This window comes from Actinoplanes sp. TBRC 11911 (genome assembly GCF_012933445.1).
GTDB lineage: Bacteria > Actinomycetota > Actinomycetes > Mycobacteriales > Micromonosporaceae > Actinoplanes.
Genome location: NZ_JABBNC010000050.1, coordinates 1 through 55,407, shown reverse-complemented (window position 1 = coordinate 55,407; position 55,407 = coordinate 1). Strand labels below are relative to the sequence as shown.

The window sequence follows — 55,407 nt, the reverse complement described above, 5'->3', positions numbered from 1 at the left end:
ATAACTCTCCAAGGTTCACATTCGGCCGGAAAAATCTGACGGACGAAAGCCTCATAATGTGACGAACGCGTTATCTACAATGGACGTTGGTCCCACATCGCGGACGGTGGGTCCATGATGCGGGCGCGGGTCTCAGTAGGCGGTCACCCGTCTCACGGAATGGAAGCGTCGCGCGGCCGCGCGCCGAGCCCGCCTGTCCAGCGGCCCAGCCGATCCGATAAATCTCGGGAAATGTCGGATATGCGAGAGGGGTGGCGAGGGCTGGCGGACGGACGGCGATCAGGTCGCTGACTCGCCTACGCGGCCGCCGCGAGATCGTGCCCGCGCGGCGGCTGACTCGCCCACGGTCGCTGACTCGGCTTAGGACTTACTCGTCTAGAACCTCGGATCGTTCCGTCTGGGGAGCAGGCCGCCATGGGAGAAACGTCGCCGCCCCGGAGAGGTACGGCCGACACCCGCTTGACGTTTTCCTATATAGGAAAATATGGTGGGTGGCGTGGCACGAGCAGCGACGACCTCGGACGCGTTCAACGCGATCGCCGAGCCGCAGCGCCGGGACATTCTGGCGCTGCTGCGCTCGGGTGAGTGGCCGGTGAGCGACCTGGCTCAGGAGCTGGGGATGAGCATGCCGCAGGCGTCGAAGCATCTGCGGGTGCTGCGCGAGGTGGGGCTGGTGCGCGACCGCAAGGCGGGTAAGCAGCGCCTCTACGGGCTGGACGCGCGCGGGCTGCGGCCGGTCCACGAGTGGGTCGGCGGGTTCGAGCGGTTCTGGGCCGAGAGTTTCGACCGGCTGGACGCCTACGTGCGGGACCTGAAGCAGGCACGGCAGGGCGCGGATTCCCAGGACCCGGAACAGGCGCGGCAAGGCGCGAATCGGGCACGGCGAGAGGAATGAACGATGGCGGGGGCACGGCAAGAAACGGGGGCCGAGCGGGAGATCGTGATCGCCCGGCTCATCGACGGGCCGCGGGAGCTGGTGTTCGAGGCGTTCACCGAGGTGCGGCACCTGTCGCGATGGTGGGGCCCGGCGGGGTTCACCACCAGCACGCGCTCCTTCGAGTTCCACGTCGGCGGGGAGTGGGTCTTCGTGATGCACGGGCCGGACGGCACCGACTTTCCCGAGTGGATCACCTGGACCGAGATCGTCGTGCCGGAGCGGATCGCGCTGCTGCACGGTGAGTCCCGCGATGACCCGAACGCCTTCGAGTCGGCGCTGGCGTTCGCGGCCGAGGGCGCCGCCACCCGGATCGAGATGCGCACCGTCTTCCCCACGAAGGAACTGCGCGACCAGGCCGTCGAGAAATACCACGCGATCGAGGGCGGCGAGCAGACACTGGGCAACCTCGCGGCGTACGTCGCGGAGATGAAGGAGGGCCGCTGATGGCCGGCAAAGTGTTCTTCAGCGTGTCGATGTCGCTGGACGGTTTCATCGCCCCCGAGTCCGTCGACGACCTGATGGGACGGCAGTGGATGGAGCTGCAGCGGTGGATCTTCCCGTTGCGGTTCTTCCGGGAGAACCTGAAGCTCGGCGCCGGCGGCGAGGAGGGGCGCGACAACGACATCGCGCGGAAGACGTTCGAGCGCACCGGCGCCAGCGTGATGGGCAGGCGCATGTTCGACGCCGGCGAGCAGGCGTGGCCGGACGAGGCGCCGTTCCACACGCCGGTGTTCGTCGTGACGCACACCAAGCGTGACCCCTGGGAGCGGCCCGGCGCCACGACGTTCCACTTCGTCACCGACGGTGTCGAGGCCGCGCTCGACCGGGCTCGCGAGGCCGCCGGGGACCGGGACGTCCGCATCGCGGGTGGCGGCGCGACGATCCTGCAGTACGTCAACGCCGGCCTGGTCGACGAGTTCTCGGTCGCGGTGTCGCCGGTGCTGTTCGGCTCCGGGATCCGCCTGTTCGAGGGCGTGGACGCCTCCCGGGTCGCCCTGAAGCCGGTGAGCTCGGAGTCGTCACCGCGAGTGACGCACCTGACCTACTCCCTGCACCGACGGTAGACGAGACAGCACGCCGGACAGTGAAGGAGCCGACGCGATCGCCCCCACGGCCGCGACCGCCCGGTCCACTTCGTCCGGCGTGTTGTAGAGATAGAAGCTCAGCCGGCACGACGCGGGCGGGTCCAGCCCCAGCGCGTGGTGCGCCAGCGTCGCGCAATGGCACCCGGCCCGCGCCTCCACCCCGGCCCGGTTCAGCGCCGAGGCCACGCCGACCGGATCGCGACCGGCCAGGTTGAACGCGACCAGCGACGTCCGCCGCCCCGCATCCCGCGGCCCGTAGATCGTGATCCCGTCGATCGTGGCCAGCCCCGCCAGCGCCCGGGCGGTCAGCATCCTGTTCCACCCGTTGACCCGGTCCATCGCCGCGCGGACCACCCTAGGCGCGAACGCCCGATTTGTCCAGAAATACCCAGAGCCGGGCGACACCAGATCCACCAGAAAACGCAACGCCTGAGCGGAAACGATGGTGCCGAGAATATTCGGGGTCCCGGCCGCGTATTTCCACGGCAGCGCGTTGAATTCGACCCGATCCGCGAACACCCGCCCCTGCGCGATCATGTCACCGCCGTACAGAAACGGCAGCGCGGACGCGAGCAAATGCGCCTTGCCGTACAACACCCCGATCCCGAACGGCGCCAGCATCTTGTGGAACGAGAACGCCAGATAATCAACGTCCAGGGCCCGCACATCCACGTACGCCCCCGGCACCAATTGAGCCGCATCCACCAGCAGATACGCCCCTACCGAACCGGTCGGCTGCACGTATCCGCCGGCGTTCGCGAGCTGACGGATCCGGGTGAGCGGGGGACGCGTACCGAGGAAATTTGACGCACCCGTGCAACACACGAGCTTGGTCCGATGGTCGATCAGCGACGCGAGATGCGCGAGATCCAGCTCGCCGGTAACCGGGTCGAACCGGGCCAGCCGATATTCCACGCGCCGCCCGAGCCGCGGCAGGATCCGCCGGCACATCGCGTGCCACGGCACGTAATTCGAGTTGTGCTCCAGCGACGTCGTCACCACGTTGTCGCCGTCGCGGAACTCGGTCAGCAGCGAATACATCACCGCGTTGATGGCCTCGGTCGTATTGCGGTAAAGCGCGATCGTCTCCGGCCCCGGCGCCGACAAAAAGCTTGCGATCGTCCGGTACGCCTCCTCGAAGAGCCCGGTCATCTCCCGGGACGCGGTGGATTGACCGCGGTGCACGTTCTCATAGCCGGGCGCCAGCGACCGATAAAGCTCCACGAGTTCGCGGGGCGGCTGCGTGCTCGCCGCGTTGTTCAGCGCGATCCGCCCGGCCTGCGGGAACGAGAAATGCGCACGGATCCGTTCGATGTCCACCCGGCCAGCGTCGCGCCATCCACCCCGCGGGTCGTTGGGTCAGGACGCAGACGTGTTGGCAACGCGTGCGAACCTGCGGTACTCGGCCGGCGGCACCCCGTGCGCGGACCGGAACACCTTGCTGAAGTCGGCCGCGCTGGTGAACCCCCATCGGGCCGCGACCGCCGCGACCGGCCGCGCGTCCAGGCTCGGGTCGGCCAGGTCGCGCCGGCAGCGTTCCAGGCGCCGCGCGCGGATCCAGCCGGCCACCGTCAGTCCTTCGTCGTGAAAGAGCTGGTGCAACGACCGCAACGACATGTGGTGCTGCGCCGCGATCCCGGCCGGCGTCAGCCGCGGGTCGCCGAGGTGCTGCTGGACGAAGCCCTGGACGGTGACCAGCAGGGCGTGCCGGCGGTCCTCGGCCGTCCCCCACGAGCCGGCGTCCAACTCCCGGGCCAGCCGCGTCGCCAGCACCTCGAGCGCCGCGGTGGACACCCGCGCCGCCTCGGCCGGGGTGCAGTGCTCGATGTTGCGCGCCAGCCGCAGCAGGAACTGGCTGGTCAGATCGCCGATTCCGGCGGTCGCCGGGATCGGCACCGCGGTGAGGCGCCGGCGCGCGCTCGGCGACAGCGGCAGCAGCGCCGGCGGGAACATGAACGTCATCAGCCGGGTCGGCTCGTCGCCGGTACCGCAGTGGACCTCGTACGGCCGGCGGGTGTCGTAGAACGTGAACTCCCCCGCGGACAACCGCGCCTGCCGGCCGTCCTGATCGACCACCGAGGAGCCGCCGGCGCAGACGAGGAACAGTTTCAGCATGTCGGGGTCGGCCTGCGCGATCAACTCGGTGGTGCGGCGCACCGTGATCGGCATGATGTCCAGCACCACCACCTGCAGCGGACCGAGGCCGCTGGCCCGGAACTCGCCGCGATAGTCCGGCGGGCACCAGCCACCGCACTCCATCGGGACCCACATCGTGGCGGTCAGCTCGCGGATGAAGTCGAACCGGTCGGCCGCGTCGACATCGGCGGTGGTGACAAGCGTGCTCATTGCTCCTCCACCAGGCTCCTCCACCAGGGAGAGAGATTTTTGAGAGTACGCCGATACGCCGTGCCGAAATGACAAGGACCGGACAACTGCTTGATTAGCGGAATGTTGTCACGTACCGGTGGGTCGGCCGTTCGGCCAGTGTCAGCGACCCGACGAGACATTGATTGGCGCCTTAGTGGAGGACTAACGTGGCGGGCACCCGCCACATAAGACGGGTGGGGCCACGGGGGCCATCATCCTCATCGAGCCATCGCCGCGTGTGCCGATGGTCACCTGCTTTGTGTTTTCGGTGAAGGGACTCCATTTCATGCGTAGACGCGGTGTCGTCATTTCCGGACTACTGTCCGCATTGGCCCTGTTCGCCACGTCCGCGACAAGCTCGGTCAGCACCGCCGCGAAGGCGGACGCCGCGCCGGCGCACGTCCACCAGCACGGTGCCGACGGCGACGAGGACGACCTCGAGCACATGAAGGAAGACCTCGTCGGCACGCCGATGAGCACGATCGAGAAGGAGACGGCCCAGGTCGCGACCCGGATCGGGCGCGAGACCGGGCAACGGCCCGGCGTCCCGGGACCGACACACCGGGGCAACGTGGCCGACAACCCCGCGGTGCGGGGCTCCTGGAGCTCGGTGATCAACACCCCGGTCGTCCCGGTGTTCGAGGCGGTGCTGCCCAACGGCAAGGTGCTGATCTGGGACTCGGTCGGCGACAACGCGGCCGAGTCGTACCCGGATCAGAGCTTCACCCGGGCCATGGTCTGGAACCCCGCGGACAACACGTCCAAGCGGGTCGACGTGCAGGGCTCGAACCTCTTCTGCGCCGGCTTCGCGCACCTGCCGAACGGCAACATCCTGGTGGCCGGCGGAAACGCCAACCAGCAGCTGGCCGGCACCGTGCAGACGCACATCTTCAACTGGCAGACCGAGACCTGGACGCGCGGCAAGGACATGGCCGCCGCGCGGTGGTACCCGGCGGTCGCCGAGATGGCCAACGGCGAGGCGGTCATCGTCGGCGGCGGCCCGGCCACCGCCGAGGTGTACCAGGCGAACGGCGCCCTGCGGCCGCTGACCGGCTTCACGAAATACAACGCCCGGCTGTACGCGTCGATGGGCTCGCGGCCGGACACCCAGCTCGGCTTCTTCGGCCCGCTGACCACCGGGTACACGGTCAACTCGGCCGGCAACGGCGTGATCACGGCGACCTTCACCCGGGACGCGATCGCCCGGGACTACGGCAGTTTCTCCACGTACGACGCCGGCAAGACCCTGGTCGTCGGCGGCGGCAAGATCACCGAGGGTGGCGCGACGAACGTCCCCACCAAGACGGCCGTCGTGCTGAGCGCCGGCGCCTACGGGTCCCAGGCCCCGGGCGTCGCCGCCACCGGCTCGATGTCGATCGGCCGGCGGCAGCTCAACGCGACCCTGCTGGCCGACGGCTCGGTCCTGGCGACCGGCGGCCTGACCAGCGCGGCCACCAACAACCTCGTCGACCTGAAACACGCCGCGACGGCGGCGGAGCGCTGGGACCCGGCCACCGGCAAGTGGACGGTGCTCGCCGGCGCGGGCCGCATCCGGCAGTACCACTCGACCGCCGCGCTGCTGCCCGACGGGCGGGTCATGACCGGCGGCGGCGGGATCTGCGGCGCCTGCGTGACGGCCGGCTATCTCGAGAAGAACATCGAGTACTTCACCCCGCCGTACCTCTACAAGAAGGACGGCAGCCGGGACCTGGCCGACCGCCCGGTCATCACCACGGCACCGGCCACCGTCGGCATCAACACCCCGTTCACGATCACCTCGGCGCAGGCCGCGAGCGTCCGCAAGGTCGCCCTGGTCGGGCTCGCCGACGTGACGCACGGCGTGGACCAGGGCCAGCGCTACATCCCGCTGAGGTTCACGACGTCCGGCACCACGCTGAACGCGACCGGCCCGGCGACCGGCGGCGTGGCCCCGCCCGGCTACTACATGCTCTTCGTGATCGACGCCAACGGGGTCCCGTCCGTCGCGAAGATCGTCCAGGTCGGACGCAGCCCGAACCCGCTGATGAGCGCGGTCCGCAACACCTCGGCCGCCAAGTGCGTCGACCTGCCGGGCTCGGCCATCAAGTCGGGCACCCTGCCGCAGTCGTTCACCTGCAACGGCTCGAAGGCGCAGGCGCTGACCCGGCTGCCCAACGACAGCTCGGTGCGCGTGCTCGGCCTCTGCCTCGACGTACCGGGAAGCAAATTCAACTCGGGTCAGCGGATCCAGGCGTTCAGCTGCAACAACTCCAACGCGCAGAAATGGCAGTTCGGCACCGACGGCACGATCCGCGTCACCACGCACACCACGCTGTGCCTGGCGGCCGCGTCCACGGCCCTGAGCGCGCCGATCACCATCTCCACCTGCAACGGCAGCGCATTGCAGAGGTGGACGTGGTAGGCCCACGACCCTGGGCGGCGCGTCCGCGACGCGCCGCCACAGCCGTCACGCCGTCACCGCGTCGGGCCTGAGCCCCGCCACCCGGCGGCGGCGCGTCGGGAGCATCAGCATCGGGTGCGCCATGCCCCAGGCCGCGCCCTTGCAGACGAACTCCTTGTAGTGCGCCGCCAGCTTGCCCTTGAGCAGGTACGGCTTGGGCCGGTCGTCGGCGGTCACGTACTGGATGAGCCCGTCGCGGCGGCCCAGGCTGATGCACTGGTTGAAGTAGCGCAGCGGGGCCTTCGGGATCTTGCGGCCGGTCATCCGCGCGGCGATCGCGTCGGCGGCCTGCCACGCCATCGGCATGCCGGAGGCGCAGGACATCCGCAGCGGCTTGCCGCCCGGTCCCTCGGCGATCGCGGCGTCGCCGACCGCGTACACGTCCGGGTGCGACACCGAGCGCATCGTGTGGTCCACGACGATCTGCCCGGTTCCGGCGACCTTCAGGGTGGTCGCGGCGGCGATCGGGTGCACCGCGAAGCCGGCCGTCCACACGACCACGCGGGCCGGGATCGTCCGTCCGTCGCCGGTGACCGCGCCGTCCTCGCCGACCCGTACGATGTCGGTGTTCGCGTGCACGGCGACGCCGAGCCGGTCCAGGACCTCGCCCAGGTGGCGCTGCGCCTTCGCGTCCAGCCAGTCGCCCGGGGCGCCCTCGGTGGCGTTCGCGACGCGCAGGTCCGGCCGGGCCTCGGCGATCTCGGTGGTCGCCTCGATGCCGGTCAGCCCGCCGCCGACGACCAGTACGGACTCCCCCGCGCCGAGTTCGGCGAGACGCTCGCGCAGCCGCAGCGCCGAGCGCTTGCCGGCCAGGTCGTACGCGTGCTCGCGCACCCCCGGGACGCCGTGGTCGGCCGCCGCGCTGCCGAGGGCGTACACAAGGGTGTCGTAGGAGATGTCGCCGTCGCTCAGCGTGACGTTCTTGCGCTCGGCGTCGACGGTGGCAACCTCGGACAATTTCAGCCGTACGCCGGTGCCCGCGAAGATGTCCGCAAGGCTGCGCCGCGTGAGGTGCTGCCCGGTGGCGAGCTGGTGCATGCGGACCCGCTCGACGAATTCGGGGTCCGCGTTGACGACGGTGATCTCGACGTCGGCGGGATCGAGCCGCGCAGCGAGACGTCCGGCCGCGGTGGCCCCGGAGTACCCGGCTCCGAGCACGACGATGCGATGCTTCATGGTTTCACTCCGCTCTCGGTGACTTCCCTTTCTGAACCGGAGAGCGCGGTGATCCCTGACAGGAGCGGTTTGTGAGCTGGGTCACCAGGCGGCGATCAGCGGCTTCCCGTGGCCGGAGCCGGGCCACTGCCGCGTCGCGCGTACGAGCTTGTCGGGGTTGACCTGCACGCGGAGCGCGGCGACACGTCCGGCGGTCATCTCCAGGCACATCACGCCGACCACGTTGCCGTCGATCACGACCACCACCGCCGGCCCGCCGTTCGCGACCTCGGCGTAGATCGCCGGAGTGCCGCCCAGCGCGTTCCGCTTGGCCGGGCTGGGCCGGAACAGCCCACGCAGGAACCGCGCCACCGCCAGCGCCCCGACGATCGGCGTGGTCCGCGCCGGGATCTTGCCGCCGCCGTCCCCGATGTTCTGCGCGTCGTCGGTGAGCAGGCGGACGAGCCGCTCGATCTCCCCACCGGTGGCCGCCGCGAGAAACTCCTCGACCACCACGCGCGCCGCCGACTCGTCCACGTCCGCGCGGGCCCGCGCCCCCGCGAGGTGCTGCTTCGCGCGCCGGTAGATCTGCTGGCAGTTGACCTCGGTGAGCTCGAGAATCCCGGCGATCTCGGCGTGCGAGTATCCGAACGCCTCGCGCAGCACGTACACCGCCCGCTCGTTCGCCGACAGCCGCTCCATCAGCGTGAGCACCGCCATCGACACCGACTCGCGCTGCTCGGCCGTGTCCAGCGGCCCGAGCATCCGGTCCCCGGCGAGCAGCGGCTCCGGAAGCCACATCCCCACGTACGTCTCGCGCCGCGCGCGGGCCGAGGTGAGCTGGTTGAGGCACAGGTTCGTGAGCACTTTGGTGAGCCACGCCGCGGGCGTCTCGACGTGCTCCCGGTCGGCGGCGTGCCACCGCAGGAACGTGTCCTGCACGGCGTCCTCGGCGTCGGTGGCCGAGCCCAGCAGGCGGTAGGCGATCGCTTCCAGGCGGGGCCGGGAGTCCTCGAAGACCGCAACCTCCCGCGCACTGACCGACATGGCTCGATAGTTAACCACGCGCGTCCCCGGCTCAAATCGAGCGACGGGTTGGTAGCGCGCCGCCTCGAATTGGCCTGCCGGTAGCCCTGCCGCACGTTGGGCGGTATGGTCAGCGGTATGGTAGTGCGCACGAAGACCTCGCTGACGCTCGACGAAGGCAGCATCCCGCTGGCCCGCTCCCGCGCCGAGGCCGAGGGACTCGACGTCGGCCGCTGGCTGGACCGGGCGATCCGGCACGAGGCCGCACGAGGCGACGTCGACGTGATCGCCGACTGGGAGGCCTCCCTGCCGCCGGACGACCAGGCGGTCCTTGCCGCACTCGACGCCACCGACCGGCACGACCTCGGTGCCGCGTGACGCGAGGCGACGTCTACGAGTACACGATCGGCAACGCCCGCACCCGCATCGCCATAGTGTCCGCGGCGCCGTACAACCCGCGCCGCGCCACCTTCGTGGTCATCCTCGGCGCCGACACTCCGACGCCGCCGTCGCCCTCGCTGGTGCCGGCAGCCCCGGCCGACCCGGTACGCGGCACTATCGATGTCACCCGGTTACGTCCGCTGGTCCCCGACAACGTGGGTGCGCGGGTGGGCCGGCTATCCCGAACCACTCTGTCACGCGTCGACGACGCACTGCGTAACTACCTGGGGCTGTAAGAAGCCGCGGTCGCGGCGGGTAGCGTGATCGTGTGGATGAGGGTTATCCGAGCAGGGAGGATCGCATCGTCGCCGAGTTCGGTGACGGGCACGACGTGGAGGGGATCGCCCTGCGGTACGGCCTCACCGTCGAGCAGGTCTACGCCGTGATCGAGCGGGAGGTCGGCCCCGCGAGTCAGGGCCCGCCGGTCCAATATCCGCCGCAGGGTTACTACTACGCCCCGCCGCCGCCCGCGCCGAATTACTACTACGCGCCGCCGCCGCCCGGGCAGGTCTATTACGGACCTCCGGCGTACCAGGGGCCGCCGCCGGGCTATGCCCCGCCGGGTTACGCGCCCCCGGGTTACGCGCCCCCGCCGCCCGGTTACGCCCCGCCGGGCTATGCGCCCCCGCCGCCGCTGGACGAGGACGCCATCGTCGCCGAGTACGGCGAGGGCTACGACGTCGAGTGGATCGCCCGCAAGCACGGCATCGCCCCCGAGCACGTCTACGAGGTCGTTCTCCGGAACGTCGACAAACGCGACGACCCCGAGTAAGACGACACCTCAGCCCCGCGCCACCACCGGCATCAGGCCGTGCACCATCTCCAGGGCGGCGTCCACCTTGTCCGCCCAGAACATGGTCTCGATCGCGAAGTGCTCGATGCCCGTCTCCGCGTGCATCGTCTTGACGGCGTCGGCGACCTGCGGCACCGCCACCCCGGGCATCACGTTGACGCGCATCACCGTCTCGATCGACGCGGGGTCGCGGCCGGCCACGCGCGCGGCCTCGTCGACCACCTGGCGCTGCGACATGATCAGCTCGGTGTTCATGAAGCCGGGCAGCATCGACAACGTCAGCCAGCCGTCGGCGCGCCGCCCGGTGCGCTTCAGCGCCGAGGTGGCCGACCCGCCGAGGTAGATCGGCGGCCGCGGCCGCTGCACCGGCTTCAACGGTGAGTGATGCAGGGCCAGGTCGACGTACGTTCCGTGATATTCGGCGGGGTCCTTGGTCCACACGATGTCGAGCGCGTCGAGCATCTCGTCGAGCCGGGCGCCGCGGGTCGCGAAGTCCAGCCCGGCCGCCTCGTACTCTTCCGGCGACCAGCCCACGCCCAGGCCCGCGATGGCGCGTCCGTGGCTCATGAGATCGACGGTGGTCCACGCGCGGGCCAGCTGTAACAGCGGGTACAGCGGCGCGATCTGCACGTGCGTGCCCAGCTTCGCCGTCGTGGTCGCGCTCGCCGCCACGCCGAGGACGATCAGCGGGTCGGCGGGCCCGTTGTACTCGACGGGGATCGTGTTTCCCCGGCCGCCGGCGCCGATCTTCGGATGGACGGCCGCCATGTTCCGGTCGCCCACCCACAGGCTGGCCGCGCCGGCCTTCTCGGCCTCGTTCGCGAAGTACGCCACGCGGCCCACCTCGTGCGCCTGCTCGTGCAGGTGCGGCAGCATGAACCCGATCTTCATTTGTTGACCCTCCGATAGTTCACTCAACAAACAAACTATCGGTCATTTCCCGTACGCCGGGAGCCAGCCCCCGATCCGCTCTGGAGACCTTTCGCGTCGGAGGTCTCGGCATCGGTCGACGTGCTGCCGCGCCATCTGGTCGTGTCGACTTTGCCGCTTGGGCGGGTCGGCTCCGCCGATGGCAGCCCAGGTCGTTTCATAGCGCCGGCGACCGGGGCGCAGCGCGGGGCGGGCGTTGCTGCGCTTCGCCGAGCGGGTCGCGTGACACCCGTCGACCCGGCAAGCAAGCGCCACGGAAGCCATGCCGGCACTCACCGCGGCCCCGCAACGCCCCCTGCAATGCCATCATGTGGGATCCGCGTCCGTTGTACGGGATTGGCGACCACATGGTGGCAGTGGGTCCACAAGGTGAGAATAATATCCACAGTGGAGCGTCGTTTCTCGGCTTTCGTCCGCCTTTGGCCGGCCGTCTTCTCTGACGTTTCGTAGACCTTGGATACTTAGGGCTCGCATGTGGGCGTAACTCTCCAAGGTCTCGACCAAATCCAGAATGTGGCCGGGATCGCCACATAGTGGGATGGATGGACGAGCCGCGCGTCGACCTGCAGACCCCGTGCGGCGCCGGGCATCTTGGCGGCGGTTGCGGGTTGCGGGTTGCCGGTTGCGGCGACCCTTCCTATCGAGCGGCTGATACGTTTCGATGGATCGATGACGCTTCGCGACACCCCACCCTTCCGGGCCGACCATGTCGGCAGCCTGCTGCGCCCCCCGAACCTGCTCAAGGCCCGCGCCCAGCGTGCGGCGGACGAGATCACCGCCGACGAGTTGCGGGTCATCGAGGACGAGGCGATCCGCGACGTCGTGCGGATGCAGCGCGACGTCGGGTTACGCTCGGCCACCGACGGCGAGTTCCGGCGTACGTCGTGGCACATGGACTTCATCTACCAGCTCGGCGGCGTGCACCGGACCGACGAGAAGATCCAGGTGCATTTCCGCAACGCGGACGGCGAGCTCGACTTCGAGTCGGCGGCGCTGGTCATCGACGAGCCGGTGCGGTTGACCGAGACGATCTTCGGCGACGCGTTCAGCTTCCTGGCGCAGACCGTGGAGCCGGACGTCACGGCCAAGCTGACGATCCCGTCGCCGAGCATGGTGCACTATCGCGGCGGCCGCGCGGCCATCGACCCGGCCGTCTACCCCGACGAGGAGCAGTTCTGGGCCGACCTGTCCGCGGCGTACGCCGAGCAGGTGCGCCGGGTCGCCGCGCTGGGCTGCCGTTACCTGCAGCTCGACGACACCAGCCTCGCGTACCTGAACGACCCGGACCAGCGCAAGCTGCTCACCGAGCGCGGCGACGACGCCGAGCACCAGCATCTGCGCTACATCAAGCAGATCAACGCGGCGATCGCGGACCGGCCGGCCGGGCTGAACGTCACCACGCACATGTGCCGGGGCAACTTCCGGTCGTCGTGGGCGGCCGAGGGCGGGTACGACTTCGTGGCCGAGGCGTTGTTCAGTGAGCTGGCCGTGGACGGGTTCTTCCTGGAGTACGACGACGAGCGGTCCGGCGGGTTCGCGCCGCTGCGGTTCGTGCCGCCGGGCAAGCAGGTGGTGCTCGGGCTGGTCACCACGAAGCGGGGCGAACTGGAGTCGAAGGACGCGCTGAAGCGGCGGATCGACGAGGCGGCCAAGTACGTACCGCTGGAGCAGTTATGTCTGTCGCCGCAGTGCGGGTTCTCGTCCACGGTCGAGGGCAACGTGTTGTCGTACGAGCAAGAGGTCGCCAAGCTGCGCCTGATCGCGGAGACCGCGGCCGAAGTCTGGGGTTGACCCGCGCGGTGCCCCGACATCAATATTGCTCCATGCCTCTATGGGAGCGCTCCCGAATCATCACGGTTGCCGGTGTCGCGGCTCTGCTCAGCGCAGTGGCCGCGGCGCCGGCTTCGTCGGCGTCGGCCTCGTCGGCGTCGGCCTCGTCGGCGTCGGCCTCGTCGGCGTCGGCTTCTCTGGCCGACGAGGTCGAGCAGGTCACCAACGGCGGCTTCGACGGCACCACCGATCCCTTCTGGTCCACGGCCGGCATGCCGATGACGCTCACCGACGGCCGGGCCTGCGTGGACGTGCCCGGCGGCACCACCAACCGCTGGGACGTCGCGATCGGACAGAACGACATCGACCTGGTCGCGGGCGAGAGCTACCGGTTCTCCTTCGACGCGTCCGGCGACCCCGGGCATGTCGTGCGGGCGATCACCGGGCTCGCGGTGTCGCCCTACGACACCTACTTCGAGCAGTCACCCACCCTCGGTGACCTGCAGCATTACTCGTACACGTTCACCGCCTCGACCAGTACGGCGGCCGGGCAGGTCGCCTTCCAGGTCGGCGGCAGCCCCGATCCGTGGCACTTCTGCGTGGACAACGTGTCGCTCGTCGGCGGAGTGCCGCCCGAGGTGTACGTGCCGGACACCGGGCCGCGGGTGCGAGTCAATCAGGTCGCGTACGTGCCGAATGGTCCCAAGGTGGCCACGCTCGTCACTTCTTCCACCACACGGTTGCCGTGGCAGCTCCTGTCGCGCACCGGCAAGACCGTGGCGCACGGCTTCAGCACGCCGCGCGGGGTCGACGTCTCGTCCGCCCAGAACGTGCAGACCATTGATTTCAGCGGATACCGTGTGGCCGGCACCGGGTTCACGTTACGGGCCGACGGCGAGACCTCGCGGCCGTTCGATATCGGCGTCACGGCGTACCAGAAATTGCGCTCGGATTCGTTGAAGTTCTACTACACGCAGCGAAGCGGAATCGAAATTCTTAATTCACTGCGTCCCGGGTACGCCCGGCCGGCCGGCCATGTCGACGTGGCGCCCAACCAGGGCGACGGGAACGTGCCGTGCCAGCCCGGCGTATGCGACTACCGGCTGGACGTCCGTGGCGGCTGGTACGACGCGGGCGACCACGGAAAGTACGTGGTGAACGGCGGCATCTCGACCTGGGAGCTGCTCAGTGAATACGAGCAGTCGCCGGGCGTCCGCAAGGTCTCGCTGACCATTCCGACGAGCGGCGACCGGGTGCCGGACATTCTCGACGAGGCCCGTTGGGAGCTGGACTTCCTGCTGAGCATGCAGGCACCCTCCGGCCTGGTGCACCACAAGATCCACGACGCGGCCTGGACCGGGCTTCCGCTGCTGCCCCATTTAGATCCGCAGCCGCGTGAGCTGCACCCGGTCTCGACGGCCGCCACGCTGAACCTGGCCGCCGTCGCCGCGCAGGCGGCCCGGGTCTACAAGGCGTACGACCCGGCGTTCGCCGCGCGTGCGCTGCGTGCCGCGAAGACCGCTTACGATGCGGCACTTGCCCATCCGGCGCTTTACGCTCCGGAGTCGGACGGGATCGGCGGCGGTGCTTACAACGACGCGAACGTGACCGACGAGTTCTATTGGGCGGCGGCGGAGTTGTTCATCACCACCGGCGCCTCGCGGTATGCGCGCGACGTGATCGCCTCGCCGTTGCACAAGGCGGACGTGTTCGCCCCCGGCGTCGGCTTCGACTGGGCCGCGACCGCCGCAGCCGGGCGTCTCGACCTCGCTTTGCTGCCCAACAAGCTGCCCGGGCTGGCATCGGTGAAGAAGTCGGTCGTCGATGCGGCTTCGCGTTACCTGGCGATCCAGCGCGCGCATCCGTACGGCGTCGCCTACGCCCCCGCGAACAACATGTGGGACTGGGGCTCGAACAGCATCCTGCTCAACAACCTCGTGGTCGTCGGGGCCGGCTACCGCTTGACCGGCGACCGCCGGTTCCGGGACGGCTTGCTCACCGGCGTCGACTACGTGCTGGGGCGCAACGCTCTGAACATGTCGTACGTGACCGGGTACGGGACGGTGAGCTCGCAGAACCAGCACAGCCGGTGGTATGCCCACCAGCTCGACCCGGCGCTGCCCAACCCGCCGGTGGGCACGCTCGCGGGCGGTCCCAATTCCTCCATTCAGGACCCGTACGCCCAGTCGAAGCTGACCGGTTGCGTGGCCCAGTTCTGCTACATCGACGACATCCAGTCCTGGTCCACCAACGAGGAAACGATCAACTGGAACGCCGCGCTGGCGCGGGTCAGCGCGTACGTGGTCGATCTCGCGTAGCTTTCCTGTTGCCGGCGGTGCCACGCCGCCGGCAAGGCCCGGCCCGGTCGCGAAATGGGATGCGCGACCGGGCCGGGCGTCTCTACGGTGGCGGCATGTCCGCTGATGCCGCGCGCGCCGCCGAGATGCTCAGCCAGTTGTCCGCCCCGCAACGCCTCGCGGCGTTCGCCGAGCTGGTGCGGCGGGGCGCCGAGGGCGCGACCATCGCCGAGCTCGCCTACACCCTGGACGTGCCGGTGCAGAAGTCCGGCGAACTTCTGGCGCGGCTGGTCGGGGCCGGGCTGGCCACGGGAACCGGCAACGGGGTCTACCGGGCGAACGCCGGGGTGCTGCGCGAGGCTGCCGCCGCGGTCGACAAGATGCAGCCCCTCAGCCCGCTGCTGGCGTCGTATCCGCAGCTCAAGGGCTATTTCGCGCACGGCCGCCTGACGTCGCTGCCGCCAACGCTGAGCGAGCGCTCCGAGCAGACCGGCGAGCTGATCGTGCGGTTCCTCGCCCTGGACGGCCTCTGCGACGAGGACGAGCTGAACAGACGCCTGGCCAGGGTGACCGACGACGTGGCGGGCGTGCGCCGCATGCTGGTGGACACCGGGTGGCTGGAACGCGACCGCGCCGGAACCACCTACGGCCCCGGCCGCAAACTGGAAAGCGACCGCGCCGGAACCACCTACGGCGCCGGCCGCAAGCCGGAAAGCGACCGCGCCGGAACCACCTACGGCGCCGGCCGCAAGCTGGAAAGCTGAGTGGTGGTGACCGTGCCGGCGACGAGAATCGCCACGGCGAGGAGGCCGGCGACGACGAAAAGCGCGCCCAGCACGGTGAACCTGCTGCCGACGACGCCGACGGCGGGTGGTCCGGCGAGCGTCGCGCTGTAGCCGATCGAGGCGATGACGCTCACGCGGGCGGCGGCGCGGCTCGGGTCGTCGCCGGCGGCGCTCATGCCGACCAGGAAGCCGAGTGCCGCCCCCAGTCCCCAGAGCAGGGTGCCTGCGAAGGCGTACGGGAAGAAGGTTGGTGCGAAGACGAACAGCCCGACCCGGTGATGCCGATCAGAGCGAGGACGCGCGCGACGGCCGTGAGGGGGCCGGGCGGTCCCGCTATGTGGACACCGCGGTCACATCGTGGACTTTTGTGAACCTTGGAGAGTTGCGCCCACATACGAGCCATAACTCTCCAAGGTTTACATTCGGCCGGAAAAACCCGCCGGGCGAAAGCCTCGTTACGTGACAAAGATACTCTCTACAATGGACGCTAGTCCCACATCGCGGACGGTGGGTCCATGATGCGGGCGCGGGTCTCAGCAGGCGGTCAGCCGTCTCACGGAATGGAAGCGCCGCGCAGCCGCGCGCCGAGCCCGCCCGTCCAGCAGCCCAGCCGATCCGATAAATATCATAAAATGTCGGATATGCGAGAGGAGTGGCGGGGGTGGCGGACGGACGGCGATCAGATCGCTGACTCGCCTACGGCCACTAACTCGACTTAGGACGGGTCGATCTCAGGCGTTGGCGAGCGAGCAGCCGATTATGTCCTCGAGCTTGTGGCGGATGACCGGAACCAGGTCGTCGGGGTCACGATCATCCACGACGATTTCGATGTTCGGGCCACGATTTACCTGACACTTGGGGGTCGGGAGAAACTCCAGTAGCCAGAACTTGATCCGCGTTGCTTGCAGTTCGTCCAGGACGGTGTCGGGGTTCGCCGCCACGAGCCGAATCACTTGACAAGTCTTGCAGACGGTCGACCGCGGCGGCGCGACACACGCGTGACGGGATGAGGAACGGAAGCGAACCCGGGCCGGTCCGGGGCCTGGCGGGGTCAGGTGTGGTCGCGGGCGGAGAGGGCGTCCCGCAGCGCGGCCCGGCTGGAGATGCCCAGCTTCGGGAAGATGCGGTACAGGTTGGCGGCGACCGTGGCGGGGGCGATGCCCAAACGTACGGCTATGTCCTTGTTGGTCATGCCGGCGGCGGCCAGGTGGGCTATCGCGGTCTCCTGGCCGGTCAGCCGCTCCGGGGCCGCGTGCGGCTGGCCGGTCGCGCGCAGCTCGGCGAACGCCCGCCGGGCCCACGGGGCGGCGCCCAGGTTTTCGAAGAGCTCCACGGCGGCGGCCAACTGGCGGCGGGCGGCGACCAGCTGGCGGGCGCGCCGTAACGCCTCGCCGTAGCAGAGCCGCACCCGGGCCAGCTCGAACGGGAACTGCGACGCGCCGGGTGTGGTCACCGCCTGCTCGAACAGCGCCAGGTCGTCGCTGACCAGGGCCTCGGCGGCGGGGACGAGCATGGCCAGCCGCGGGGACAGGTCGCGAATGCCGGACTCGCGCATCACCCGGGCGTGCGCCTGCGCCTGGGGGCGGCGCCCGGAGCGTACGGCCGATTCGACCACGTCCAGGACCAGCCACAGCGCGTGTGGCATGTGCGGGGCCAGGACGCCGGCGGGGCTGACCGCTACCGCGTGCTCGTAGGCGGTGGAGAAGTCGCCGCGGGCCTGCGCGGCGATCGAGTGGACGTGGTGGGCGAAGGCGCGGGCCATGTTCACGCCGCGTGCGGTGGCCCAGCGGTCCATCTCGTCGGCGGCCTCGTCCGCGCCCGCGCCGCCGCGGGCCGCGCGGATCAGCGTGCCGATGTATCCGCCGAGGATGATCGAGTAGCGCTGGTAGCCGTGTTTCTCGCAGAGGATGAGGCCCTCGGCGACCAGGCGCTGCGCCTCGTCCCAGCGGCCGCGCATCCACCCGTCGACGCTCAGCGTGATCATCGCGTTCAGGGCCGCGGACACCGCCCCGCCGCGGCGGCCGTCCTCGACCACCCGCCACAGGGCGTCGCGGCAGTCGTCGATGCGGTCCACATAGACCGCGGCGACGCCGAGCCGGATGATCTGCAGGGGGTCGTACGTGCGTACCAGCGTGTGCGTCTCGGCCTCGAGCAGCGGCAGCACCGGCCGGGCCAGGCGGACCGGGTCGGAGAAGGTGGCGCCGGAGATCCGCAGCGTGGCCGGCACGTCGCCGTCGAGGCGGTCCATCGCGGCGTGGAACGGTTCCCACAGCGCGGCCCGTCCGCCGAACCAGCAGACCATCAGCAGCAGGTGCAGCGCGTCGCACACGCTGCGGTGCTCCACCGGGCCGTCGCCGTCCAGCGCGAGGGTGAGCAACCGGTGCGCGGTGTCCACCGCGCAGTCGCGGTTGAGCAGCACCGACGCGGCGGCGACGGAGAGTTCGAGCGAACCGGGCGCCGCACGGTTCGCGGCGTCCAGCAGTTCCTCGGCGCTGCCCAGGGCGCCGGTCAGCTCGGCGCCGATGGTGGCGGCGTCGGCGAGCCGGCGGGCGCGCGCCTCGCGGTCGGTGCTCAGCTCGGCCGCCCGGGTCAGCGACTCGACGCTGGCCACCGCGTCGCCGCGCCGGCGCACGATGTGGGCGGCGCGTTCCAGGGTCGCCGCGACCTCCTCGTCCGGCCGCAAGGTCGACTCGGCCAGGTGCCAGGCGCGGCGGACCGGGTCGGGTGAGCGGCCGGCCAGCTGGCGGTGCGCGTCCATGCGTTCGGCCGGGGTGGCGAGCTCGATCACGGCGAAGCGGCTCAGCGGGTGCCGGAAGCGGACGTGGCCGGCCCGGTCCACGTCGATGATCCCTTCCTGCAGCGCGGCGTCCAGGTGCTCGACAGCGTCGGACGAGCCGGCCACCGTGCGCACGTCGGCGGGGCCGGACAGGGCGGCCAGGAGCAGCAGGGCTCGGGTGGGTTCGGGCAACCGGCGTACGCGGGAAGCAAAAAGGTCTTGCAGGCGGCGGGACATCGGCATTTCGCCGTCGTTCGCGTAACCGTCGGCGGGCAGTTCGATGAGCGCCAGCGGATTGCCCTGCGCCTCGGCGAGGACGCGGTTGCGGGTGCGCGGGTCGAGATCGGGATGCGCGTGCATGAGGAGGTCGGCGCTCGCCGGATCGTCGAGCGGGGCGAGCACCATCTCGGGCATCCCGGCGTTCTCGAAGAAGCCGCTGTCGCCGGTGCGCTGGCCCATCAGCAGGCCCACGCGCAGGCCGGTCAGGCGGCGGGCGACCAGGCCGAGGACGACAGCGCTGGACCGGTCCAGGTCCGGGACGTCGTCGACGATGATCAGCACCGGGCGGCGTCCGGCCAGCTCGTGCAGCACGGCCAGCACCGCGTTCGACACGCTCAGATAGCTCGGCGCGGGCCCGGCGGCCAGACCGAGAGCGATCCTGAGGGGCTCGGTCTGCGGACCTTCGATCAAGGCCGATTCCCGTACGGCGGGGAGCAGTAACTGGTTGAGTGCGGCGAAGGAGATGTCCGCCTCGAACTCGGTGCCGGCCGCCCGGAGTAATCGGTCCCCGTTCGCGGTGGCCGTGGCGGCCGCGTCCTCGAGGAGGAGGCTCTTGCCGATGCCCGCCTCGCCGACCACCAGCAGGCAGCCGCCGTCGCGCTCCGCGACCTCCACGAAGCTGTGCATTATTCGTAACTCGGCTGCCCGGCCAACGATCCTGGGTGTGGTCATCGTGCGACCCCCTCCCTGAGGGCCGATCCTGCCGTCCCGCCGCCGCTAAGGCAAATACCGGCCGATAGACTCGCAGGTCACACCCGGCGACGGCGCGGGCTGCCGCGGCGGGCCGCCGAGTAGCGTCGTCGCGGTGAATGATCTTCAGGGAGCGCTGCTGTTCGCGGGGATCCCGCTCGCGACGGTGGGCATCGTGTGGGCGCTCGTGTTCGGCACGTCGAGCAAGCCCGCGACGAACGAATCGGGCGACGACGAGGACAGCTGAGGCGTTCGGTCCGAGGCACGCGCGGCCGGCGAGAGCCGCGGGGGCGCCCTTACACGAGCCGGGTCGTCGCCAGGGCCGCGGTCAGCAGCACGCCCAGGCCGTTGGTGGCCCAGTGCAGGGCGGCCGCGGCCAGCAGGCTGCCACTACGCCGGCGCATCTCGCACAGCAGCAGACCGGCCAGCGCCGTGAAGCCGACGACGCCGGCCACGGTGAGGATCCGGCCGAGCGTGCCCACGCCCAGCGTCTCCCCCACCGCCTGGTTGGCGTGCCCGAGGCGCAGTGACGGCAGGATGTGCCACAGCCCGAACAGCACCGACGACGTGATGCTCGCCCAGGCCGCGCCGCGATGCCGGCGGACCAGCCCGAGCAGCACCCCGCGGAAGGCGATCTCCTCGAGCAGCACCGTCCCGAGCGGCACCACGATGAACGCGGTCAGCAGCGCGGCACCCGGGTGCAGGTGGTAACGAACGTCGTGGAAGGCGACCCGGGTCATTGGCAGGGCGGCGCCGATCCCGTACACCAGGCCGACCGCGAGCACCGCACCGACCGCGTACTTGAGGCCGGGCAGCAGCGTGCGCCGGGACAGGCCGAGGTCGTGCCAGCTCAGCCCCGCTCGCCGGGCGACCAGCACGAGGCCGAGCGCGACCAGCGGGCCGGCCACCAGCCCGGTGCCGTGCGGCCCGTACTTGTCGGCCACGTTGACCACGGCGAGGATCAGCACGACGGCGCCGAGGATCAGCCCCAGACGACGGCGTGGCAGGGCGGCGGAAGCAGGCATCGTCGGCGAAGGTACCCGGACCGCGCGGCGCCAACCGGCACCGGGCGGACATTTCACCCGCCGATTAGACGACTGTCACCCGATCGGCCGCCGCGAGAACTGTTAGCCGCATTTCCATAATTCGATCGGCACGCGTACACGCAATTTAACTTTGCATATACGGACTCGCCTTACGGATTCATCATCCGATTCGGGCAAGATCCGTAACTTCGATGCGCTGACGGGCCGGAGGGGCAGCCGGTCCTTGCTCAATCGAAGGAACTAAATGAGATCGAAAGCCTTGAAGCCACGGCGCATCGTGCCGTTGCTGGGCGTGGCCGCCACGGCCGTGACGCTGCTGGCGTCCCCCGCGATGGCGTCGCCCGCCGCACCGCAGGCGCCGGTCACCGGTGGTATTCCGCTGATCGACAGCGACGAGAAGATCGGTCCGGGAATCGATCTGCGGCACGTGAACGCGCTCGACGCGGGCGGTTGGTACGACGCGCAATACCTCACCGTCGATCTGAAGAACGGCGCGGTGAGCACCGACCTGCTGACCTCCGGCGCGGTCGCCTCGGGCGGCCCGCTGAGCGCGGCGGCGAACAAGGCCGGCGCGGTGGCCGCGACGAACGGCGAGTTCTTCGACATCGGCAACAGCAACGCGGCGCTGGGCGGTGAGATCCAGAACGGCAAGTTGCTGAAGACGGCCGACAACGGCGGACGCCAGCACGTCGGGGTCAGCAAGGACGGCATCGCGCAGCTCGTGGACCTCGCGGTCGACGCGAAGGCGACGTTCGCGGGCGCCGACCACAAGGTCCTGACGATCAACGCGGCGAACGGCGGCGGCGTGCCGGCCGACGGCCTGGTGGCGTACACGCCGGACTGGGGTACCTACAGCCGCAACCGCGCGTTCACCGGCGTCGACAACAGCACCATCGCCGAGGTGCTCGTCACCGGCGGCAAGGTCGCCTCGGTCACCCCGGCCGGTCCGGCCGGCGACGGCGCGATCCCGCAGGGCAGCTTCTACCTGGTCGGACGCGACGCGGCGGCGACCGCGCTGCGCTCGCTGACCGTGGGCGACCCGGTCGCGCTGACCTACGACCTGTCGAACAACGCCGCGAAGTCGATGAAGTTCGCGCTCGGCAACGGCGGCACGATCGTCTCCGGCGGCAAGGTCGTACCCGGCCTGGACCCGTCCATCGCGCCGCGCACGGCACTGGGCTTCAAGGACGGCGGCCGTACGCTTGTGCTGGCCACCTGGGACGGCCCGGGCGGCACCGGTAAGGGCGGCGTCGGCATCACCAAGGAAGCGGCCGACCTCGCCGCCATGGGTGTCGACACCGCGGTCAACCTGGACGGCGGCGGCTCCACCACGATGGTGGCCCGGGCGCTCGGCGCCGACGACGCGACGGTACGCAACGTGCCGTCCGACGGTCAGGAGCGCAGCGACCCGAACGGGGTCGGCGTGTTCGTGGCGCCGGGCGACAAGAAGCTGCACCAGCTGGTGATCACCCCGGCCGACGACGTGAAGGTGTTCCCGGGGCTGCACCGGCCGCTGCGGGCTTCCGGTGTCGACAACCACCAGACCCCGGTGACGGTGGACCCGAAGTCGGTGCGCTGGGACGCCAAGGGCGGCTCGGTCAAGTCCGGCGTGGTGCAGGCGTCGTCGAAGCCGGACGACACGGTCAAGGTCACCGCGTCGGCAGGCCACGTGAGCGCGTCGACCACCGTGGACGTGCTCGGCGACCTGAACAACGTGGAGCTGTCGACGAACCGGCTGTCCATCGCGGACGCGACGCCGGAGCAGGCGGCCACGGTCACGGTCACCGGCCGCGACGGGCAGGGTTACACGGCACCGATCGACCCGGCGGACCTGAAGCTGGACTACGACCACACCGTGGCGGACGTTCAGGCGTACAACGGGAACTTGAAGATTGTGCCCTTGAAGGCGGCCGGCACGATCCTGACCATCTCGGTCGGGGGTAAGTCGGTGCAGCTGCCGATCACGATCGGCGTGCAGACGCTGACCCCGTACACGTTCAACGACGACGTGCTGGCGCACTGGCGCAACAACAGCACGGCGGCGACCACGTTCTCGTCCGACCCCGACGGTCTGAAGATCGACTTCCCGGCGATGCGGAACGTCGGCATCACGGCGACCTCGGCGGCCGGCCGGATCGCGGTGCCGGGCCAGCCGCTGCGCGTGCGGGTCCACATGAAGTCGAGCATCGCGGTGCCGAGCGGCCTGACCTACCTGGGCTACTACGACGGGACCGGCAAGGCGTCCGGCGTGTACGGCACGGCGCTGGTGGCCAGCGACGACTGGCAGGACGCCACGTTCACGCTGCCCGCGAACACGGCGTTCCCGATCTCGATCGCGAGCTTCCAGGGCATCAACACCGCGACCGCGCAGCAGAAGGCCGGCACGTTCATCCTGAACCGCGTCGAGGCCGACGTCCCGACCTCGATCGACCTGCCGGCGCAGCCGGACCTCAAGGCCGACCCGCTGGTCTCGACCGACGGCTCGCTGCTGCAGGGCAAGAACACCTGGGACTTCGCGTCCATGTCGGACGTTCAGTTCACCGCCGACAACCCGGCGCTGACCCAGGTCGCGACCGCCGAGATCCAGCGGATCCGGCAGAACCACCCGGACCTGATCCTGCTCAACGGCGACATCACCGACCGGGGTCTGCCGCAGGACCTGTCGCTGGCCCGGCAGGTGCTCACCGACGCGGGCTGTGACCTGATCCCGGTCGGCCAGGAACCGCCCGCCAACAGCACGCCGGACCCGAAGTCCGCTCAGGTGCCCTGCTACTACGTGCCGGGCAACCACGAGTCGTACGGGCTGAACAACGTCCAGCAGGACCTGACCAACTTCACCAAGGAGTTCGGTCAGCCGTACCGCACGTTCGACCACAAGGGCACCCGGTTCATCCTGCTGGCCAGCTCGCTGGGCACGCTGCGCGGCTCGGCCTGGGACCAGTGGCCGATGTTCCAGAAGGCCCTCGAGGACGCCAAGAAGGACAAGTCGATCGACAACGTCGTGGTCGCCGCCCACCACCCGGTGGACGACCCGGACGCGGCGAAGTCCAGCCAGCTCGGCGACCGTACCGAGGTGGCGCTGATCGAGAAGCTGCTGACCGACTTCCGGAACCAGACCGGCAAGGGCGCGATCATGATGGGCTCGCACGCTCAGATCGCGAACGTGGAGCGGGTCGAGGGAGTCCCGTACGTGGTGCACCCGTCGTCGGGCAAGGACCCGTACGGCACGCCGGACCGCGGCGGCTTCACCGGCTACATCGACTGGTCGGTCGACAGGTCGAAGTCCGCGTCCCAGCAGTGGGTGGAGGCCGACGTGCGGGCCTTCGCGCAGTCGATCACGCTGAACACGCCGGCCACCCTGGACCAGGGGACGTCGGCGACGCTGAGCGGCAGCATCGTGCAGCCCGAGGGGGTCGGCGTCGGTACCCGGGTGGTGCCGCTGCGGTACCCGATGACGGTGCACTGGACCGGCTCGCCGAATCTGGCGATCGGCAGCGGCTCGCCGGCTCTCGCCGCGGCCCGCAAGAGCGGCAAGACGGCGATCCTCGACCCGGCGACGCGCGAGCTGACCGCGCTGCGGCCCGGGTCGGTGACGGTGTCGGTGACCAACGACTCGATGCGGGCGTACACCGACGCGGCGTCGCTCGCCCCGATCACCACGTCGAAGACGATCCAGGTGCTCAAGCCGGTGCCGGTCGGTCCGGTGTTCGCCGCGACGACGCCGGTGTTCACGGCCCAGCCGGTCGGCATCCCCGGCCAGGTCCGTGACGTGACGGTGAAGAACACCGGCGACCAGCCGCTGAAGATCTCGTCGGTGGCCGTGCAGGCGGTGGGTCGTACCCCCTTCCGGGTCGAGCGCGACAAGTGCGAGGAGCACACGGTCGCGCCGGGCGGCACCTGCACGGTGTCGGTGCGCTTCACCCCGGCGCAGCCGGACGTCACCTTCGCGGCGTCGCTGGTGTTCCAGACGAACACCGCGGCCCGGCACGAGTCGGTGGCGCTGACCGCGTCGAGCACGAAGTTCCCCTGGGGCCCCTGGCCGCTGGCGGAGTAGTCGGGTGTGGGCCGGGAGCTTTACGGCTCCCGGCCTTCCTCGAACAGCGTTATCTGCAGTCCGGCCGGGGCCTCGAGGCGCGCGTTGAGCGAGTTCCACGGGGTCCGGGTCGGCGGCGCCAGTTCGGTCGCGCCTCCGGCAACTGCTTCCCGGGTACGCCTCACCGCGTCGTCCACCTCCAAGGCGACCCGGAATTTGCGGGCCACCTGGCGGCCGACCTCCACCTCGTCGATGAGCCGTTTCTGGGCCGGGTTGGCGATCTCCAGGGTGGCGCGACCGGCATCCAGGATGACGACCTTCGCGTCGTCGCCGGTGTCGAAGGCACCCTCCACGGGCAGGCCCAGGACGTCCCGGAAGAACGTCACCGCCTCGTCGAAGTCCTCGGCCTCCACGACCAGTCGCAGCTGGCGAACACTCATCGGCCGTGCGCCCAGTACGCGTCGTCCGCCCTCGTCTTCGCCGCGGTCTCGGCGTCCTCGAACCCGGGGGCCATCGAAGCGTCCGTACCCGCCAAATACTGGTGGTGGTCGATGCCGAGCAGCCTGATCCAGCTCTGCTGCCCGAACGTGAGGGCGATGAAGCAGCCGAGCTCGACCAGCTCCGGTTCGGTGAAGTGGCGGTGCAGCGTGTCCCAGGCCTCGTCGTCCATGTCCAGGCCCCAGGCGATGGCCTTGGCGTACCCGAGGGCCGCTTTCTGCCGGTCGTCGTACTTGTCCGACTTCTCGAAGTTCAGCAGATCGTCGTACTTCTGTTCCCGCAGGCCGGCTTTTGCCGATCGCTGGTTGCCGCAGAATTCGCAGGTGACCGTGCGGGAGATGTACACCCGGCACAACTCCTTGACCGCGTGATCGCACACCCCGCTGTGGAAGATCGCCTGCCAGGAGTCGGCGAAGGCCCAGAAGGCGTTGGGCGCGTGCGCGCGGACGGCGGAGCTCTCCGGCCTGGGCGTGCCTTCCCGTGCGCATCGATGCATCTCGGCTTGCATGCGCTGGTCCATCGCTTCCATCGGCACGTAGCTGATGCGTTGCTTGTCCGCCATCACCACTCCTCCGGTATCACCCTTGATCGCAACCGCAATCGATTGCAGAATCCCGCACCCCGGGGTCCGGGTCAAGCCGCGCCCGGGCGCCTTCGTCGTCGCCCGCCGCCATCGTCACGTCCATCACAGTGAGTGATGTTGATCCCGTTGCTGGCTGCTTCCCATCCGGTCGTTCGAGCCTGGAGGATATAGGTCGGATCTTGGCCATTACTAGGAGTGACCTGATGACCCACCGTTCCCTCCGTCTGCTACTTCTCGGCGCGCTCGGCGTGGCCTTCTCGCTCGCCCTGGCCGCCTGCGGAGACGGAGGAGTCGGCGCCGCCACCCCGGCGGCGGCGCCCAGTTCGCCGCCGGTTCCGGTCTTCCCGAGCGATCCGCCGCGTACCTTCAAGCCGTCGTCGGAGCCGGCCACGCATCAGTCCGTCGCGCGGGCCTGCCGTACCGCCGACACCTCCGCCACGATCACGTTGCAGCCCGACCTGAGCAAGGGCAGCACCCAGGTCGCCCTGGTCCAGCTGACCAACAAGTCGAAGAACAACTGCGCGGTCAACGGCCGCGCCGCGATCTCGCTCGCGAACGCGGCCGGCGACACCGTGGACGTGACGACCAGCAACGTCAACGAGCCCGGCAAGGCCGTCCGGATCACGCTGCGCCCCGGCACCAGCGCGTTCGAGGGCATCAAGTGGACCACGTGCGACAAGGGCGACGCGAGCTGCCCGGCCGGCAACAGCCTGCGGTTCAACCTCGACGCCGCCACGGACGGCTCGTTCGCGAAGCTCTCCGCTTTCCCGCCCGGCGAGGCCAGCGACATCACGATGAAGTCGCTGCGGATCGGCACGCTCCAGCCGAGCCGTCAGGGCGTCGTCGCCTGGTAGGGGGAAGCTGGCCCAACATGGGTGAGGCTGGTCGCGCGGCTTTGCGGTTAGCTGTACGCGGCCGTCGAGCGGCGGCGCGGCCGCCCGGAACTCTACGTCCCTCCGGCGCGGCCGACCCGCCGCTCGACGGCCACCCCCGCCCCAGCCAACGGCGCGCGGCGTGCCCGGTGGCTAATCGGTGAACGACGCCGTCGCCGTGTTCGTCCCGGTCGGCTGTCCGGTCGGTTCGCCGTCCGGCTCGGGGTAGCCGAGAACGACGTCGAGCAGGCCGTGCACCTCGCTGTAGCTCCGGGTGTACGCGTCCGAGCCGCTCACGTTTCGATTCACGATCTGGTAGACGCCGTTCGAGTCGGAGCGGACCACGTCGTTCTGATCCCACCACCCGTCGGACTCGGAGGCGTACGCGGCGGCGGCGACGGCGAAACTCGCACCGACGGCGAGGAATAGACCTGCGGCAAAGATGACCGGACGACGCACAAGGTTTCCTTTCAGGCGATTGCTCCAGAATTGTGGCGAGTCCATTGCGGAAAAGCCATCTGAGCACGCCGAAGATCACCTATTGGTGCGAAGCCCGCGCGCGCAACGTCGCGGCCGTCTCCTCGTCGGCCGGCAGGAACGCTTCCAGCTTCAGCTCGGCCAGCGTGACGTCCAAGGCGGTGGCGAACGTCGTCACGGTCGTGATCAGCCGCAGCGTGCCGGCTTCCGTGCGCAGCCGCAACGGCACCGCGAACCCGAGATGGTCGGCGGACACGGCGGCCGGCGGGGCGTACGACTCAAGCTCGGCGAGCAATGCGGCCAGCCGCTCGTCGGGGTTGCGGGCCATCTCCTGCCGTAGCCGTTCGAGAATGTGCTGCGCCCACTCGCCGAAGTTGAGGATCCGCGGTGCCATCCCGTCGGGGTGCAGGGCCAGGCGGTAGGCGTTCACATTGTCCGGCCGGGCGCCGGTGAGCAGCTCGAGCGCCGAGTTCGCCGCGACCAGGTCGCCGTACCGGTCGACGATGACGGCGGGGTACGGCAGGTGCCCGGCGAGGATGTGCCGCAGCGCGCCCCGCACCGGTGCCAGCGCCGGGTCGTCGAGCGGCGTCTGCGGATACACCGGGGCGTATCCGGCGGCGTACAGGAGATGGTTTCGCTCGCGCAACGGCAGCTCCAGCGACTCGGCCAGCCGCACCACCATGCCGCGGCCCGGCACCGAACGCCCGGTCTCCATGAAGCTGATGTGCCGTTGCGTGGTCCCCGCGCGCAACGCCAGGTCGAGCTGGCTGAGCTGGCGGCGGGTCCGGCGTTCGCGCAGCGCCTCGGAGAAGGTCACCGCCCAGTTGTATCCATGCACGCGGCTGCGGTCCATTCCCCGGCGGGAATTGCCGCTGGTAATTCGCCAACCCACGATCAACGGCATGGACGACGACGTACGCCTCGGCGTGCTCCTCCCGACCGGCAAGGCGCAGTGGGGCCCGGGCACCGACCCGCTGGAAGCGTTGCGGACCGTCCAGGTGGTGGTCGCCGGCTCGGTGAGCGAGGTGCGCGAACGGCTGCGGCCCTACGTCGACGGTGGCGCGCGGCATCTGGTCTGCCGGATCGCCGCGCTCGATCTGCGGACCCAATACCAGCAACTCGAACTGATAAGGAGCATCGCGTGAAGGTTCTCTACACGGCGGAGGCGCGGGTTGCCGGCGCCCGGGCGGGCGGTCGCGGAGTCACAAACGACGGCAGGCTCGACGTACGCCTGCGCCTGCCGAAGGAGATGGGCGGCCAGGGCGACGGCACCAATCCCGAGCAACTGTTCGCGGTCGGGTTCGCGGCGTGTTTCGAGACCGTGCTGGAGATGGTCGGGAAACGCCGGCGCTTGGACGCCTCGGGCACGGAGATCGACTCGCGGGTGTCGCTGCTGCGGCGGGAGAACGGGCGCACGAGGCTCGCGGTCGTGCTCGACATCCGGATGCCGTCGATCGGGGACGCGGCGCAGGCTGCCGAACTCGTACGGGAAGCTCATGAATGGTGTCCGTATGCCGACGCCGTACGGGGAAATATCAATGTTTCTCTGATAGCGAATGGTGTACCGCTGCCGGACTGAGGGCCGTCAGCGCGCACACGCCGAGGCCGAGCGCGACCGCCAGCCACCCCACGTCGATCAGGTCCGGGCCGGCGAGCGCTCCGGAGATCGCGACGCCCAGCGTGATGCCGACCTGGCGGCCGGTCGTGGCGAGCGAGGCGGCCACCCCGGCCATCGCGATCGGCATCCCGGCGACCGCCGCGTTGTTGACCGGCGGGTTGACAATGCCCTGGGACACTCCGAAAAGGAGGAACGCGGCGAGCACGACGGCCAGCGGGGTGTCCGGTCCGAGCCCGAGCGACGCGGCGCCGGCCATCGTCAGCGCCGCACCGGAGATCAGGAGCGGCGGGCGGGGACCGCGTCCGGCCACCAGCCGGCCGGAGATCGGGGACAGCAGCGCGATCAACACTCCCACCGGAAGCAGGCACAGGCCGGCACGCAGCGGCGGCAGCCCGCGCACCTCCTGCAGATATAGGGTGGACACGAAGAGGAACGCGCCGAAGCCGCACAGCGAAAGCACGGCCGTGCCGATCGCCGCGCTGAACGGCGGATTCCGGAACAGCCGCGGATCCAGCAACGGTTCGGCGCGACGCGACTCGTAGCGCACGAGGCACAGCAGCGCGCCGCCGACGACGGGTGTGGTCCAGCTCAGTGCGCCGGTTTCGATGATCCCGTACGCGGTCCCGCCGAGCACCAGGCACACCAGGGCCTGCCCCACCGGGTCGAACCGGCGCGGCCGGGCGGCGCGCGACTCCGGCACGAACAGCGCCGTGCCCACGAGCGCCGCGGCGACGATCGGAAGATTGACCGTGAAGACCGAACGCCACCCGAACCCGTCGACCAGAGCCCCGCCGACGATCGGACCCACCGCGAGCGCGAGACCGGACACGCCGCTGAAGACGCCGATAGCACGCATCCGCTCGGCGTGGTCCGTGAAGGTGGTGACGATGATCGCCATGGCCACCGGGTTGAGCATCGTGCCACCCGCCGCCTGCAGCGCCCGCGCGGCGATCAGCCAGCCGATCCCCGGGGCCAGGCTGCAGGCCAGCGACCCGAGCCCGAACACGACCAGCCCCAGCCGGAACGCCCGCCGCCGCCCGAACCGGTCCGCGAACGACCCGGCCATCACCAGAAACTTCCCAGGACCAGCGTGTACGCGTCGACGGTCCATTGCAGGCCGGACACCGGGGTGCGCAGGTCCCCTCCGATCGCGGGGAGCGCGACGTTGACGATCGAGGCGTCCATGACGACGACGACCATGCTGCTGCAGCAGAGGGTGAGCACGAGCAGCCGCCGGCGCCGCCCTGGCTCCGTCATGCCGCGACGCTATGGCCGGGGCGCCCGCGACGGAGTCAGATAGCCGACGCTCGATAATGGCGGGCAGGTGCTCGACCTGCTGCGGGGCGCTCAGAACTCGTCGGGCATGTCCAGCTTGCGGTAGATGGAGATCTGCGGCCCGCCCTTGGCCCCGGCCGCCTGCATGACCCGCGGGATGTCGGGCTGGTTGTCGAAGAAGCCACGGAACGTCGCCTCGTCGGGCCACTCGTCGATCACGAGGACCTCGCCGTCCCCGGCCGCGAACAGGTGCCGGGTGGCGCCGGCCGCCCGCCCCGCGTCGGCGATGCCGGTCAGGAGGTCGGCGTTGTTCTTGCCGAACTGCTCCAGGGCGTTCGCGTCGGCCTGGACGCGCAGAATCATGACTACGGACATGCGACAGAATCTACCGGTTGCGGCGGTTTTGCCCGGTCGGATCGGCCGGAATTCATGACGAAGAGTGACAGGCGTCAGTCCACCAGCACCGCGCAGACGGTCTGGCCACGGTCGCCGCCCGAGGTGACCGCGATGCTGAAGATGTACCGCCCGGCGACCCAGGTGTGCTGGGTGCCCTGGAAGCTCGCCGGGACGAGGTCGACGTGGTAGAAGCCGTCGGCCCCGCCGCTGACGCCGTTCGGTTGCTCGATCGCGACCTCGGATCCGAACGGCGCCACCAATCTCGCCACAATCACGAAGTCGGACGCGGTCAGGCCGCCGACCGGCAAGCCGCCGTCGTCCGACACGGACACGACCAGCGGGAGCCGGCGGCTGTTACCCGGCGTGGCCAGGTCGATGTCCTGGGCGCCGCGGGCCGCGCCGGTCGCCGCGGTGCCTTGTGCTTCCACGAACAGCCTGCCCATGACCCGGCCCCCCTTCGATTCGCCCGGGGGAAGTGCACCACATCGAGCACGGGCGCGCTGCCAGCGATCGGACAGGCCCGGCTTCGCCCGGCGGGATGACCAACGAGCCGCGTAACGCCCGCCTCCTCACGCGGTCCCACGGTACGGGTATCCAGTCCACATTCTGGGATTGCGCGCGACCTTGGAGAGTTACGCCCACATGCGAACCCGAAGTATCCAAGGTCTACGAAACTTGAGCGAGAGCAGCCGAATAAAAGCCACAGAAACGGAGGAATAGGAATCCACGGTGGACCTGGATCCCACCTCGTGGACCCGGGGCCCGCGATGTGGCCGCCGGTTCCATCCAACGAACCCCACGTTCCACATCATGGGACCCGTGGGCGGCAGACGTCCGTTTACTGGCCGGGGCCAGCGGCTGCTGCACAGCGAGTCGTGCCCGCGCTGCGATCAGCCGACGCGGCTCGTCCAGCAACGCCCGCGCCAGCAGCAACGCTCCGACGGTGCCCGCGGGCGGCGTCGTCAGCTGTTAGGGTCTCGCGGTGCCCGCACCCCTTCTGCTCGCCGGACGCACCGCGCTGATCGTGGTGGACCTGATGCCACGCATCGTCGAGCTGGACCTGGGTCCCCACAAGGGCGCCGACGTGGTCGCCCGGGCCGGCCGCCTGGTGACGGCGTTCCGCCGGGCGGGCGGAACCGTCGTGCTGGTCCGGGTGGAGCGGCCGGGCGTCGCCGAGCAGCCGCCGGGCAGCGGGTTCGTCCCGGAGATGCAACCGCAGCCCGGCGACATCACCGTGGTGAAGCAGACGATCGGCGCGTTCTACGGCACCGGCCTGGCCGGCCAGCTGCGCGACCGGGGCGTGACAACCGTGGTCATGACCGGCATCGCCACGACGATGGGGGTCGAGTCGACCGCGCGCGCCGCCGCTGATCACGGGTTCGAGGTCGTCTTCGCGGCCGATGCGATGAGCGGCACGACGGCGGCCGAGCATGACCACGCGCTGACGGTGGTGCTGCCACGGTTCGGCGAGGTCGTCACCGCCGGCGAGGTGCTCGACCGGCTCAGTCCCTGAGAGACGCGACCCCGGGGCGGCCGCCGAAGCGCCAGTGATGGACCTCGACCCGGGCGCCGTCCGGGGCCGGCAACGCGCGGGCCGCGTCGTCGGGTGAGGAGGCCTCCAGCACGGCGGCGCGGCCCAGCGGGGCGGACGTGTCGAGCGACAGCAGATCCCCGTACGCGATCAGGTGTTTGGGGCTCGTCGCGGCGCCCGGGGAGATCACCAGGAACCTGTCCAGCCCCGGGACGGCGTCCTGGAACTCCCACATCGTGCGGCCCAGCTGGTCGACAAATCCGCACAAAAGCACGGACTCGAAGACGCCGGCCCGGAAGTACGGCTCGTCGAAGGCGAACTCGCGCGCCTCCGTGACCGACGCCAGCGCGACGATGTGCAGGCTGCCGGTCGAGGACTCGCCGTCCTCGGTCACCGTGGGCCCGCGCGCGATCAGCCGGTCCCCGTAGCGGTCCATGAACGACCAATGCTCCTCGTTCAGGCTCATCTTCAGCTCGAACGAGCCGGGGTGGTCGCGGCCGTACACGAAGAAGGCACGCCGGTCGAGCCGTCCACCGGGGACGGCTCGGGGCTCGGGCATCAGCGGTTCAGTTTCTTGCGCCAGTCCTCCGGCACCAGGCCGGCCGGGCCGGGCGCCGGCTGAGTGTCCGGGTGACTGGTGGCCGGCGCCAGCTCGGGCCCGGTGAGGCCCTCCTCGGTGTCGAAATTCCAGTACCAGTCCTCGCCCGGCTCGAACGACTGGATGATCGGGTGGCCGGTCGCGCGCCAGTGGGCCGTCGCGTGCTGCGCCGGCGAACTGTCACAACAGCCGATATGCCCGCATTGAGCACATCGGCGCAGGTGGAACCACCATCCGCCGTCACCGAGGCACTCGGCGCAGCCGGTACCGGACGGAGGGATGTGGGGCTGAATGGGATCTTCGCTCGTCACGGCCCGAGTCTAGGCAGGTTCGGTGACGTCAGCGAATTGGCCGTTCAGCACTTTTACCGTCTCGTCGGCGGAAACCCGCAGGCCGGTGCCGTGCTCGCCGGCCCCGAGATTGATCGTCCGGCCCCGGGTGAGATCGTCGGCGATCAACGGCCAGGGCTTTTTCGAGCCGTACGGGGTGATCGTGCCGCGCTCGTAGCCGGTGGCGTCCTTGGCGGTGGCCGCGTCCGGCATCGACAACCTGTTCACCCCGAGCAGGGCGCGCAGCTTGGGCCACGAGATCTGCCGGTCGCCGGGCACGAGCACGAGCACGTAGTCGTCATCGCCGCGGCGTACGACCAAGGTTTTGACCAGATCGCGGATCTCGACGCCCTGGGCCTCGGCGGCCTCGGCGACACTGTTGACCCGGCCGTGGTGGGTCACTTCGTAGGTGACGCCGAGCGCGGCGGCGGCGGATTCTGCGGGAGCGGGCATGGGACCAAACATAGCGGGCAGGAATATCGCGACGCCGTGTGACTTGTAGCCACTCGGAGGACCTTTCACCAGTCAAGGAGTCGCCATGGCCAACAGGCCCCGTCTGTTCCCCGGCCCGGATCATCCCATCACGATCACCCCGACCAAGGGCCGCGTGTTAGTCACGCTCGCCGGGAAGGTCGTCGCGGACAGCCGTAACTCGCTGACGCTGCAGGAGTCGACGTACCCGGCGGTGCAGTACGTGCCGCTCGCGGACGTGGACGCCGACGTGCTCGTGCGCACCGACACCGAGACGTACTGCGCGTACAAGGGCGACGCCAGCTACTACTCGATCGACGTGGACGGCACCAAGGCGGTCGACGCGGTCTGGGAGTACCGGGAGCCCCGCGAGGCGGTCACCGAGATCAAGGACCACGTCGCGTTCTACCCCGACCGGGTCGACTCCATCGAGATCCGCGAGGACTGACTCTCGCGCTGCCCGGTGGTCAGGCGAGCCGCCATTTCCGGTACGCGGTTTCCGGTGCGCACGGTCGCGATGACGTCCCCCGCGAGCCGGCGCACCGGACCGAGCCGGTCGCGGGCGGCGAGCCATGCGTGCGCGACCCGGTCCGGCTTGGCGGCGGCCGACCGCTCGTAGCCGAACCGTTCGAGGCGTGCCCCGAACACCGACTCGCAGACGGCGATCTCCTCGGCCGTGAGCCGCTCCTGCCAGCTGCGCACCCGCTCGGTCGTGACGGCCTGATGCGTACGGGTGTGCCAGGTCTTGTACTCCGGCACGGCCACCGCGGCCTGCCGAGACGGTTCGGCCATCGCCGGGTCGTAGTCCTCGCCGAGGAACTCGCACAGCACGCGCAGGTGCCGTTCCGGGTCGGCGACCAGATCCTCGTACCGGATCTGGTGGTAGACGTCGGGCGGGTAGATGCGGCGGGCGCGCAGCGTGGCGTCCGCCGAGCGCGCCCAGAAGTCGACGAGCTCGCCGAACTCCCGGGGCCGCCACGGCGCCTCCTTGAGCGACGCGACGCAGTCCCGGCCGTCCCGGACGATGTTGATGATCTGCGCGTCCGGGAACAGCCGCAGGACCTCCGGGAGGTGCCGCAGGTAGGCGGGGCGTTTGTCACCCCAGCGTGGCTTGCCGAAGCGCTGCGCGTAGAGCCGGAAGACGGTGCCGACCGCCGAGCCGAGCGTGGGCGGGGCGGCGACGATGCTTTCGGCCGTACGCCCCGGGTCCAGCCCGAGGTCGCCGAAGCTGGGCGTGGCCACGATCCAGTCGGCCAGCGCCCTCCGGCGGCTCTCGTCCCGGAGGTCGCCCCAGGTGTGGCGCCGGGCGTACGCGGTGAGCAGGAAGCGGCTCTCCGGCGGGATCGCGATCCGGGCGTGGGCGTGCAGCATGAGCTGGACCATGGTGGTGCCGGAGCGCGGGCACCCCACCACGAAGATCGGTCTATCGCTGGACACCGAACACCCACCCCACTGGTCCCACTATTTCGCCTTAAATCTGGTCATACCATGCGCAAGGGGTGAACGAGGCCGATCTTCGTGGGTTGCGGGTGCTCCCGTTACCGAGCGACAACCAGAGCCGGCCGGCCGCGGGATTACGCCCCAGCCGGCTGGCAGCGGGCCGGGCAGCTTCACCAACGCCACGAGGCCGCCCCGGTCCGCGAACGAATGTTCGTTTTACGGCCGAGGCGGCGCTGGGGTGCGGGGCAGCGCAGGCAACGCGGGCAACGCAGGCAACGCAGGCAACGCAGGCAACGTGGACAATGCCCGCAATGCCCGCAATGCCCGCAAAGCCCGCAAAGCCAGCAATGCAGGCAACGCGGACAACGCCCGCAATGCCCGCAATGCCCGCAATGCGGGCCCAACGACCGATCGCGGGGCTCAGCTCCGGGAAACGCTGCCGGACCAGCGCCGGCCAGCGCACGCAACAACGTCGTCTTGCCCGCCCGATTGCTCCCGCCTGCGATCGGCGTCCCCGGAGTTCGAGACCTCGTCAAGTTGGTTCTGGTCCGCTTAGGTTCTCATCTGCGAACGAACATTCGTTTTACTGGCGGGCCGACGCTTGGTTGCCCACAGCGCAGGCCTAGCGATTGCTTACGCCTCCGGCGGCGGCTCGCACGGTCGGATTTCGAGACCTTGGAGAGTTATGGCTCACATATGGGCGCAACTCTCCAAGGTCTCGAAATTAACCGGTCAACGCCGCTCCCAAAAGCCCCTTATCCGGGGCAAATTAACCGTCCTATTCGGACGACGGTTCATTATGTGGGCGATTGGTGACCGCATCGTGAGACCGCCGTCGGATGCGAGCGCCCTCGGCCGCTTTAATGGCGCGACTCAAGGAAGCGAGACCATTTTTTATCCGGATTTATCGGATATATCGGTGCGGCCGCCGGAGCTCCCGCGCCGGACGGACGCCCACCCGGACGGGCGCCCGGCCACGAAGGGCCTACCAACGGACGGACGCCCGGGCACGAACGGCCTGCCAACGGACGCCCGCCCGGGCACGAACGGCCTACCAGCGCCATGTCGACCGAGGTAGCCCGGCCGGCACCTTGGTTCCGCTAGCGGGCGACGAGCGGGCGCCGGGCGGCTGTCCACGCCGCGTGGCGGCGGGTTGCCTGCCACAGGAGGACGACGAGGCGTACCTCGAAAGCGGCCAGCAACGCCCCGGCCGTGAGGGTGACGCCGGCGATCCAGCCGGTCAGCGGGGCCACGACGAACACGAACATCTCGAACTCGACGCCGCTGACCAGGTGCACCCGGATGCGGCGGCGGCGCAGCCAGGCGGTGACCCGGTCGCGCCCGGCACGCTCGCCTGTCGGGTAGCCGGGGTCCGCGCGCATCACCGCCCGGATCCGCGACATCTGGCCGGCGTTCAGGTACCGCAGCAGGTCCAGCGCGATCACCAGCGCGGCCAGCCAGACGAAGACCGTTTCCCCGGTACGCCGGTACTGCCCGCCCATCAGAGCCAGGGCACACAGCACGGCCCGTACGCGGTCGAACATGAAATCGAACCACGCCCCGAACAGCGAGCCCCCGCCCCGCAGCCGGGCGATCCGGCCGGCCACGCAGTCGGCCACGAAGCCCAGGTGGAACAGCACCGCCCCGAGCACGAGCCAGCCCCGTGACTGCCCCGCGAAGCAGGCCGCCGCGCCCAGTCCGACCACGGCGGCCAGGGCCGTCAGGCGGTTCGGGGTGATCCACCGGTAGCGGGCCGCGAACCGCACGAGACGGCCTGCCACCGGGTCGACCAGCAGGACGGTCCACCACGCGTCGAGCGGCTTGCGGGTGCGTCGCTGGATCTCGGCGAGCGAGTACATGCCGCCATCCAATACGCGCAAAGCCGCCTTACGCGATGAAACCGGTAGATTTCACCGCCTACTGGCTGATCTCCCGGCGCACGTCGGCGACCAGGGCCGGGTCCACGTCGTACGGCGTATAGATCGAGATCCGGTCGATGAGCTCGCCGAACCGCTCCTTGAGGCCCTTGCCGACGTCCCCGCTCACCGCGAACGTGTCGAGCATGTCGTCCGGGACCAGCGCGGTCATCTCGGCCCACGCCTGGCGCCGGGACAGGGCGTTGAGCTGGTCGGCGAGCTCGCCCCAGCCGTGCAGCTCGAGGACGGGCCGATAGGACGGCGTGGAGGCGTAGAACGCGATCTGCCCGCGTACGGCCTGCTCGGCTTTTGCTCGCTCTTTTTCATCCGCACCGAGCACCACCAGCACGTTGGACATCAACGTGAAATCCGACAAATCGGATTTGTCGCGGGCGGCCTTCAGGGCCGGCAAGGTCTTTTCCCGTACGTATCGAGCGCTGGTCAGCGGGTGCACGATCAACCCGTCGGCGACCCGGCCCGCGACGGCGGTCATCCGCTCCCCCACCGCGGCCAGGAAGACCGGCGGATTCCCGTACGGGTTGGGGCCCGGGCTGAAGAACTCGGTCATGAGTGTGTGCTGGTAGAAGTCGCCGCGGAAGCTCAGCCGCTCGCCGGTCGCCCACGCCTGCCAGACCGCGCGCAACGCCCGGACGAACTCCTCCATCCGCGCCGCCGGCCGGTCCCACGGCATCGCGAACCGGCGCTCGATGTGCGCCTTCACCTGCGAGCCGATACCCAGCTGGAAGCGGCCCTGCGAGATCAGCTGGAGGTCGTCGGCGGAGTGCGCCAGGTTGACCGGGTTGCGCGCGAACGCCACCGCGATCGCCGACTGGAGGGTGATCCGCGAGGTGGCGCGCGCGGCGAGGGTCAGCCCGGTGAAGACGTCGTGCTTCGTCTCGGCCGCGCCGAACCCCGCGTATCCGTCCTTCTCGGCGGCCGCCGCGGCGGCCTCGACCTCCAGCGGAGATGCCGCGACACTGGCGGCGAAGTCCATCAGCATGGACCCGAACCCTAGTCCTGATCGACCAGTTCGGTGGACGCGAGGGCGCCTAACAGGCCTAGGTGCCGGTGTAGAAGCCGTACGTGTTGGCGGCCGCGGCCTTCGCCTTCTCCGGGTCGTCGCCGTACGCGATCGCGGCCTCGGCCCACCGGTCGGACGCGGACCGGATGAACTCCTGGCCCTCGGGCGTCTCGTGCCAGGTCGCCATCATCTTCGGGTCGGGCACCGAATCCGGGTCGCTCAGGTAGCTGGCGAGGCCGATCAGGCCCATGTCCCAGCCCACGCCGGTCGCGCCGGGCCCGAACTGGTCCCAGAACGAGGTGTCCTCGGGGATCGGGGCGATGTGGTGCAGCTCGAACAGCGTCCCGTCGCCGGACGGCGACAGGCGCACCTCGATCCAGCTGACCATGCCGCCGTACTCCCAGCTGGCGTCGAAGCCGCGCGGCTTGTCGCAGCGGCTGATCGTGCCGCCCGCGTTGCCCTCGAGCTGGTAGCTGCCGCCCTCCTTGAGCTCGCCGCTCACCGGCAGGAACCAGCGGGCGATCCGCTCCGGCGAGGTCACCACCGACCACAGGTCGTCGATGCCGGTGGCGTACACCTGGCTGATCGTCGAGACGCGACCCGCACCGGCCTCCAAAGTGCGGTCGCCCAGCGTACGGCGTACGTCGTTGACTTGCTGCCGGACGTCGATCATCGGTCGTTCCCCTCTTCTGCCAGTCGTCGTTGTCGTTTGCCGCGGGCGACCTCGGTGGCCATCGCGGCCAGCCGGGGCGCCCAGAACCTCCGGAACCGGCTCAGCCACTCGTCGGCCTCGCGCAGGGCCGTGTCGTCCACCGCGTAGAGCCGCCGGGCGCCGTCCGGGCGCACCGTGGCGAAACCGTTGTCCCGCAACACCCTCAGATGCTGCGAGACGGCGGGCTGCGAGATGCCGAACTCGGCGCGGATGACCTCGGTGACCGCGCCGGAGGTCTGCTCACCCTCGGCGAGCAGCTCCAGGATCCGCCGGCGAACCGGGTCGCCGAGCACATCGAACGCGTGCACGGGCGTACGTTATCAGGTCTAGCTTATATAAGTGAAGTCTTTGTTTCTGGAAAGTTTATGCTTTGCGCCGTGCCCTCTGTACGCGTGAACGCCCTGGACATCCACTACGAGACGCTCGGCGACCCCGCCGATCCGCCGATGCTGCTGATCATGGGAATCGGCGCGCAGCTCATCGACTGGCCGGACGAGTTCTGCCAGCAGCTCGCCGACCGTGGCTTCTACCTGATCCTGATGGACAACCGGGACGCCGGGCTGTCCACTTCGCTCGACGACCTCGGCGTCCCCGACCTGCCCGCCATCCTCGGCGGCGATCCGTCCACCGTGGCGTACTCGTTCGCCGACATGGCCGCCGACGCGGCCGGCCTGCTCAAGGCGCTGGGTGTCGCGCGTGCCCACATCGTCGGCGCCTCGATGGGCGGCATGATCGCGCAGCAGTTCGTCATCGACCACCCGGACCTGACCGCCAGCCTGTGCTCCATCATGTCGACGACGGGCGACCGTTCGGTGGGCCGTCCCACGCCGGAGGCGGCCGCCGCGATCACCCGCCCGGCAGCGCGGACGCGCGAGGAGGCCATCGCCGCCGGCGCCGCGGCGTCCCGGATGATCGGCTCCCCGGCGTATCCGGCGTCCGAGCCGGAACTGCGGCGCCGGGCGGCGGCGAAGTACGACCGCAGCTTCCGGCCGGCCGGTAGCGCGCGGCAGCTGTCGGCGCTGCTGGCGTCGGCTGACCGTACTGCGCCGTTGCACGAGGTGACGGCTCCGACGGTGGTGATCCACGGCGAGGCTGATCCGCTGGTCGATGTGAGTGGGGGGCGGGCGACGGCGGGCGCGGTTCCGGGGGCGTCGCTGGTGACGTTTCCTGGAATGGGTCACGACTTACCGCGCGCTTTGTGGCCGCAGTTGATCGGGGCGATCGTGGGGAACGCGGCCCGGGCGTAGGCGCTGGAGACCTTTCCAGGTCGGGTCCGAATCCGCTTCGTTCTCGAGCCGGGCCGCAGCGGATCGCGACTTCGTGCGGGTCGGGCAACCCGCGACCGGCGGTCCGCGACCGGCGGTGGCGGACGCCTGGCTGACGCGGCCCGCTCGGCGACGCCCGGTCCCGAGCCGCCGCGCTGCGATCCCGGCCGCCCGGGCTACGAAACGACCCGGGCTGCCATCGGCAAGGCCCACCCGCCCAGATGACGCGAGTAGCGAGTCGATCAGCCCGAGACCTCTAACGCGAAAGATCGGCGTCAGGCGCAGTTGTCCGCGATGTCCAGGGCGTGGTCGGTGTGCATGTAGTTTCCGGCGGGCTCGCTCGGCGGCGACGACGGAACCGCCGTCTGCGGGGTCGGGGCGAGCAGTCCCTGCCCGGCGAGCGCGCAGTCCACGCCGAAACGGTAGCCCTGCACGTCCGCCACCCACATGCCGCGGTCCTTGGCGACGGTCGCGGCGGGCTTCGGGAACTCCCAGCGCACCTGGTCATGCACGGTCACCAGCGGACGGTCGGGGCCCGTGAAGGCGTACACCCAGACGAAGTTTGTGGTTATTTGCAGGGTTTGAACGCCGTCGACCTTCGCCGAAGCATAGGTCACGCGGCCGCTCACGCGCGGGCGCTCCGCCGGGTCGAGGTGGACGGCCGGGTAGATCCAGGTGGCCAGCGAACTGAACTTCGCGTCGCGGAACCACCCGGCCAGGTCGTCGCGCTGGCCCGGGGACACCATCGCGAGAAACGGCTTCGGGTTGTGCGCGATCAGCATCGCTTGGTCCAGCCGGGTGGCGATCATCGCGGTCCGCACTTTGTGCAGTGAAGCGTCCACCTCGGACGCGGTAAATCCGCTCACGGCGGTCGCTTTCGGCAGGGTGATTCCTTGCTCCGCGATCGGGTACGCCTCGGCCGGCGTCCCGGTGAACGGTGACGCCGGCTTGGCGCTCTCCGTCGTGGTCACCGTGACGCCGTCGGGCACCGCTTGCGTCGCGTACGCCGAGGCGCCGTTCCCCGAAGGCAGCCAGGACCTGATGCGCGGGACCGCCACCGCGACGACGATGCCGGCGACGACCAGGGCCAGCACCACGGGCAGAAAACGCCTGCGTGCGTGCGGCGGCCGGGGCGGACGGGGTGGGCGGACCTCGCGCCGCACCTTGCGCTCGGTCTCCTTGGCCCAGTCCTCGAGCCCGGCGAACGGATCCTCCATGGTCGGTCAGTATGGATCAAGGAAGGCGCGGCGGTCCGGGCGGGCCGAGCCGGTGTGCGGTCCGCGGCGGCGCCCGGGCACGACGCGAGCGCCCGGTGCCCGGGGGTGACGCGTCAGCGGTGCGTCGGCCGCCCTGGGCCGAGCAGGCGCGGCGGCCGGGCGACGGCGGCCCCGTGCCCGCGTGCGAGCGCTCAAGGCGTCAGCCGATGACGCGGGTGACCACCCACCGGTGCTTGCCGATCTTGCGGTCGCGGATGAAGCCGAGCCTCTCGTAGGTCGACAGCGCGCCGTTGAAGAGGAACCCGGCGGGCACCGAGGCGGCGTCCTCGGGGTATCCCTCGACGGTGCCGCCGCCCAGGTCCGCGATCAGGTCGAGGGCTCCGGCGATCGCGGCCGTCGACACGCCCCGGCGGCGGCGTCCCTTGCCCGCGTAGCAGCAGGCGATCCGCCAGTCCGGGGTGGTGGTGCGACCCTTCTCGTACCGAGCGCGGCTCTTGATCCGGGGCAGCTCGGCGGGCGGACCGAACTGGGCCCAGCCTACGCAGTCGTCGCCGTCGAACACCAGCGCGGCGTGGGCGTCGCCGGATCGGACGCGCCTCAGTTTGGCTTCGCGGTTGAGCGCCGGGTCGGTGCGCGACAGATCCTCGTGGAACCCCAGGCACCAGCAGCCGCCGAAGATCCCGTTGTTGCGCTCCACCAGCGCGGCGAAGGCGGGCCATGTCGACTCATCGAGGGCCCGTACGGCGTACGGTGATCGCTCGGTCTCCATCCGGCAAGAATCGCGGCCACCCGGCGGCTGGGCAAGCGCTCACGCGAAAATGTCGTACCCCCACGGTAGAAAGAAGCATGAGCCGAACGTCCCGCGAGCCGCACCCGCCCGGCCGTCCCGTCACCCCGAAGCCGAAGATCAGTCCGAGCGCACCGCGGAGCGGATCGCGTCCGCCGTGACCTCGGCGGTTACCGCCCGCAGCAGGTCGAGGTCGACCTGGACGGCGCCGCTGCCCGGGTTCGGCGCGGGCGCGGTGCCGCCGCCTTGCTTCGATGCGGGCACCTTGGCGCCGCCCTGCTCCGACGTGGGGACGCTGCCGCTGCCCAGCTCCGACGCGGGCACCCTGGCGCCGCCCCGCTCCGACGCGGGCACGCTGCCGCTGCCCAGCTCCGACGCGGGCACCCTGGCGCCGCCCCGCTCCGACGCGGGCACGGTGCCGCCGCCCTTATCCGCCGCGGGCGTGGGCAGCTCGCCGGTTGCCAGCGCGACCACCGCGTCGCCGTCGTAGCGCGAATGCGCCGGGTGGATCGCGCGCGCGAAGCCGGTGTGGCCGCTCTGAGCCAGCAGGAAGCAGTCGCTTTTGGACAGTCGTGCGTCCGTGAGCACCACGGCGATCGTCGTGTTGCCGCGGCCGAACGGGACATCGGGGGTGAGCATATCTGCGGCAGAGACTGTGGGTTCGGCTTGGGTGATCACGTCGCCCCACGCGTTCACGGCGACGATCACGACGACCGAGGCGGGGCCGACCCTGCCGTACGCGATGCCCACGCCGCCGGGGTCGGTGCGGGAGCGCCACTTTCCCGTGTGGGCACCGGTTCCGGCGCCGACGCGGCCGGTGGGGAACGGCTCGGCTGAGTCCGACAACGCGTCCAGCAACGCGGCCTCGCCGGACGATGCGCCGGGCGGGGTCGTGGCCACCGAGCCGTCGAAAAGGGACATGCCCACGACCACGGGGACCGGGCCCAGCGGCGTCGGGAAGCCATCGCCGCGCTCGCGGAGCAGCCGGGCCACCCCGTCGGCGGCGGCCAACCCGAAGGCCGAGCCGCCGGACAACACGACAGCGTCGACGCGGTCCACCAGGCGTACCGGGTCGAGCAGGTCGAACTCGCGGGTGGCTGGTGCGCCGCCGCGGACTTCGCCGGAGCCCACCGTGCCCGGCGGCGGAAGTATCACCGTGACGCCGGTCCCGTCGCCGGTCCAGTGCCCGGCCCGAGCCGAGAGGAAAGCCGGAGAAGGCACCGCCGCCCGCCCGGACGAATCGGCTGCCCCGGTCGAAGCCGACGGTGCCGGACCAGACGAGGCCGCCACCGACGGCGCCGGATCGGACGAAGCCGCGACCGACGCTGCCGGATCAGACGAAGTCGCCACTGACGCTGCCGGATCAGACGAGGCCGCCACCGACGGTGCCGGGGCGGGCGAGGCGGCGGGCGGAGCCGGGAAAAGGCGCACCCGGACATCAAACCCGGTCAGTAGCGGAAAGTGGAGACCAAACTCGTCAGCTCGGCCGACATCCGGGCCAGGTCGCCGGTCGCCTGCTGGGACTGCTGGACGCCCTCGGTCGTCAGCCGGGCCGCCTCCGCGACGCCGGTGATGTTCTGGGAGATCTCGTTGGTGCCGGTCGCGGCCTCGCTGACCGAACGGGACATCTCGGCGGTCGTGGCGGTCTGCTCCTCGACGGCCGAGGCGATCGTGGTCTGGAAGTCGCTGATCCGGGCGATCACGCGGCTGATCTCCTCGATGGCGATGACCGCGCCGCCGGTGTCGGCCTGGATCGCCTCCACCCGGCGCGAGATGTCCTCGGTGGCCCGCGCGGTCTCCTGAGCCAGATCCTTCACCTCGGACGCGACCACCGCGAAACCCTTGCCCGCCTCGCCGGCGCGGGCCGCCTCGATCGTCGCGTTCAAGGCGAGCAGGTTGGTCTGCTCGGCGATCGCGGTGATCGTCTTGATGACGTTGCCGATCTCGTTGGACGACTCGCCCAGCTGGTTCATCGTCGTCGAGGTGCGGGCCGCCAGTCCGACGGCCTCGCCGGCGACCTGCGCCGCCTCGGACGCGTTCTGCGAGATCTCGCGGATCGACGCGCCCATCTCCTCGCTGCCCGCCGAGACCGTGTCCACGCTGCGCGAGATCTCCTCGGCCGCGGCGGACACCGCCTGGGCCTGCACCGAGGTCTCCTCGGCGGACGAGGCGATCTGGTGTGCCACGCCCTCCATCTGCTCGGACGCGGCGGCCAGCGACGTCGCCGACGCGCTGATCGTGGTGACGGTCTGGCGCAGGCGGTGCATCGCGGTGTCGAGGGCGCGGCCCATGCGGCCCGGTTCGTCGGCGCTTTCCAAGCCGGTGGTACGGGTCAGGTCGCCGTCGGCGAGGCCCTCGCACACCGCCTGGACGCGGCGCAGCGACCGCACGATGACCCGGGCGATCCACCCGCCGATGACGATCGCCGCGAGCCCACCGAACACCAGCAGGAGGATCGTGCGCAGCCGGCTCGACTCGTAGCCGTCCTGGGCCTTTCCGGCCATCGTCGCGGCGTCCGAGGACTCGGCGGCGGACAGGTCGGTGAGCTGTTTGTCGATCTCGGCGAACAGCGGGCCCGTCTGCTGGTCGCGGACCGTCTGCCAGGCCTTGACGTCCTTGCGTTCCCCGTTGACGAGCTGTGTGCTTTCGGCGATGTCGGCGTACTTCTGCCAGTTCGACTCGAGCTCGGCGATCTGGGCGTCCGGTGCGGCCGGGCCACTCTTGTGATAGTCGGCGAGGGCCGTGTCCACGGCGTTCAGGTCTTCCTTGAACTCCGCGGCGTACTTACTGGTCATCGTCTGGTCCAGCGAGATCAGCTGTTGTGCGAGGTCCACCCGGCTCTGCGCCATCGCGGTGCTGACCTGGCCGAGCGCGCGCACGCTGGGCACGTTGTTCACGTACAGGTTGTGGGCCGCCGTGGCCGAGGCCGACAGGGCGTGCAGCGAGATGGTGCCGATCACCACCGCGACGAGGACCCCGATCCCGACGATGAGCCCGATCTTGACCTGGACTCCGAGATCGCCGATGAAGTTGCGTCCTTTGCCGGTCGCCGGCATCGTCACGGTCGTCGTGGTCGCGCTCATCCCACTCCTGCCTCCGCCTTCGGGGGTGGCCCTCACCGTACGATTCGGGCACGGAGCGACGTGCGGTTTTTGCCGGATAGGCGGTCCGTCGCGAAACAGCCGGGATGTGCCGCCTTGAGGTGTTCGTCGCCTGCGAACCCGGCTCAGCGGCACCGATTCCGCACTCCCGGCCCAGCAGCCCCACGGAGCCTTAGCTGTTCTACCTGCCGCGCAACGGGCGCAGCGCGGTCGCGACCTTGACCAGTTCGTCGAGCATGGTCGTGGCGGCGGTGGACATGACGTCGGTGGGCGTGAACTCGCCGCCGGCGAGGAAGTTGTGCACGTACGGGATGTTCACCGACTCCGGGAGCACGAACATCTTCAGCGAGTACGCCGACCCCTGCAGCGCCATGTTCGACCGGACGCCGCCGGACACTGCCCCGTAGCTGACCACGCTGGCCGGCTTGTAGTTCCACTCGTGGTAGAGGTAGTCAGCGCGTTCTTGAGCGGCGCCCCGATCCCGTAGTTGTACTCCGGGTTGATGAACACGAACGCGTCCGCCGCCGCGACCTTCTCGCTCCAGCGCTTGGTGTGCTCGTTCTGATAGTTGCGGCGCTTCGGGTGGTACGGCTCGTCGAGCAGCGGCAAATTCTCCTCCGCCAGGTCGGCGACCGACACGTGGAACCCGCCGTGCCCCTTGGCGACGTCGACGAACCATCGCGAAACCGGCAATCCGGCCCGCCCCGGCCGGGTGCTGGCCACGATCACGAGAAGATTGAGGTCACTCACGGCGCGCTTCCGATCTCCGGCACTACTTGCTTGTTACAGCAATCTTAGTGCCCCTTCCGCGCGGGACCAATCCTGGCGCGCGGGGCTCGCAGTCGTCGGCGCGCTGATCATTACCTTCGGCCGGAGACTCCGTCAGGCACCATTTCGCCACTTTCGATCGCTATCACTTGAGCTCCGCTCGAGTTGCTCGCGCGGTGCGGCCCGGCGGTGCGGTAGTGCCAGAGCTGAGGCGCTGCGGCGATCCGTTCGCCGCCGGGCGTCCTGCTATGTGGACACCGCGGTCACATCGTGGATTTTTGTGAACCTTGGAAAGTTGCGCCCACATGCGAACCATAACTCTCCAAGGTTCACACTCGGTCAGAAAAACCCGCCGGGCGAAAGCCTCGTTACCTGACAAATATACTCTCTACAATGGACGCCGGTCCCACATCGCGGATAGTGGGTCCATAATGCGGGCGTGGGTCTCACCAAGCGGTCACCCGTCTCACGGAATGGAAGCGCCGCGCGGCCGCGGGGCGAACCCGCCCGTCCAGCGGCCCAGCCGATCGAGGAGATTTCGCGAAATGTCGGATATGTGGGAGAGGTGGCCGGGCGGGCTGGCGGACGGACGGACGGACCGACGGCAAAGCCGGTCGGCCACCGTGTGTCACCTGGTCGGCATCAGATCGCTGATCGCCTACGGCCACCGATTCACCTATGGCCACTGACTCGCCCACGGCCACCGATTCACCTACGGCCGCTGACTCGCCTACGGCCACTGACTCGCCCACGGCCACTGACTCGCCCACGGCCACTGACTCGCCCACGGCCACTGACTCGCCCACGGCCACTGACTCGCCTACGGCCACTGACTCGCCTACGGCCGCTGGCTCGGCTTAGGGCTTACTCGGCTAGCCGCCGGTGACTATCAGGAGGATGGCGACGGTCGCGGCCAGGAGGCCGGCCCGCTGGGAGCGGTGGATGCGTTCGTGCAGGACCAGCGCGGCCAGCGTGACGGTGACGGCGGGGTAGAGGCTGGCCAGGACCGCGGCGATGGTCAGCTGGCCGGTGCCGGTGGCGAGCAGGAAGCCCAGGTTGCCGCCGGCGCCCAGGAGGCCGGCCGCGCCGCCCCACCGTGCGACGGCACCGAGCTTCCAGGGCTGGCGGGTCCGGTGCAGGCGGATGACCGGGCGCGCGGCCGTCGCCAGCACGATGAGCAGGGCCACCGCCTGGCCGGGCAGCAGCGGCCATCCGCCGGCGTCGGGGCCGGCCCGGTCCAGGGCGACGAACAGGATCCCGAAGCCTAGGCCCGCGCCCAGGCCGTAGCCGACGTCGGTCCAGCGGGAGCCGGCGCCGGACGGGGACGACGACGCCAGGGCCACGGCGGGCAGCGCCAGGACGATCCCGGCCCAGCCGAACCAGGCCAGCCGGTCGCCGGAGAGCAGGCCCACCACGGCCGGCAGCGCCGCGGTGATCACGGCGGAGAGCGGGGCGACGATGCTCATCCGGCCGACCGCCAGGCCGCGGAGCAGACACACGTTGCCGATGCCGCTGCCCACGCCGCTGAGGGCGCCCCACGCCCACACGTGTGCGGTCGGCGTGCCGCCGAGCGTGAGGGCCGCGACGACGGCGGCGGCCACGCCGACGATCTGCACGGCGACCGGTATCAGCGCGGGGTGCGAGCGGCGCCCGCCGAGGCCGCCGATGAAGTCGCCCACGCCGTAGCTCACCGCCGCGAGCAGGGCCAGGACGACGGTCATCGACAGCCTCGAGACGGGGTCGGATCAGCCCAGGCTGTGCATGACGTGCTTGATGCGGGTGTAGTCCTCCAGCCCGTACACGGAAAGGTCTTTGCCGTGCCCGGAGTGCTTGAAACCGCCGTGCGGCATCTCGGCGACCAGCGGGATGTGGCAGTTCACCCAGACGCAGCCGAAGTCGAGGCGCTGGGTCATCCGCATCGCGCGCGCGTGGTCCTTCGTCCAGACCGAGGACGCCAGGCCGTACTCGACGCCGTTGGCCCACCCGACCGCCTGGTCCTCGTCGGTGAACTGCTGGACCGTGATGACCGGGCCGAACACCTCGTCCTGGATCAGCTCGTCGGTCTGGCGCAGGCCGGAGACCACGGTCGGCGAGTAGTAGTAGCCGCGGTCGCCGAACCGGGCGCCGCCGGCGTTGAGGCGGGCGTGGTCGGGCAGGCGGTCGACGAAGCCGGACACCCGGTCGAACTGGCGGGCGTTGTTCAGCGGGCCGTACAGCACTTCCTCGTCGTCGGCCTCGCCGGTCTTGGTGCCGCGGGCGAACGCGGACAGCGCGTCCACGAAGTCGGCGTAGACCCGCGGGCCGGCCAGCACCCGCGTCGCGGCGGTGCAGTCCTGGCCGGCGTTGAAATAGCCGGCCGTGCCGATCGCCTCGGCGGCCGCTGCCACGTCGGCGTCGTCGAAGACCACCACCGGGGCCTTGCCGCCCAGTTCCAGGTGGGTGCGCTTGAGGTCGGCGGACGCGGCGGCGGCCACCTCCATGCCCGCGCGGACCGAACCGGTGATCGACACCATCCGCGGGGTCGGGTGGGTGACCAGCTCGCGGCCGGTGTCGCGGTCGCCGACCACGACGTTGAGCACGCCCGGCGGCAGGAACTCGGCGGCGATCTCGGCGAGCATCACGGTGGTGACCGGCGTGGTGTCGGACGGTTTGAGCACCACCGTGTTGCCGGCCGCGAGCGCCGGGGCGAGCTTCCACACCGCCATCATCAGCGGGTAGTTCCACGGGGTGACCTGGGCGCACACGCCGATCGGCTCGCGCCGCACGTACGACTCGAAGCCCGCCAGGTATTGACCCGCGGACCGGCCTTCGAGCAGCCGGGCCGCGCCCGCGAAGAAGCGGATCTGGTCGATCGCCGGCGGTAATTCCTCGCTCGCGGTCAGGCCCAGCGGCTTGCCGGTGTTCTGCGACTCGGCCGCGACCAGCTCGTCGGTCTTCGCCTCGACCGCGTCGGCGAACTTCAGCAGCGCCTGCTGCCGCTCGCTCGGCGTGGTCCTGCCCCACTTCTCGAACGCGAGCGCGGCCGCCTCCATAGCGCGGTCCACGTCCGGCTTGCCGGACACCGGCGCGGAGGCGAACACGTCGGCGGTGGCGGGGTCGATGAGGTCCTCGTAACGGCCCTCGGCGGGCGCCGACGGCGCGCCACCGATGAAGTTGTGCAACACGGTCTTGGCGGTCACTCGAGCTCCAGACGCAGGATCGGACACTTTTGGGCCCATCCTTTCACTGATTCCGTCGCTGACAAGGGGTGCCGAACGGGAAACCACGACGCCGCCCGGCGGCGCGCTATGGCCGTATGCACCTGCCTGGCTCGCTGAGCGCCAGGGGACATATCCGACGCCGTACGGGATGAAGGGGTTGATCTTGCCTGGGGAGCTCGTCTGTCCACAGGAAATCTCGGATTGGCCGCAAATCGCTGTGCTTTACAGCCGGAGCCTGTGGACGGGACCGCGCGAGGACGGCCCGAACGACTAGCCTGCCGGGACAGCGATAACTGACCATGAAGGCGGCGCGGTTGCGGTGATGTACTTCGTGAGCTTCGGCGCGGTGCGGCGTCGTGCCGGTCAATCCCTCATGATGTTCATCCTCGCGGGGCTGCTCGCGACGGTGGCGGCGGCCGCGCCCTGGTACGGGCTCGCGGCGGCGACCCGCGCGGCGCAGGCCCACGTCTCCACCGCGCCGATCCAGCAGAAGGTGTTGCTGGCCAACAAGGAGGGCGACACCGGCGGGGATCCGCGCGCCGCGCTGGACGCGTTCGGCGCCACCGTCGGCGGCCTGCTTCCGCTGCCCGGCGCCCGGCCGGTGGCCGGCATCGAGGCCGAGATGCGCTACGTCGATCCGCGCAAGGCCAACGTGCCGTCGCAGCTGCCGCTCGCCTACCGGGACGACTTCTGCGCGCATGCCCGGCTCACCGGGAAGTGCCCATCCGCGCCCGGTGAGGTGGCGCTGACCGCGCGCGCCGCCGACGCGATGACCAAACGCACCGGCGACACGCTGCCGCTGAAACCGGCCAGCGGCACCACGCCGTTGCTGCTGCGCATCACCGCGATCTACGAGCCGACCGATCCGGTGTACTGGTCCGACCCGCTGTTCCTGTCGCACGGCGACCTCGACGCCGGGTTCACCACGCTGGACACGTTCCGGCAGCCCGCGCTCGGGCACGCGGTGTTCAGCAACGACGTCGTGGTGCCCGAGGCGCTGCTGCGCGGCGACGACGGATACGACCTGGAATCCCAGCTGGACTCGGCGAAGGAGGCGTTCTCGGCCGGGCAGATCACGCTGTCCGACCCGACCGATCCGCTGCTGGTCGCGGTGTACAACGGCAAGGCCGCGGTGGCGCGGGGCGTGCTGATCCCGCTCGGTCTCGTGGTGGTGCTGGGCTGGTTCGCGTTCGCGCTGGCCGGCCGGTTCACCGGTCGCGACCGCCGCGAGGACGCCGGGCTGCTGAAGCTGCGCGGCAGCACCCGCGGTGGCATCATGCGCCTGGCCACCGGTCAGCATCTGGTGCCGCTGATCGCCGGCGCGGTGGCCGGGATGCCGCTCGGGTTCCTCGCCGGCTGGTTGCTCGCCGGCCGTCTCCCGGTGCGCACAGAGTGGTGGCTGGCCGTGCTCGCCTCGCTTGCCGCGGTGCTGATCGTGCTGCTCGGCGGGCTGCTCGCGCTCACCCTGGTGGACACGATCGCGCACCGGGCGCCGGTGGTCGCGCTGCTGCGCCGGGTGCCCGCGACCCGCGGCGACTGGCGTTCGCTGGCCATCGACGTCGCGTTCGTGGCGCTCGCCGTGGGGGCGGCCTATCAGGCCCGCTCGGGCGGCCCGGCGAACGGTCTCGGGGTGGCCGCCCCGGCGCTGGTCGCGCTCGCCGTCGCGCTGATCCTGGCCCGGCTGCTGCGCGGGCTCGCCGATCGTGCGGGTGGCGCGGCCGTGCGGGCCGGGCGATTACGCGCCGGGCTGACCGCCGTGCGGTTCTCCCGGCAGCCGGGCACCGACCGCGTGTTCGCGCTCGTCGTGGTGTCGGTCGCGGTGTTCGCGCTGTCCCTGGGCGGGCTGCTGGCCGGGCGGGCCGAGCAGCATGCCCGGGCCGAGCAGGAGCTGGGCGCCGACCGGGTGCTGACGGTGTCCGCGGCGACGCGTACCCGGCTGCTCGACGCGGTGCGCCACGCGGACCCCTCCGGCCGGTACGCGATGGCCGCCGTCGTCGACTCGAAGAGCAGCCCGCCGATCCTCGCGGTGGACACGACGCGCCTCGCCGCGGTCACGGGCATGACGTTCCCGGCCGCCGCGCCGCCGCCCGCGCCGTTGCCGCTGATCACCGGGCGCCGGCTCGAGTTGTCGGTCACCAGCGCGCAGCGGCAGCAGACCAGGCTCGGGCTCACCCTGCAGCACGAAGGCACCGGGGCGGTCGTCCAGGCCGAGTTCACCCACATCCGGCCGGGGGCGAACACCGTCTCGGCCGCGGTGCCGGGCTGTGCCACGGCGCCCGGGTGCCGGCTGGTCAACTGGGACATGTTCGCGGGGCCCGACGTCACCGGCTCGCTGACCATCCACAGTCTCACGCAGCAGGAGCCGTCCGCCACCGTCCTGGACTCGGCGACGCTGGCCGACGCGTCCCGGTGGCGCACCGACTTCACCGGGCTGGCCGTGCAGCTCGCCACCGACGACGGCCTCAAGATCGCGCCGGCCGCCAAGACCGCCGACGCGGTCATCATCGGCACCCGGGTGTACGCGGTGGACACGTCCCTGCCGCTGCCCCTGCTCCTGGCCGGTCCGACGCCCTCGGGCTGGCGTTTCGACGACGCCACGCTGCCCGGATTCGGCGCGGCGGCGACCGCGGCCCGGATCGTCGGCCGGCCCGCGGTGCTGCCCGTGGTGGGCCGCACCGGGGTGATGGCCGACCTGGATTCGTTGCGCCGCCTCGGTTTCGAGGGCGGAACGTTCCAGGTGTGGCTGGCGTCGGACGCGCCGGCCAGCGTCGTTCGAGCGATCGGCTTGCCGGTGCTCGACGACCGCACCGTGGCCGGCCGGGCCGCCGACCTGGCCGCCGAGGATTCCGTGGTGACCGCGCAATTCGGTCTGTTCACGGTCGGCATCGCGGTGCTGCTGGCCGCGGCGATGGTCGCGGTCGGCGCGGCGGTCGAGCAGGAACCCCAGGCCGAGCAACTGCGGGCGTTGCGCGTGCAGGGCCTCTCGCGCCGGGCGGCATTGTCCACCGCGTACGCCGGGAGCACCGCCCTGGTGCTGGCGGGGCTCGCGGCCGGCGTCCTCGCGGCGCTCGTGGCCCGCCCGCTCGCCGGGGTGGTGGCACCCGCGTTCGCCGACGGATGGGACGTGCTGCCGCCGCCGGGCGCTCTCGGGGGGTCCGCCCTCCTGCTGGCGTTGCTGTTCGCCCTGGCCGTGCTCGGCGTGACCGCCTGGCTCTCGGCGCTGCCGCTGATCCGGAGGCTTCGATGATCGCGCTCGTCCTCGCGATGGTGTGGAACCGCCGCGGCCAGGCCGTCACCCTCGCGCTGCTGTCGCTGTTCGGGGTGGCTGCCGCGGTGGCCGCGCCCGCCTATCTGCGCGCCGCCGACCGGGCGGTGGCGGCCGGGCAGGTCGAGGTGTCCACCGCCGGGGAGCGCTCGGTCACCCTATCCACCGTCGCGCAGCCGGGAGCGGACCAGGTCAACCTGGACAGCACCGGGGACGCGCTGGTCGCGCTGCCCGGGTTCGACTACGTCTACGCCACCGAGTTCCCGGTGCTCGGCGTCCGGGGCACCGCGATCTCGCCGGACCGGTTCGTGTACCGGCAGTTCGCCTGTGATCACCTGCGCATGACCGCCGGGCGCTGCCTGCTCGGCGAAGGCGACGTCGTGGTCGGCGCCGCGACCGCGAAGGAGCAGAAACTCGCTCCCGGCGACCAGGTCACGGTCACCTTCGCCACGTTCGTCAGCGGCCCCGGCGGCGACTACTGGAAGCCGGACGGGACGCCGAAGACGCTGCTCGTGGCCGGGGTCTACGACGTGCCGCAGCCCAACGACGTCTACTGGGGATCGCACGGCTACTTCACGCTCGGCGCGGAACCGGTGTTCGTCGCCAACGCCACCTTCGCGAGCACCGAGCACGGGCGCGCGGGCGTCACCATCGACGGGTACGGGTCGACGTCCTCGCTGGGCGTGGACAAGCTGCCCGCCCTCCGCAGCGGCCTCACCTCACTGGACGAGGTGGCCCAGCTGTCCGGCATGCAGCTCACCACCAGCCTTCCGGCGTTGCTCGCCCGCATCGACTCGGGGCGGCAGGCCGCGCACCGGATCGTGCCGGTCATCGCCGTCTGTCTGGTGCTGCTGAGCTGCCTGACCATTTTCCTGGCGGTGGGCTACGGCACCGAGGGTCGCCGCCCGGAACTGGCCGTGGTGGCGTTGCGCGGCGCTCGTTTCGGCCAGCGCTGGTGGCTCGCCACCGGGGAGAGCGTGGTCGCCATCGTGGCCGGCGCGATCGCCGGATGCCTGGCGGCCCAGCTGCTGGTCAACGTGTTCGCGGCGTGGCGGTTCCCGCACGTCGGGGCGGACGCCGGGCTGGGCTCGCTGCGCTGGGCGCCGGTCGCGGCCGGGGCCGCGGTGCTGACCGCGCTGGTCGCCCAGCGCAAACAGGTCGCGACGCCGGTGGCCGAGCTGCTGCGCCGCGCGCCGGTGGTGCCGAACAGCGCGGTGGCGATCGCGTTCGAGGTCGTCTTCGTGGTGTTCGCCGGGGTGGCCGCGGTCCAGCTCGGGATCGGGCGTGACCTGCGCGGGCTCGGCACGTTCGCGACCGCGCTGGTGCTGCTCGCGCTGGCGATGATCGTCGGGCGTCTGCTGCTGCCCTGGGCCGGGCCGATCTCGCGCCGCGCGCTGAGCCGTGGCCGGCTCGCGCTGGCGCTGGCCGGATTCCAGCTTTTCCGGCGCCCCGGGGCGGTCCGGCTGTTCGCGCTTCTCACGGCGGCGGTCGCGGTTGCCGGGTACGCGTCGTACGCCGTCGACGTGGGAGCCGCGGGCCGCGTGGAACAGTCCGTGCTGGGCACCGGCGCGGCGCGGGTGGTGACGGTCAGCGCGGTCAGCCGGCAGGGCCTGCTCGGCGCGGTGCGGGCGGTGGACCCGTCCGGGGCGTACGCGATGGCCGCGATCCGGCTGCCGGGCACGGCGGGCCTGGCGGTGGACTCCACCCGGCTCGCCGCGGTCGCCGCCTGGCCGTCGGACGGCCCGTCGATCGCGTCGGTCGCGCACGCGTTGCACCCGGCGCCGGCGACCGGGGTGCTGCTGCCCGGCCCGAAGGCCCTGTTCGACATCACGACGACCGGTTTCGCGGCGGACAAGTCGGTGGCGGCGACCGTGTTCCTCTCCCCCGTCTCCGGGCTGGCGGATCAGATCGTGCCGCTGGGCGTGCTGCGCGAGGGGCGGCACATGTACGGGCGGGCGGACGTGCCGGAGTGCGCGAAAGGCTGCCTGGTGAACGCCTTCGAGGTCAGCTCCGACCCGACGGTGACCGACGTGGCCGGGCACATCGTGGTGCACTCGCTGAGCGGGGTGTCGCTGGGCGCGCTGCCGTGGCGGACGGCCGCGGGCGGCCGGGTCCGGTCCGGGCCGGACGGCCTGCAGATGGACGTGGTGTCGTTGAACGGCCTGCGGGGCATGTTCGCCGAGCCGGCCGACGTGCCGCTGCCGGTGCCGGTGGCCGCCGCGGACCGGCCGTCGCTGCTGAAGATGACCGGGCTGGACGCTGTGGAGATGCCGGTCAAGGTCGCGGCCCGCCTGCCGGTGGTCCCCGGCGTGGGCGCGCCGGCCACATTGATCGACCTGGACTATGCCGACCGGATGTCCACCGACGGGGCACAGTCCGAGGGGGCGGAGGTGTGGCTGGGGCCGCGCTCTCCCGCCGACATCCTGGACCGGCTGACCGCCCAGAGACTGGTCATCACCGGCGACACGTCGGCGGCCCGGGTCCGGCAGCGGCTGGACGACCAAGGGCCGGCGCTGGCATTGTGGTTCTACGCGATGGTCGCGGTGCTGGCGGTGGCACTCGCGGCGGGAGCATTGATCCTGGCTTCGGCGGTGGACCGGGCGCGCCGGGTCGAGGACCTGACCGCGTTGCGCGACCAAGGGCTCGGGCGGGCGGTGTTGCGGCGGGCGACACTGTGGACATATCCCGTACTGGTCGCGATGGCGGTGCCGGCCGGGGTGGTGATCGCGTTGCTGGGGTGGCGGATCACCGGGTGGGCGCTGCCGCTTGCCGGTATCGACCCGTTGCCGTTCCCGCTTTCGTCGTGGCCGCGGCCGTCGGTGGTGGTGGTGACAGCGGTGGCGATCCTGCTCGTGCTGGCGTTCGTGGCCGGGCTGGCGGGCCGGCGGACGTTGCGCCTGATCCGCTGACTTTTCTTATCATGACGGCATGACCGAGGAGCGTGCTCTTCTGACGATCGCCAAGGAGTTCCGGGAGGCCGCCGCCCAGGCCGGCCGGCCCGATGTGGTGGCCAAAATCGACGAGGCGATCATTCTGCTCGCCGGGAAAGAGGACGCGGCCGACGACAGAACCAACGTCGTCATGCGAATCCTCGATGGACTCGGTTTCTAAAGAGCCTTTCGGAGTTCAGGCCCTTTGGGCGGCCGAGCCAGGCCGCGGCGCCGTCGCCGATCCCACTATGTGGCAATCCCGACCACATGCTGGGCTTAGCCTCGAT

General features: G+C 70.5%; 54 protein-coding genes. 21 read left to right on the top strand and 33 right to left on the bottom strand.

All coding sequences use genetic code 11. The features are described 5' to 3' along the window. Positions 1–496 precede the first annotated feature (496 nt). Genes HH310_RS40385 through HH310_RS40375 form a run of 3 tightly spaced genes read left to right on the top strand, consistent with a single transcriptional unit; the run spans position 497 to position 2,001 of the window. Positions 497–895, top strand: a complete 399-nt coding sequence (locus tag HH310_RS40385; RefSeq protein WP_169181057.1) for a helix-turn-helix transcriptional regulator — start codon at positions 497–499, stop codon at positions 893–895. Positions 896–898: 3 nt separating this feature from the next. Beyond that, on the top strand, positions 899–1,381 hold the full coding sequence (locus tag HH310_RS40380) for an SRPBCC family protein (RefSeq protein ID WP_169181056.1): 483 nt from the start codon (positions 899–901) through the stop codon (positions 1,379–1,381). Beyond that, positions 1,381–2,001: a dihydrofolate reductase family protein gene (locus HH310_RS40375; RefSeq protein ID WP_169181055.1), complete on the top strand. Its 621-nt coding sequence runs from the start codon at positions 1,381–1,383 to the stop codon at positions 1,999–2,001. The genes HH310_RS40380 and HH310_RS40375 overlap by 1 nt, the downstream gene beginning before the upstream one ends. Here the strand turns inward: HH310_RS40375 and HH310_RS40370 are convergent. Next, positions 1,957–3,342, bottom strand: coding sequence for an aminotransferase class V-fold PLP-dependent enzyme (locus tag HH310_RS40370; RefSeq protein WP_169181054.1), 1,386 nt, complete (start codon positions 3,340–3,342; stop codon positions 1,957–1,959). The genes HH310_RS40375 and HH310_RS40370 overlap by 45 nt on opposite strands. A gap of 39 nt (positions 3,343–3,381) precedes the next feature. Further along, entirely contained in the window at positions 3,382–4,368 is a 987-nt protein-coding gene (locus HH310_RS40365) for a helix-turn-helix domain-containing protein (protein WP_169181053.1), read from the bottom strand. A 307-nt stretch (positions 4,369–4,675) separates the two neighbouring features. On the opposite strand from HH310_RS40365, the gene HH310_RS40360 reads away from it, so the two are divergent. Then, on the top strand, positions 4,676–6,790 hold the full coding sequence (locus tag HH310_RS40360; RefSeq protein WP_169181052.1) for a galactose oxidase-like domain-containing protein: 2,115 nt from the start codon (positions 4,676–4,678) through the stop codon (positions 6,788–6,790). Between the two features lie 45 nt (positions 6,791–6,835). Here HH310_RS40360 and HH310_RS40355 read toward each other — a convergent pair whose 3' ends face one another. Both HH310_RS40355 and HH310_RS40350 read right to left on the bottom strand, forming a co-directional pair. Then, positions 6,836–8,005: an NAD(P)/FAD-dependent oxidoreductase gene (locus HH310_RS40355; RefSeq protein WP_169181051.1), complete on the bottom strand. Its 1,170-nt coding sequence runs from the start codon at positions 8,003–8,005 to the stop codon at positions 6,836–6,838. 81 nt (positions 8,006–8,086) lie between these two features. Further along, positions 8,087–9,031, bottom strand: a complete 945-nt coding sequence (locus tag HH310_RS40350; protein ID WP_169181050.1) for an RNA polymerase sigma-70 factor — start codon at positions 9,029–9,031, stop codon at positions 8,087–8,089. Between the two features lie 117 nt (positions 9,032–9,148). On the opposite strand from HH310_RS40350, the gene HH310_RS40345 reads away from it, so the two are divergent. From HH310_RS40345 to HH310_RS43380, 3 genes are read left to right on the top strand one after another with little or no spacing between them, the layout of a single operon-like run. Then, positions 9,149–9,388: a hypothetical protein gene (locus HH310_RS40345; protein ID WP_169181049.1), complete on the top strand. Its 240-nt coding sequence runs from the start codon at positions 9,149–9,151 to the stop codon at positions 9,386–9,388. Further along, positions 9,385–9,687, top strand: coding sequence for a hypothetical protein (locus tag HH310_RS40340; RefSeq protein WP_169181048.1), 303 nt, complete (start codon positions 9,385–9,387; stop codon positions 9,685–9,687). Before HH310_RS40345 ends, HH310_RS40340 begins: the two co-directional genes overlap by 4 nt. 32 nt (positions 9,688–9,719) lie before the next feature. Next, on the top strand, positions 9,720–10,223 hold the full coding sequence (locus tag HH310_RS43380; RefSeq protein ID WP_211193249.1) for a hypothetical protein: 504 nt from the start codon (positions 9,720–9,722) through the stop codon (positions 10,221–10,223). Between the two features lie 9 nt (positions 10,224–10,232). Here HH310_RS43380 and HH310_RS40330 read toward each other — a convergent pair whose 3' ends face one another. Further along, positions 10,233–11,135: a TIGR03619 family F420-dependent LLM class oxidoreductase gene (locus HH310_RS40330; protein ID WP_169181047.1), complete on the bottom strand. Its 903-nt coding sequence runs from the start codon at positions 11,133–11,135 to the stop codon at positions 10,233–10,235. Positions 11,136–11,843: 708 nt separating this feature from the next. On the opposite strand from HH310_RS40330, the gene HH310_RS40325 reads away from it, so the two are divergent. The 3 genes from HH310_RS40325 (at position 11,844) to HH310_RS40315 (ending at position 16,005) form a co-directional block, all read left to right on the top strand. Continuing rightward, a complete protein-coding gene (locus HH310_RS40325; RefSeq protein ID WP_169181046.1) occupies positions 11,844–12,965 on the top strand; it encodes a 5-methyltetrahydropteroyltriglutamate--homocysteine S-methyltransferase in 1,122 nt (373 codons plus the stop codon). Between the two features lie 32 nt (positions 12,966–12,997). Next, positions 12,998–15,262: a glycoside hydrolase family 9 protein gene (locus HH310_RS40320; RefSeq protein WP_169181045.1), complete on the top strand. Its 2,265-nt coding sequence runs from the start codon at positions 12,998–13,000 to the stop codon at positions 15,260–15,262. A 95-nt stretch (positions 15,263–15,357) separates the two neighbouring features. Further along, positions 15,358–16,005 (top strand): DUF2087 domain-containing protein, encoded by a 648-nt coding sequence (locus HH310_RS40315; RefSeq protein ID WP_169181044.1) that lies wholly within the window; start codon positions 15,358–15,360, stop codon positions 16,003–16,005. On the opposite strand, the gene HH310_RS43375 is transcribed toward HH310_RS40315, so the two are convergent. The 3 genes from HH310_RS43375 to HH310_RS40300 all read right to left on the bottom strand — a co-directional run bounded on the left by HH310_RS43375 (position 15,975) and on the right by HH310_RS40300 (position 19,753). After that, on the bottom strand, positions 15,975–16,202 hold the full coding sequence (locus HH310_RS43375) for a hypothetical protein (protein ID WP_211193248.1): 228 nt from the start codon (positions 16,200–16,202) through the stop codon (positions 15,975–15,977). The genes HH310_RS40315 and HH310_RS43375 overlap by 31 nt on opposite strands. 555 nt (positions 16,203–16,757) lie before the next feature. Next, positions 16,758–16,979 carry a hypothetical protein gene (locus tag HH310_RS40305; RefSeq protein WP_169181043.1) on the bottom strand — a complete coding sequence of 74 codons (222 nt, stop codon included), beginning with the start codon at positions 16,977–16,979 and terminating at the stop codon, positions 16,758–16,760. A 98-nt stretch (positions 16,980–17,077) separates the two neighbouring features. Then, on the bottom strand, positions 17,078–19,753 hold the full coding sequence (locus HH310_RS40300) for a LuxR family transcriptional regulator (RefSeq protein WP_169181042.1): 2,676 nt from the start codon (positions 19,751–19,753) through the stop codon (positions 17,078–17,080). 133 nt (positions 19,754–19,886) lie between these two features. Between HH310_RS40300 and HH310_RS45110 the strand changes: the two genes are divergently transcribed. Further along, complete coding sequence (locus tag HH310_RS45110; RefSeq protein ID WP_282438663.1) at positions 19,887–20,018, top strand: hypothetical protein; 132 nt, start codon at positions 19,887–19,889, stop codon at positions 20,016–20,018. 49 nt (positions 20,019–20,067) lie between these two features. On the opposite strand, the gene HH310_RS40295 is transcribed toward HH310_RS45110, so the two are convergent. Further along, complete coding sequence (locus HH310_RS40295) at positions 20,068–20,796, bottom strand: CPBP family intramembrane glutamic endopeptidase (RefSeq protein ID WP_169181041.1); 729 nt, start codon at positions 20,794–20,796, stop codon at positions 20,068–20,070. Between the two features lie 265 nt (positions 20,797–21,061). Here HH310_RS40295 and HH310_RS40290 point away from each other — a divergent pair, with 265 nt between their 5' ends. Then, a complete protein-coding gene (locus HH310_RS40290) occupies positions 21,062–24,871 on the top strand; it encodes a phosphodiester glycosidase family protein (RefSeq protein ID WP_169181040.1) in 3,810 nt (1,269 codons plus the stop codon). Between the two features lie 20 nt (positions 24,872–24,891). Here HH310_RS40290 and HH310_RS40285 read toward each other — a convergent pair whose 3' ends face one another. Together HH310_RS40285 and HH310_RS40280 are read right to left on the bottom strand one after the other, a co-directional pair. Next, positions 24,892–25,290 carry a VOC family protein gene (locus tag HH310_RS40285; RefSeq protein WP_169181039.1) on the bottom strand — a complete coding sequence of 133 codons (399 nt, stop codon included), beginning with the start codon at positions 25,288–25,290 and terminating at the stop codon, positions 24,892–24,894. Further along, positions 25,287–25,910, bottom strand: coding sequence for a carboxymuconolactone decarboxylase family protein (locus HH310_RS40280; RefSeq protein ID WP_169181038.1), 624 nt, complete (start codon positions 25,908–25,910; stop codon positions 25,287–25,289). The genes HH310_RS40285 and HH310_RS40280 overlap by 4 nt, the downstream gene beginning before the upstream one ends. Positions 25,911–26,134: 224 nt before the next feature. Between HH310_RS40280 and HH310_RS40275 the strand changes: the two genes are divergently transcribed. After that, complete coding sequence (locus tag HH310_RS40275; RefSeq protein ID WP_169181037.1) at positions 26,135–26,785, top strand: DUF4232 domain-containing protein; 651 nt, start codon at positions 26,135–26,137, stop codon at positions 26,783–26,785. 171 nt (positions 26,786–26,956) lie between these two features. On the opposite strand, the gene HH310_RS40270 is transcribed toward HH310_RS40275, so the two are convergent. Next, positions 26,957–27,262, bottom strand: coding sequence for a hypothetical protein (locus HH310_RS40270; protein WP_169181036.1), 306 nt, complete (start codon positions 27,260–27,262; stop codon positions 26,957–26,959). Between the two features lie 79 nt (positions 27,263–27,341). Beyond that, complete coding sequence (locus HH310_RS40265; protein WP_169181035.1) at positions 27,342–28,097, bottom strand: helix-turn-helix transcriptional regulator; 756 nt, start codon at positions 28,095–28,097, stop codon at positions 27,342–27,344. Between the two features lie 85 nt (positions 28,098–28,182). Between HH310_RS40265 and HH310_RS40260 the strand changes: the two genes are divergently transcribed. Beyond that, positions 28,183–28,425: a hypothetical protein gene (locus HH310_RS40260; protein ID WP_169181034.1), complete on the top strand. Its 243-nt coding sequence runs from the start codon at positions 28,183–28,185 to the stop codon at positions 28,423–28,425. Further along, entirely contained in the window at positions 28,422–28,859 is a 438-nt protein-coding gene (locus HH310_RS40255) for an Ohr family peroxiredoxin (protein ID WP_169181033.1), read from the top strand. The genes HH310_RS40260 and HH310_RS40255 overlap by 4 nt, the downstream gene beginning before the upstream one ends. On the opposite strand, the gene HH310_RS40250 is transcribed toward HH310_RS40255, so the two are convergent. The 4 genes from HH310_RS40250 to HH310_RS40240 all read right to left on the bottom strand — a co-directional run bounded on the left by HH310_RS40250 (position 28,816) and on the right by HH310_RS40240 (position 31,012). Next, positions 28,816–29,964: an MFS transporter gene (locus tag HH310_RS40250; protein WP_211193246.1), complete on the bottom strand. Its 1,149-nt coding sequence runs from the start codon at positions 29,962–29,964 to the stop codon at positions 28,816–28,818. The two genes, HH310_RS40255 and HH310_RS40250, sit on opposite strands and share 44 nt — an antisense overlap. Continuing rightward, positions 29,964–30,155: a hypothetical protein gene (locus HH310_RS43370; protein WP_211193245.1), complete on the bottom strand. Its 192-nt coding sequence runs from the start codon at positions 30,153–30,155 to the stop codon at positions 29,964–29,966. Before HH310_RS43370 ends, HH310_RS40250 begins: the two co-directional genes overlap by 1 nt. Positions 30,156–30,245: 90 nt before the next feature. Beyond that, complete coding sequence (locus HH310_RS40245) at positions 30,246–30,548, bottom strand: hypothetical protein (protein ID WP_169181032.1); 303 nt, start codon at positions 30,546–30,548, stop codon at positions 30,246–30,248. 74 nt (positions 30,549–30,622) lie between these two features. Then, positions 30,623–31,012 (bottom strand): hypothetical protein, encoded by a 390-nt coding sequence (locus HH310_RS40240; RefSeq protein WP_169181031.1) that lies wholly within the window; start codon positions 31,010–31,012, stop codon positions 30,623–30,625. 539 nt (positions 31,013–31,551) lie between these two features. Here HH310_RS40240 and HH310_RS40235 point away from each other — a divergent pair. Further along, positions 31,552–32,082: an isochorismatase family protein gene (locus HH310_RS40235; RefSeq protein WP_169181030.1), complete on the top strand. Its 531-nt coding sequence runs from the start codon at positions 31,552–31,554 to the stop codon at positions 32,080–32,082. On the opposite strand, the gene HH310_RS40230 is transcribed toward HH310_RS40235, so the two are convergent. The 3 genes from HH310_RS40230 to HH310_RS40220 are packed head-to-tail and all read right to left on the bottom strand — an operon-like array spanning position 32,072 to position 33,480. Then, positions 32,072–32,659, bottom strand: a complete 588-nt coding sequence (locus HH310_RS40230; RefSeq protein ID WP_169181029.1) for a YciI family protein — start codon at positions 32,657–32,659, stop codon at positions 32,072–32,074. The genes HH310_RS40235 and HH310_RS40230 overlap by 11 nt on opposite strands. Next, a complete protein-coding gene (locus HH310_RS45665; protein ID WP_169181028.1) occupies positions 32,659–33,009 on the bottom strand; it encodes a UBP-type zinc finger domain-containing protein in 351 nt (116 codons plus the stop codon). The genes HH310_RS40230 and HH310_RS45665 overlap by 1 nt, the downstream gene beginning before the upstream one ends. 9 nt (positions 33,010–33,018) lie before the next feature. Next, the gene (locus HH310_RS40220; protein ID WP_169181027.1) at positions 33,019–33,480 is read right to left on the bottom strand and encodes an aminoacyl-tRNA deacylase; all 462 of its coding nucleotides are present in this window, start codon (positions 33,478–33,480) and stop codon (positions 33,019–33,021) included. Positions 33,481–33,565: 85 nt separating this feature from the next. Here HH310_RS40220 and HH310_RS40215 point away from each other — a divergent pair, with 85 nt between their 5' ends. After that, positions 33,566–33,946: a DUF427 domain-containing protein gene (locus tag HH310_RS40215; protein WP_169181026.1), complete on the top strand. Its 381-nt coding sequence runs from the start codon at positions 33,566–33,568 to the stop codon at positions 33,944–33,946. Here HH310_RS40215 and HH310_RS40210 read toward each other — a convergent pair. The 5 genes from HH310_RS40210 to HH310_RS40190 all read right to left on the bottom strand — a co-directional run bounded on the left by HH310_RS40210 (position 33,904) and on the right by HH310_RS40190 (position 38,895). Next, complete coding sequence (locus tag HH310_RS40210) at positions 33,904–34,935, bottom strand: sulfotransferase (RefSeq protein ID WP_169181025.1); 1,032 nt, start codon at positions 34,933–34,935, stop codon at positions 33,904–33,906. The two genes, HH310_RS40215 and HH310_RS40210, sit on opposite strands and share 43 nt — an antisense overlap. Before the next feature lie 1,103 nt (positions 34,936–36,038). Further along, entirely contained in the window at positions 36,039–36,797 is a 759-nt protein-coding gene (locus HH310_RS40205; RefSeq protein ID WP_169181024.1) for a CDP-alcohol phosphatidyltransferase family protein, read from the bottom strand. A 58-nt stretch (positions 36,798–36,855) separates the two neighbouring features. After that, positions 36,856–37,854, bottom strand: coding sequence for a TIGR03617 family F420-dependent LLM class oxidoreductase (locus HH310_RS40200; protein ID WP_169181023.1), 999 nt, complete (start codon positions 37,852–37,854; stop codon positions 36,856–36,858). Positions 37,855–37,912: 58 nt separating this feature from the next. Then, complete coding sequence (locus HH310_RS40195; protein ID WP_169181022.1) at positions 37,913–38,548, bottom strand: SRPBCC family protein; 636 nt, start codon at positions 38,546–38,548, stop codon at positions 37,913–37,915. After that, positions 38,545–38,895, bottom strand: coding sequence for a helix-turn-helix transcriptional regulator (locus HH310_RS40190; protein WP_169181021.1), 351 nt, complete (start codon positions 38,893–38,895; stop codon positions 38,545–38,547). Before HH310_RS40190 ends, HH310_RS40195 begins: the two co-directional genes overlap by 4 nt. Before the next feature lie 69 nt (positions 38,896–38,964). On the opposite strand from HH310_RS40190, the gene HH310_RS40185 reads away from it, so the two are divergent. Beyond that, the gene (locus HH310_RS40185) at positions 38,965–39,834 is read left to right on the top strand and encodes an alpha/beta fold hydrolase (RefSeq protein WP_169181020.1); all 870 of its coding nucleotides are present in this window, start codon (positions 38,965–38,967) and stop codon (positions 39,832–39,834) included. Between the two features lie 293 nt (positions 39,835–40,127). On the opposite strand, the gene HH310_RS40180 is transcribed toward HH310_RS40185, so the two are convergent. The 8 genes from HH310_RS40180 to HH310_RS40150 form a co-directional block, all read right to left on the bottom strand. Further along, positions 40,128–41,069 carry a hypothetical protein gene (locus HH310_RS40180; RefSeq protein WP_169181019.1) on the bottom strand — a complete coding sequence of 314 codons (942 nt, stop codon included), beginning with the start codon at positions 41,067–41,069 and terminating at the stop codon, positions 40,128–40,130. 199 nt (positions 41,070–41,268) lie between these two features. Further along, entirely contained in the window at positions 41,269–41,838 is a 570-nt protein-coding gene (locus HH310_RS40175) for a GNAT family N-acetyltransferase (RefSeq protein WP_169181018.1), read from the bottom strand. A 138-nt stretch (positions 41,839–41,976) separates the two neighbouring features. Then, positions 41,977–43,077 (bottom strand): P1 family peptidase, encoded by a 1,101-nt coding sequence (locus HH310_RS40170; RefSeq protein WP_169181017.1) that lies wholly within the window; start codon positions 43,075–43,077, stop codon positions 41,977–41,979. Between the two features lie 227 nt (positions 43,078–43,304). After that, complete coding sequence (locus HH310_RS40165; protein ID WP_169181016.1) at positions 43,305–44,939, bottom strand: methyl-accepting chemotaxis protein; 1,635 nt, start codon at positions 44,937–44,939, stop codon at positions 43,305–43,307. A 199-nt stretch (positions 44,940–45,138) separates the two neighbouring features. Beyond that, a complete protein-coding gene (locus tag HH310_RS44545) occupies positions 45,139–45,330 on the bottom strand; it encodes a hypothetical protein (protein ID WP_248294893.1) in 192 nt (63 codons plus the stop codon). Further along, positions 45,300–45,707, bottom strand: coding sequence for an NAD(P)H-dependent oxidoreductase (locus tag HH310_RS40160; RefSeq protein ID WP_312034641.1), 408 nt, complete (start codon positions 45,705–45,707; stop codon positions 45,300–45,302). Before HH310_RS40160 ends, HH310_RS44545 begins: the two co-directional genes overlap by 31 nt. 890 nt (positions 45,708–46,597) lie before the next feature. Continuing rightward, a complete protein-coding gene (locus HH310_RS40155; RefSeq protein ID WP_169181015.1) occupies positions 46,598–47,446 on the bottom strand; it encodes a DMT family transporter in 849 nt (282 codons plus the stop codon). Positions 47,447–47,470: 24 nt separating this feature from the next. Beyond that, the gene (locus tag HH310_RS40150) at positions 47,471–48,904 is read right to left on the bottom strand and encodes a gamma-aminobutyraldehyde dehydrogenase (RefSeq protein WP_169181014.1); all 1,434 of its coding nucleotides are present in this window, start codon (positions 48,902–48,904) and stop codon (positions 47,471–47,473) included. 343 nt (positions 48,905–49,247) lie between these two features. Here HH310_RS40150 and HH310_RS40145 point away from each other — a divergent pair, with 343 nt between their 5' ends. The 3 genes from HH310_RS40145 to HH310_RS40135 are packed head-to-tail and all read left to right on the top strand — an operon-like array spanning position 49,248 to position 55,301. Beyond that, positions 49,248–52,172, top strand: a complete 2,925-nt coding sequence (locus HH310_RS40145) for an FtsX-like permease family protein (RefSeq protein WP_169181013.1) — start codon at positions 49,248–49,250, stop codon at positions 52,170–52,172. Next, positions 52,169–55,099 (top strand): FtsX-like permease family protein, encoded by a 2,931-nt coding sequence (locus HH310_RS40140; protein WP_169181012.1) that lies wholly within the window; start codon positions 52,169–52,171, stop codon positions 55,097–55,099. Before HH310_RS40145 ends, HH310_RS40140 begins: the two co-directional genes overlap by 4 nt. 19 nt (positions 55,100–55,118) lie before the next feature. Then, positions 55,119–55,301, top strand: coding sequence for a hypothetical protein (locus HH310_RS40135; RefSeq protein ID WP_169181011.1), 183 nt, complete (start codon positions 55,119–55,121; stop codon positions 55,299–55,301). Positions 55,302–55,407: the final 106 nt, after the last annotated feature.

Bases quoted from the DNA above. Each gene is read 5' to 3' on its own strand.
- HH310_RS40215 (WP_169181026.1), top strand. From the start codon at position 33,566: ATGGCCAACAGGCCCCGTCTGTTCCCCGGCCCGGATCATCCCATCACG.
- HH310_RS40375 (WP_169181055.1), top strand. From the start codon at position 1,381: ATGGCCGGCAAAGTGTTCTTCAGCGTGTCGATGTCGCTGGACGGTTTC.
- HH310_RS40330 (WP_169181047.1), bottom strand. From the start codon at position 11,135: ATGAAGATCGGGTTCATGCTGCCGCACCTGCACGAGCAGGCGCACGAG.
- HH310_RS40355 (WP_169181051.1), bottom strand. From the start codon at position 8,005: ATGAAGCATCGCATCGTCGTGCTCGGAGCCGGGTACTCCGGGGCCACC.
- HH310_RS40180 (WP_169181019.1), bottom strand. From the start codon at position 41,069: ATGGAGGATCCGTTCGCCGGGCTCGAGGACTGGGCCAAGGAGACCGAG.
- HH310_RS40300 (WP_169181042.1), bottom strand. From the start codon at position 19,753: ATGACCACACCCAGGATCGTTGGCCGGGCAGCCGAGTTACGAATAATG.
- HH310_RS40280 (WP_169181038.1), bottom strand. From the start codon at position 25,910: ATGGCGGACAAGCAACGCATCAGCTACGTGCCGATGGAAGCGATGGAC.
- HH310_RS40195 (WP_169181022.1), bottom strand. From the start codon at position 38,548: ATGATCGACGTCCGGCAGCAAGTCAACGACGTACGCCGTACGCTGGGC.
- HH310_RS40365 (WP_169181053.1), bottom strand. From the start codon at position 4,368: ATGAGCACGCTTGTCACCACCGCCGATGTCGACGCGGCCGACCGGTTC.
- HH310_RS40135 (WP_169181011.1), top strand. From the start codon at position 55,119: ATGACCGAGGAGCGTGCTCTTCTGACGATCGCCAAGGAGTTCCGGGAG.
- HH310_RS40140 (WP_169181012.1), top strand. From the start codon at position 52,169: ATGATCGCGCTCGTCCTCGCGATGGTGTGGAACCGCCGCGGCCAGGCC.
- HH310_RS40380 (WP_169181056.1), top strand. From the start codon at position 899: ATGGCGGGGGCACGGCAAGAAACGGGGGCCGAGCGGGAGATCGTGATC.
- HH310_RS40290 (WP_169181040.1), top strand. From the start codon at position 21,062: ATGAGATCGAAAGCCTTGAAGCCACGGCGCATCGTGCCGTTGCTGGGC.
- HH310_RS40260 (WP_169181034.1), top strand. From the start codon at position 28,183: ATGGACGACGACGTACGCCTCGGCGTGCTCCTCCCGACCGGCAAGGCG.
- HH310_RS40320 (WP_169181045.1), top strand. From the start codon at position 12,998: ATGCCTCTATGGGAGCGCTCCCGAATCATCACGGTTGCCGGTGTCGCG.
- HH310_RS40155 (WP_169181015.1), bottom strand. From the start codon at position 47,446: ATGACCGTCGTCCTGGCCCTGCTCGCGGCGGTGAGCTACGGCGTGGGC.
- HH310_RS40250 (WP_211193246.1), bottom strand. From the start codon at position 29,964: ATGGCCGGGTCGTTCGCGGACCGGTTCGGGCGGCGGCGGGCGTTCCGG.
- HH310_RS40345 (WP_169181049.1), top strand. From the start codon at position 9,149: ATGGTAGTGCGCACGAAGACCTCGCTGACGCTCGACGAAGGCAGCATC.
- HH310_RS43375 (WP_211193248.1), bottom strand. From the start codon at position 16,202: ATGAGCGCCGCCGGCGACGACCCGAGCCGCGCCGCCGCCCGCGTGAGC.
- HH310_RS40360 (WP_169181052.1), top strand. From the start codon at position 4,676: ATGCGTAGACGCGGTGTCGTCATTTCCGGACTACTGTCCGCATTGGCC.
- HH310_RS40315 (WP_169181044.1), top strand. From the start codon at position 15,358: ATGTCCGCTGATGCCGCGCGCGCCGCCGAGATGCTCAGCCAGTTGTCC.
- HH310_RS40165 (WP_169181016.1), bottom strand. From the start codon at position 44,939: ATGAGCGCGACCACGACGACCGTGACGATGCCGGCGACCGGCAAAGGA.
- HH310_RS43370 (WP_211193245.1), bottom strand. From the start codon at position 30,155: ATGACGGAGCCAGGGCGGCGCCGGCGGCTGCTCGTGCTCACCCTCTGC.
- HH310_RS40275 (WP_169181037.1), top strand. From the start codon at position 26,135: ATGACCCACCGTTCCCTCCGTCTGCTACTTCTCGGCGCGCTCGGCGTG.
- HH310_RS40205 (WP_169181024.1), bottom strand. From the start codon at position 36,797: ATGTACTCGCTCGCCGAGATCCAGCGACGCACCCGCAAGCCGCTCGAC.
- HH310_RS40350 (WP_169181050.1), bottom strand. From the start codon at position 9,031: ATGTCGGTCAGTGCGCGGGAGGTTGCGGTCTTCGAGGACTCCCGGCCC.
- HH310_RS40245 (WP_169181032.1), bottom strand. From the start codon at position 30,548: ATGTCCGTAGTCATGATTCTGCGCGTCCAGGCCGACGCGAACGCCCTG.
- HH310_RS40145 (WP_169181013.1), top strand. From the start codon at position 49,248: ATGTACTTCGTGAGCTTCGGCGCGGTGCGGCGTCGTGCCGGTCAATCC.
- HH310_RS40240 (WP_169181031.1), bottom strand. From the start codon at position 31,012: ATGGGCAGGCTGTTCGTGGAAGCACAAGGCACCGCGGCGACCGGCGCG.
- HH310_RS40200 (WP_169181023.1), bottom strand. From the start codon at position 37,854: ATGCTGATGGACTTCGCCGCCAGTGTCGCGGCATCTCCGCTGGAGGTC.
- HH310_RS40220 (WP_169181027.1), bottom strand. From the start codon at position 33,480: ATGCCCGCTCCCGCAGAATCCGCCGCCGCCGCGCTCGGCGTCACCTAC.
- HH310_RS40230 (WP_169181029.1), bottom strand. From the start codon at position 32,659: ATGCCCGAGCCCCGAGCCGTCCCCGGTGGACGGCTCGACCGGCGTGCC.
- HH310_RS40175 (WP_169181018.1), bottom strand. From the start codon at position 41,838: ATGGAGACCGAGCGATCACCGTACGCCGTACGGGCCCTCGATGAGTCG.
- HH310_RS40285 (WP_169181039.1), bottom strand. From the start codon at position 25,290: ATGAGTGTTCGCCAGCTGCGACTGGTCGTGGAGGCCGAGGACTTCGAC.
- HH310_RS40295 (WP_169181041.1), bottom strand. From the start codon at position 20,796: ATGCCTGCTTCCGCCGCCCTGCCACGCCGTCGTCTGGGGCTGATCCTC.
- HH310_RS44545 (WP_248294893.1), bottom strand. From the start codon at position 45,330: ATGGCGCTGCAGGGGTCGGCGTACTCGCTGAAGATGTTCGTGCTCCCG.
- HH310_RS40325 (WP_169181046.1), top strand. From the start codon at position 11,844: ATGACGCTTCGCGACACCCCACCCTTCCGGGCCGACCATGTCGGCAGC.